This is a genomic window from Shewanella sp. AC34-MNA-CIBAN-0136 (genome assembly GCF_040309945.1).
In the GTDB taxonomy this organism is placed as follows: domain Bacteria; phylum Pseudomonadota; class Gammaproteobacteria; order Enterobacterales; family Shewanellaceae; genus Shewanella.
Genome location: NZ_JBEOPJ010000001.1, coordinates 230,686 through 288,356 on the forward strand (window position 1 = coordinate 230,686; position 57,671 = coordinate 288,356).

54 protein-coding genes and 1 pseudogene (2 of these 55 only partly in view) are annotated in these 57,671 nt (G+C 40.9%); 5 read left to right on the forward strand and 50 right to left on the reverse strand.

Annotated features, from left to right (window positions below):
• The 38 genes from flhA to AAEY94_RS01150 all read right to left on the reverse strand — a co-directional run.
• On the reverse strand, positions 1 to 1,497 hold the 5' portion of the coding sequence (gene flhA / locus AAEY94_RS00965) for a flagellar biosynthesis protein FlhA (protein ID WP_350976565.1). Its footprint begins 603 nt before the window's first position; only the first 1,497 of its 2,100 coding nucleotides appear in the window; its start codon is at positions 1,495 to 1,497; its stop codon lies off the left edge, out of view.
• 116 nt (positions 1,498 to 1,613) lie between these two features.
• Positions 1,614 to 2,747 carry a flagellar biosynthesis protein FlhB gene (gene flhB / locus AAEY94_RS00970; protein ID WP_350976568.1) on the reverse strand — a complete coding sequence of 378 codons (1,134 nt, stop codon included), beginning with the start codon at positions 2,745 to 2,747 and terminating at the stop codon, positions 1,614 to 1,616.
• A gap of 9 nt (positions 2,748 to 2,756) precedes the next feature.
• A complete protein-coding gene (fliR, locus tag AAEY94_RS00975) occupies positions 2,757 to 3,560 on the reverse strand; it encodes a flagellar biosynthetic protein FliR (RefSeq protein ID WP_350976570.1) in 804 nt (267 codons plus the stop codon).
• 3 nt (positions 3,561 to 3,563) lie between these two features.
• Entirely contained in the window at positions 3,564 to 3,833 is a 270-nt protein-coding gene (gene fliQ / locus AAEY94_RS00980; protein ID WP_335690284.1) for a flagellar biosynthesis protein FliQ, read from the reverse strand.
• 12 nt (positions 3,834 to 3,845) lie between these two features.
• Positions 3,846 to 4,607, reverse strand: a complete 762-nt coding sequence (fliP, locus tag AAEY94_RS00985; RefSeq protein ID WP_162022664.1) for a flagellar type III secretion system pore protein FliP — start codon at positions 4,605 to 4,607, stop codon at positions 3,846 to 3,848.
• The gene (gene fliO / locus AAEY94_RS00990) at positions 4,607 to 5,008 is read right to left on the reverse strand and encodes a flagellar biosynthetic protein FliO (RefSeq protein ID WP_242445114.1); all 402 of its coding nucleotides are present in this window, start codon (positions 5,006 to 5,008) and stop codon (positions 4,607 to 4,609) included. The genes fliP and fliO overlap by 1 nt, the downstream gene beginning before the upstream one ends.
• Positions 5,009 to 5,101: 93 nt before the next feature.
• The gene (gene fliN, locus AAEY94_RS00995) at positions 5,102 to 5,485 is read right to left on the reverse strand and encodes a flagellar motor switch protein FliN (protein ID WP_101085382.1); all 384 of its coding nucleotides are present in this window, start codon (positions 5,483 to 5,485) and stop codon (positions 5,102 to 5,104) included.
• 11 nt (positions 5,486 to 5,496) lie between these two features.
• Positions 5,497 to 6,525 carry a flagellar motor switch protein FliM gene (fliM, locus tag AAEY94_RS01000; protein WP_011636663.1) on the reverse strand — a complete coding sequence of 343 codons (1,029 nt, stop codon included), beginning with the start codon at positions 6,523 to 6,525 and terminating at the stop codon, positions 5,497 to 5,499.
• A gap of 29 nt (positions 6,526 to 6,554) precedes the next feature.
• The gene (gene fliL / locus AAEY94_RS01005; RefSeq protein WP_162022663.1) at positions 6,555 to 7,076 is read right to left on the reverse strand and encodes a flagellar basal body-associated protein FliL; all 522 of its coding nucleotides are present in this window, start codon (positions 7,074 to 7,076) and stop codon (positions 6,555 to 6,557) included.
• A 93-nt stretch (positions 7,077 to 7,169) separates the two neighbouring features.
• A complete protein-coding gene (locus AAEY94_RS01010; protein ID WP_350976577.1) occupies positions 7,170 to 8,663 on the reverse strand; it encodes a flagellar hook-length control protein FliK in 1,494 nt (497 codons plus the stop codon).
• A 307-nt stretch (positions 8,664 to 8,970) separates the two neighbouring features.
• A complete protein-coding gene (fliJ, locus tag AAEY94_RS01015; protein WP_011636660.1) occupies positions 8,971 to 9,417 on the reverse strand; it encodes a flagellar export protein FliJ in 447 nt (148 codons plus the stop codon).
• Positions 9,418 to 9,422: 5 nt separating this feature from the next.
• Positions 9,423 to 10,763, reverse strand: a complete 1,341-nt coding sequence (gene fliI, locus AAEY94_RS01020; protein ID WP_350976581.1) for a flagellar protein export ATPase FliI — start codon at positions 10,761 to 10,763, stop codon at positions 9,423 to 9,425.
• The gene (fliH, locus tag AAEY94_RS01025; RefSeq protein WP_350976583.1) at positions 10,744 to 11,973 is read right to left on the reverse strand and encodes a flagellar assembly protein FliH; all 1,230 of its coding nucleotides are present in this window, start codon (positions 11,971 to 11,973) and stop codon (positions 10,744 to 10,746) included. Before fliH ends, fliI begins: the two co-directional genes overlap by 20 nt.
• A gap of 162 nt (positions 11,974 to 12,135) precedes the next feature.
• Entirely contained in the window at positions 12,136 to 13,191 is a 1,056-nt protein-coding gene (gene fliG / locus AAEY94_RS01030; protein WP_101085394.1) for a flagellar motor switch protein FliG, read from the reverse strand.
• Entirely contained in the window at positions 13,184 to 14,863 is a 1,680-nt protein-coding gene (gene fliF, locus AAEY94_RS01035) for a flagellar basal-body MS-ring/collar protein FliF (RefSeq protein WP_162024302.1), read from the reverse strand. Before fliF ends, fliG begins: the two co-directional genes overlap by 8 nt.
• 71 nt (positions 14,864 to 14,934) lie before the next feature.
• Positions 14,935 to 15,276 (reverse strand): flagellar hook-basal body complex protein FliE, encoded by a 342-nt coding sequence (gene fliE, locus AAEY94_RS01040; RefSeq protein WP_101085397.1) that lies wholly within the window; start codon positions 15,274 to 15,276, stop codon positions 14,935 to 14,937.
• A gap of 254 nt (positions 15,277 to 15,530) precedes the next feature.
• Entirely contained in the window at positions 15,531 to 16,880 is a 1,350-nt protein-coding gene (locus AAEY94_RS01045; protein WP_350976587.1) for a sigma-54-dependent transcriptional regulator, read from the reverse strand.
• Positions 16,873 to 17,868 carry a sensor histidine kinase gene (locus tag AAEY94_RS01050; protein ID WP_502959374.1) on the reverse strand — a complete coding sequence of 332 codons (996 nt, stop codon included), beginning with the start codon at positions 17,866 to 17,868 and terminating at the stop codon, positions 16,873 to 16,875. Before AAEY94_RS01050 ends, AAEY94_RS01045 begins: the two co-directional genes overlap by 8 nt.
• A gap of 654 nt (positions 17,869 to 18,522) precedes the next feature.
• Positions 18,523 to 19,953, reverse strand: a complete 1,431-nt coding sequence (locus AAEY94_RS01055; RefSeq protein ID WP_350976592.1) for a sigma-54 dependent transcriptional regulator — start codon at positions 19,951 to 19,953, stop codon at positions 18,523 to 18,525.
• A 727-nt stretch (positions 19,954 to 20,680) separates the two neighbouring features.
• Positions 20,681 to 21,085, reverse strand: a complete 405-nt coding sequence (gene fliS, locus AAEY94_RS01060; RefSeq protein ID WP_162022656.1) for a flagellar export chaperone FliS — start codon at positions 21,083 to 21,085, stop codon at positions 20,681 to 20,683.
• 6 nt (positions 21,086 to 21,091) lie between these two features.
• Complete coding sequence (locus AAEY94_RS01065; protein WP_102037680.1) at positions 21,092 to 21,418, reverse strand: hypothetical protein; 327 nt, start codon at positions 21,416 to 21,418, stop codon at positions 21,092 to 21,094.
• A gap of 14 nt (positions 21,419 to 21,432) precedes the next feature.
• A complete protein-coding gene (gene fliD / locus AAEY94_RS01070; protein ID WP_350976596.1) occupies positions 21,433 to 22,797 on the reverse strand; it encodes a flagellar filament capping protein FliD in 1,365 nt (454 codons plus the stop codon).
• Between the two features lie 99 nt (positions 22,798 to 22,896).
• Positions 22,897 to 23,301, reverse strand: coding sequence for a flagellar protein FlaG (locus tag AAEY94_RS01075; protein ID WP_350976599.1), 405 nt, complete (start codon positions 23,299 to 23,301; stop codon positions 22,897 to 22,899).
• A 115-nt stretch (positions 23,302 to 23,416) separates the two neighbouring features.
• A complete protein-coding gene (locus tag AAEY94_RS01080; protein WP_350976602.1) occupies positions 23,417 to 24,259 on the reverse strand; it encodes a flagellin N-terminal helical domain-containing protein in 843 nt (280 codons plus the stop codon).
• Between the two features lie 219 nt (positions 24,260 to 24,478).
• Entirely contained in the window at positions 24,479 to 25,327 is an 849-nt protein-coding gene (locus AAEY94_RS01085; protein ID WP_350976604.1) for a flagellin N-terminal helical domain-containing protein, read from the reverse strand.
• An 83-nt stretch (positions 25,328 to 25,410) separates the two neighbouring features.
• On the reverse strand, positions 25,411 to 26,613 hold the full coding sequence (flgL, locus tag AAEY94_RS01090; protein WP_350976607.1) for a flagellar hook-associated protein FlgL: 1,203 nt from the start codon (positions 26,611 to 26,613) through the stop codon (positions 25,411 to 25,413).
• A 10-nt stretch (positions 26,614 to 26,623) separates the two neighbouring features.
• Complete coding sequence (gene flgK, locus AAEY94_RS01095) at positions 26,624 to 28,531, reverse strand: flagellar hook-associated protein FlgK (protein WP_350976610.1); 1,908 nt, start codon at positions 28,529 to 28,531, stop codon at positions 26,624 to 26,626.
• Positions 28,531 to 29,688 (reverse strand): flagellar assembly peptidoglycan hydrolase FlgJ, encoded by a 1,158-nt coding sequence (gene flgJ / locus AAEY94_RS01100; RefSeq protein ID WP_350976611.1) that lies wholly within the window; start codon positions 29,686 to 29,688, stop codon positions 28,531 to 28,533. The genes flgK and flgJ overlap by 1 nt, the downstream gene beginning before the upstream one ends.
• Positions 29,689 to 29,705: 17 nt before the next feature.
• Positions 29,706 to 30,812 (reverse strand): flagellar basal body P-ring protein FlgI, encoded by a 1,107-nt coding sequence (locus AAEY94_RS01105; RefSeq protein ID WP_101085423.1) that lies wholly within the window; start codon positions 30,810 to 30,812, stop codon positions 29,706 to 29,708.
• A gap of 10 nt (positions 30,813 to 30,822) precedes the next feature.
• Positions 30,823 to 31,497 carry a flagellar basal body L-ring protein FlgH gene (flgH, locus tag AAEY94_RS01110; RefSeq protein WP_350976614.1) on the reverse strand — a complete coding sequence of 225 codons (675 nt, stop codon included), beginning with the start codon at positions 31,495 to 31,497 and terminating at the stop codon, positions 30,823 to 30,825.
• A 9-nt stretch (positions 31,498 to 31,506) separates the two neighbouring features.
• A complete protein-coding gene (gene flgG / locus AAEY94_RS01115) occupies positions 31,507 to 32,295 on the reverse strand; it encodes a flagellar basal-body rod protein FlgG (RefSeq protein WP_123777077.1) in 789 nt (262 codons plus the stop codon).
• Between the two features lie 11 nt (positions 32,296 to 32,306).
• The gene (flgF, locus tag AAEY94_RS01120; protein ID WP_101085429.1) at positions 32,307 to 33,050 is read right to left on the reverse strand and encodes a flagellar basal-body rod protein FlgF; all 744 of its coding nucleotides are present in this window, start codon (positions 33,048 to 33,050) and stop codon (positions 32,307 to 32,309) included.
• A gap of 288 nt (positions 33,051 to 33,338) precedes the next feature.
• Positions 33,339 to 34,727: a flagellar hook protein FlgE gene (flgE, locus tag AAEY94_RS01125; protein ID WP_350976619.1), complete on the reverse strand. Its 1,389-nt coding sequence runs from the start codon at positions 34,725 to 34,727 to the stop codon at positions 33,339 to 33,341.
• A 60-nt stretch (positions 34,728 to 34,787) separates the two neighbouring features.
• The gene (gene flgD, locus AAEY94_RS01130) at positions 34,788 to 35,573 is read right to left on the reverse strand and encodes a flagellar hook assembly protein FlgD (protein ID WP_350976621.1); all 786 of its coding nucleotides are present in this window, start codon (positions 35,571 to 35,573) and stop codon (positions 34,788 to 34,790) included.
• Between the two features lie 23 nt (positions 35,574 to 35,596).
• Positions 35,597 to 36,013, reverse strand: coding sequence for a flagellar basal body rod protein FlgC (gene flgC, locus AAEY94_RS01135; RefSeq protein WP_101085435.1), 417 nt, complete (start codon positions 36,011 to 36,013; stop codon positions 35,597 to 35,599).
• Positions 36,014 to 36,015: 2 nt separating this feature from the next.
• Positions 36,016 to 36,414 (reverse strand): flagellar basal body rod protein FlgB, encoded by a 399-nt coding sequence (gene flgB / locus AAEY94_RS01140; RefSeq protein ID WP_182743881.1) that lies wholly within the window; start codon positions 36,412 to 36,414, stop codon positions 36,016 to 36,018.
• A gap of 136 nt (positions 36,415 to 36,550) precedes the next feature.
• The gene (locus AAEY94_RS01145; RefSeq protein WP_350976626.1) at positions 36,551 to 37,384 is read right to left on the reverse strand and encodes a CheR family methyltransferase; all 834 of its coding nucleotides are present in this window, start codon (positions 37,382 to 37,384) and stop codon (positions 36,551 to 36,553) included.
• A 72-nt stretch (positions 37,385 to 37,456) separates the two neighbouring features.
• Positions 37,457 to 38,377: a chemotaxis protein CheV gene (locus AAEY94_RS01150; RefSeq protein ID WP_011636633.1), complete on the reverse strand. Its 921-nt coding sequence runs from the start codon at positions 38,375 to 38,377 to the stop codon at positions 37,457 to 37,459.
• A 369-nt stretch (positions 38,378 to 38,746) separates the two neighbouring features.
• On the opposite strand from AAEY94_RS01150, the gene flgA reads away from it, so the two are divergent.
• From flgA to AAEY94_RS01165, 3 genes are all read left to right on the forward strand, one after another.
• Positions 38,747 to 39,454: a flagellar basal body P-ring formation chaperone FlgA gene (flgA, locus tag AAEY94_RS01155; RefSeq protein ID WP_350976629.1), complete on the forward strand. Its 708-nt coding sequence runs from the start codon at positions 38,747 to 38,749 to the stop codon at positions 39,452 to 39,454.
• A 74-nt stretch (positions 39,455 to 39,528) separates the two neighbouring features.
• Complete coding sequence (gene flgM, locus AAEY94_RS01160; protein WP_350976633.1) at positions 39,529 to 39,846, forward strand: flagellar biosynthesis anti-sigma factor FlgM; 318 nt, start codon at positions 39,529 to 39,531, stop codon at positions 39,844 to 39,846.
• Positions 39,847 to 39,947: 101 nt separating this feature from the next.
• Complete coding sequence (locus AAEY94_RS01165; RefSeq protein ID WP_182743882.1) at positions 39,948 to 40,421, forward strand: flagella synthesis protein FlgN; 474 nt, start codon at positions 39,948 to 39,950, stop codon at positions 40,419 to 40,421.
• A gap of 160 nt (positions 40,422 to 40,581) precedes the next feature.
• Here AAEY94_RS01165 and AAEY94_RS01170 read toward each other — a convergent pair whose 3' ends face one another.
• From AAEY94_RS01170 to AAEY94_RS01180, 3 genes are all read right to left on the reverse strand, one after another.
• On the reverse strand, positions 40,582 to 41,142 hold the full coding sequence (locus tag AAEY94_RS01170) for a chalcone isomerase family protein (protein ID WP_101085447.1): 561 nt from the start codon (positions 41,140 to 41,142) through the stop codon (positions 40,582 to 40,584).
• A gap of 80 nt (positions 41,143 to 41,222) precedes the next feature.
• Positions 41,223 to 41,702 carry a DUF2947 domain-containing protein gene (locus tag AAEY94_RS01175; RefSeq protein WP_350976636.1) on the reverse strand — a complete coding sequence of 160 codons (480 nt, stop codon included), beginning with the start codon at positions 41,700 to 41,702 and terminating at the stop codon, positions 41,223 to 41,225.
• 103 nt (positions 41,703 to 41,805) lie between these two features.
• Positions 41,806 to 44,298, reverse strand: a complete 2,493-nt coding sequence (locus AAEY94_RS01180) for a 6-hydroxymethylpterin diphosphokinase MptE-like protein (RefSeq protein WP_350976639.1) — start codon at positions 44,296 to 44,298, stop codon at positions 41,806 to 41,808.
• Positions 44,299 to 44,732: 434 nt separating this feature from the next.
• Between AAEY94_RS01180 and pseB the strand changes: the two genes are divergently transcribed.
• Both pseB and pseC read left to right on the forward strand, forming a co-directional pair.
• Complete coding sequence (gene pseB / locus AAEY94_RS01185) at positions 44,733 to 45,731, forward strand: UDP-N-acetylglucosamine 4,6-dehydratase (inverting) (RefSeq protein WP_350976642.1); 999 nt, start codon at positions 44,733 to 44,735, stop codon at positions 45,729 to 45,731.
• Positions 45,731 to 46,876: a UDP-4-amino-4,6-dideoxy-N-acetyl-beta-L-altrosamine transaminase gene (gene pseC / locus AAEY94_RS01190; RefSeq protein WP_350976803.1), complete on the forward strand. Its 1,146-nt coding sequence runs from the start codon at positions 45,731 to 45,733 to the stop codon at positions 46,874 to 46,876. Before pseB ends, pseC begins: the two co-directional genes overlap by 1 nt.
• A 129-nt stretch (positions 46,877 to 47,005) precedes the next feature.
• Here the strand turns inward: pseC and AAEY94_RS01195 are convergent, their stop codons facing one another.
• The 9 genes and pseudogenes from AAEY94_RS01195 to AAEY94_RS01235 all read right to left on the reverse strand — a co-directional run.
• Positions 47,006 to 48,736 carry a cytidylyltransferase domain-containing protein gene (locus AAEY94_RS01195; RefSeq protein ID WP_350976645.1) on the reverse strand — a complete coding sequence of 577 codons (1,731 nt, stop codon included), beginning with the start codon at positions 48,734 to 48,736 and terminating at the stop codon, positions 47,006 to 47,008.
• Positions 48,733 to 50,667: a polysaccharide deacetylase family protein gene (locus tag AAEY94_RS01200; RefSeq protein ID WP_350976648.1), complete on the reverse strand. Its 1,935-nt coding sequence runs from the start codon at positions 50,665 to 50,667 to the stop codon at positions 48,733 to 48,735. Before AAEY94_RS01200 ends, AAEY94_RS01195 begins: the two co-directional genes overlap by 4 nt.
• Before the next feature lie 9 nt (positions 50,668 to 50,676).
• The gene (locus tag AAEY94_RS01205; protein WP_350976651.1) at positions 50,677 to 51,921 is read right to left on the reverse strand and encodes an ATP-grasp domain-containing protein; all 1,245 of its coding nucleotides are present in this window, start codon (positions 51,919 to 51,921) and stop codon (positions 50,677 to 50,679) included.
• A complete protein-coding gene (locus tag AAEY94_RS01210; RefSeq protein ID WP_350976654.1) occupies positions 51,902 to 52,813 on the reverse strand; it encodes a class I SAM-dependent methyltransferase in 912 nt (303 codons plus the stop codon). Before AAEY94_RS01210 ends, AAEY94_RS01205 begins: the two co-directional genes overlap by 20 nt.
• Positions 52,814 to 53,282: 469 nt before the next feature.
• Positions 53,283 to 54,691 (reverse strand): annotated as a pseudogene (gene tnpC / locus AAEY94_RS01215) (IS66 family transposase).
• Positions 54,692 to 54,781: 90 nt separating this feature from the next.
• Positions 54,782 to 55,060, reverse strand: coding sequence for an IS66 family insertion sequence element accessory protein TnpB (gene tnpB / locus AAEY94_RS01220; protein ID WP_350976806.1), 279 nt, complete (start codon positions 55,058 to 55,060; stop codon positions 54,782 to 54,784).
• 61 nt (positions 55,061 to 55,121) lie between these two features.
• Positions 55,122 to 55,412 (reverse strand): IS66 family insertion sequence element accessory protein TnpA, encoded by a 291-nt coding sequence (gene tnpA, locus AAEY94_RS01225; protein ID WP_350976657.1) that lies wholly within the window; start codon positions 55,410 to 55,412, stop codon positions 55,122 to 55,124.
• A gap of 800 nt (positions 55,413 to 56,212) precedes the next feature.
• Complete coding sequence (locus AAEY94_RS01230) at positions 56,213 to 57,370, reverse strand: polysaccharide pyruvyl transferase family protein (protein ID WP_350976659.1); 1,158 nt, start codon at positions 57,368 to 57,370, stop codon at positions 56,213 to 56,215.
• Positions 57,367 to 57,671, reverse strand: the final stretch of a protein-coding gene (locus AAEY94_RS01235) for a class I SAM-dependent methyltransferase (protein WP_350976662.1). The gene runs 892 nt beyond the window's last position; 305 of the gene's 1,197 nt are visible here — the last part of the coding sequence; the start codon falls outside the window, past its right edge; it ends in the stop codon at positions 57,367 to 57,369. The genes AAEY94_RS01230 and AAEY94_RS01235 overlap by 4 nt, the downstream gene beginning before the upstream one ends.

The following is a 57,671-nucleotide window of genomic DNA, read 5'->3' on the forward strand; positions in this document are numbered from 1 at the left end:
TAACTGGCTTATGTGAGTCGCTACAACCGTTGCAGTATCAACGACGGTATAACCTAAAGTTTGTGCATGTTCACGTTGCTCTGGCGCTATCCAAACTGCCTCTAAACCAAAAGCTGGGTCGCGAGTTTCAATACCGTCTAGTTTACCGTAAACTTGGCCAGGATTAATGGCTAATTCACAATCATGCCTAACTTCAGCCTCACCCACTACGACACCCATTAACGAAATTCGATACGCATTGGGTGATAAGTCTAGATTGTCACGAATATGCACCGCTGGCACTAAAAAACCTAATTCTTGTGACAGTTTTTTACGTACGCCTTTGATCCTGCCTAATAATTCACCACTTTGAGACTTATCAACCAGCGGAATTAAGCGATATCCGACTTCAAGACCAATAGTATCAACATGGCGCACATCGTCCCAGCTTAAATCTTTAGGTTCTTTATCCTTGCTCTCAACCGGCCCTTTAGTTGCTAACGTTAGTGCAGCTTGCTTTTTGTCAACGTTACGCTTGTAAATAAAGTACGCAGCACCAGCGGTAATAAATGCAAATGTCAAAAACGCAACATGAGGCATACCAGGCACAATACCCATAATAAAGAGTAACCCAGCAGCAATGGCTAATGATTTATGACTGTCAAACATCTGACTGAACATCATTTGGCCCATATCGCCTGACTCGTTTTGACGCGTCACCATTAAGGCCGCGGCAATAGATAGCAATAAACCGGGAATTTGTGCAACTAAACCATCACCGATGGTCAGTAAGGTATAAATTTCAACCGCGCTAGAAAAGTCTAATCCATGCTGGATCATACCAATCACAAATCCACCAATCATATTGATGACTAGGATCATGATCCCTGCAATGGCATCACCTTTAACAAACTTTGAAGCACCGTCCATCGCACCGTAGAAATCGGCTTCACGAGTTACTTCAGCACGGCGGATCCGCGCCTGGTCTTGGGTTAATGTGCCAGCATTTAAATCAGCATCAATGGCCATTTGCTTACCCGGCATTGCATCTAAGGTAAAACGAGCACTCACCTCAGCAATACGCCCCGCACCTTTAGTTACTACTGCAAAGTTAATGATAATAAGGATAATAAACACCACTAAACCAACGGCATAATTGCCGCCAATAACCACAGAACCAAAAGCCTCAATGACTTTACCCGCAGCGGCACCACCATTATGACCTTCAAGCAATACAATACGGGTAGAGGCGACGTTTAGAGCGAGTCTTAGTAACGTTGCAATTAATAATACGGTAGGGAAAGCAGCAAAATCGAGTGGTCTGTCAGCATAAATAGCAACTAAGAGTACAACTAAAGCCAACGCAATATTGAATGAAAACAAAATATCTAGCAAAAAAGCAGGAATAGGTAAAACCACCATTCCTAACGCAGCAAGTACTAATAAAGGTGTTCCGATCCCTTTAAAAGTAGATACTTTCATTTGTTTCATTTGGCCAAAAGCTGCTTTTGCATCCATATTAAGATGAACCCTTTATGTCAGATCACGGCGTCAATGGACTGTTATTTGACGCGAATAAACATACAAGGCAAAAATTAAGCCATAAATGTTATCTATCTAAAATAGATTAGTTATTAGTGCTTTAAATCATCTGGTATGGGTTGTTTAAGCGGGATAGGTTTTGGCCTACGACCTTTACCTTTTTGATATTGCCTAAGCTGGAATACATAAGCCAAGACCTGCGCAACAGCAGTAAATAAGCCTTCTGGCACTTGTTGATCCACTTTAGTCGTGTGGTAAATAGCACGAGCCAACGGCGGGGCCGATACAATAGCAACGTTATGCTCTCGAGCTATTTCACGTATTCTAAAGGCTACGTCATCGACACCTTTAGCGATTAGAAAAGGGGCTGATGATCGGCTTACATCGTATTTAACTGCCACTGCATAATGTTCGGGGTTAACCACAATAACATCCGCATTAGGCACCTCGGTCATCATGCGTCGTTGCGCCATCTCCTGCTGCATTTGTCTTATGCGGCCTTTAACCTCAGGTTTACCTTCAGTGTCTTTATATTCGTCTTTGACTTCCTGCTTGGTCATTTTTAACTGTTTTTTGTGGTTCCAAATTTGAAATGGCACATCAATAATTACAATCAATAACATCGAGCTGCAGAGTAAGATGAACATCCAGATAAGCAAATCTAGAGCATGATAAACATTGCCCGGCAGGTGATCGCTGGACAGAGTCAAAATATCGTAGAAATAAAATTTTAATAAAAAATAAGCCGATAATGCTACCACCGAAAACTTAGCAATACCCTTAGTAAGCTCAACCAATGCCTGGGTGCCAAACATACGCTTAAAACCGTTCATGGGATTTAACTTACTGCCTTTAGGCATAAACGCTTTGACTGAAAAAGACATGCCACCTAGCACAATATTGCCTAGGAAAGACACAAACGCCAACAAAGCAATAAAGCTAATTAATGGCCCTGCGAGCTCATTGCCGACGACCCCCCACACACGGAACATGGAGTTAGTATCAAAAATCTGATCGCGCTCCATAGAAAATATCTGCTCCATAATGGTATAGAGGCTTTTGGCAATAGCCGGACCTGTCATCGAAAACCCAACAGATGCAGCAAGCAGTACCGCTGCGGTACCTAACTCTTTAGAGCGAGCGACTTGACCTTTTTCTCGAGCTTGTTCAAGTCGCCTTCCTGTGGGTTCTTCTGTGCGTTCTTGACCGCTGTCACTTTCTGCCATATGTGCCCCTTAAAATACCACTGAGCCATTAAGTTGACATTGAAGTTGCAAAACGTCACACATAAGTAACTGCGCAGCCATCCACACTTCATCAAAATGCGCCATGATAGGTGCTAACGTTAACCACAAAATCAACAAACCACTAACCATAGTGACCGGGAAGCCAATAGAGAAAATATTCAACTGAGGCGAGGCGCGAGTCATTACACCAAAAGATAAATTGATTAATAACAACGCCACAATAGCCGAAATCGACATAGTTAATGCAGAACCAAACATAAAGCTACCCCAATCAGCAAGCGCACGATAATTGGCGAGTGATATACCTTGATTTGAAATAGGAATAGTTTCAAAACTGGCCACCAACATCCGTATCATTAACAAATGGCCATCAACAGCTAAAAAGATAAGTGTAGCTAATAATAGGAAAAAGTTACTCACAACAGGCGTTTGCTCACCAGAACCGGGATCGACCATGGAGGCAAAACCTAAACTGGTTTGCATACCAATTATTTGCCCTGTTAATACAAATGTTTGCATCACCATTAAGGTCACAAATCCCATGGTGACGCCAATTAAAATTTGCTGAGCAATGACAAAAACAGAGCTCAAAGCCAGTAACTCGATATTTTCAATCGGGGGTAAAATAGGCGCAACAGCCATCGTTATCGCCACGGATAACATTAATCGAACTCGAGCAGGAGTCGTATTGGCGCCAAACACTACCATAACCATGAGCATGGATGAAATACGGAAAAACGGCAAAAGATATGCGGCAATTGTTTGACTGATTTCACCAAACAAAATATCCATGGCTTAACCTATTACTAATGGAATGAGATTCATCATCTCGATAAAAAAATCCATCATGGTTTGCACTAACCAATGACCTAAAAACATCAACGCGAATAGAGTCACCAATAAACGCGGTAAAAAGCTTAAGGTTTGTTCGTTAATAGATGTCGCGGCCTGAAATACCGCCACAATTAAACCGATGAATAAGCCAGGTAAAATAATCGCTGATACCATCAGCACAATAACTGACAGTGCTTCTCGAAAGATATCAATGAGCGATTCTGGAGACATAAATACGCGGCCTTATATTCCGAAACTATTCGCTAATGTGCCCATCACTAAGCCCCAACCATCGACGAGTACAAACAACATAATTTTAAATGGCAGTGACACAATCATCGGTGACAACATCATCATACCCATGGCCATTAGAATACTGGCAACGACCAAATCGAGTACTAAAAAAGGCACAAACAGCATAAAGCCAATTTGGAACGCCGTTTTAAGTTCACTGGTAATAAACGCTGGGATCACCACGCTCATTGGTGCTTGCTCAGGAGATTGAATGTCTTTGTAACCAGAAATTTCAATAAATGTTTGTAAGTCTGTGGTACGCACTTGCGATAGCATAAATGTTTTAATGGGTTCTTTACCAACATCATAAGCTTGCGTTAAGGTCATGGTTTCATTGATATAAGGCTCTACAGCTTCAGCATAAATCTTATCAAAAACCGGTGCCATAATAAAAAACGTCATGAACAAACTGATGCCGATCAATACCTGATTCGAGGGTGTTTGTTGTAAACCCAAAGCTTGTCTTAATATCGATAGCACCACAATGATGCGGGTAAATGAAGTGAGCATTATGACCATTGCAGGAATAAAACTCATTGCTGTCATCAGCAATAAAATCTGCATTGTTACCGAATATTCAGTTGTTCCGTCTGCAGCTGTTGTAACCGTTAACGCAGGTAACACCCCATCTTGAGCCAGTGCTGAAGGCGATAAAACCATTGCCACTAGCGCCATCATCGCCAATACCAATGCTGTTGTGTACTTATTCATTATTGCTGTTCCTTGGCTTGTTTTAGACGGCTAGCAAACGAAGAAATGGGAACGTCGACGGGGGTGGCTAACTTATCAATCAGATTAATCTGTTGCGAGGTTACACCAAGTAGATATTGCTGGCCATTGACCTCCACCAATACCACTTTTTCACGTTGACCGATGGGAGTTACTGCAATCGTTTTAATCACACCGCCATTAGATGGCACTAACTTAAGACGTTTTACAATATAAGCTAACAAAAAAATAAGCGCTAATACGACAATTAATCCACCAACCATGTTGGCTAATGTTGCCACATTAGACACTTCAGCGGGATGAGCAGAGGCATTTTTAGCCAGAGTACTAGACACTTCAGGGACGCTTAACGCCTCACTCATAATGCTCAGCATTAGTATCATATTCGCCACTGCTATTCCTTGTTTGTGCAACCAACTTAGCAAAGCTCAACACACGCCAATCTTTGCTATATTATTGTTTATTATATTTTTTAGTTATTTAAGTTTTTTGATACGTTCTGTTTGGCTAATAACATCCGTTAAGCGGATACCAAATTTGTCATTCACTACCACAACTTCACCATGAGCAATCAGGGTTCCATTAACCATAACGTCTAAAGGCTCACCGGCTACACGATCAAGTTCGACCACCGAACCTTGGTTGAGCTGGAGTAAATTACGGATACTAATAAAACTGCGACCCACTTCCATGGAAATCGTTACCGGAATATCTAGAATACCGTCTAACTTGGCAGCTTCTTCTTTCGTGATAGGTCTGGAATCATCGACTAATTCATCAAGCTCTACTTGTTCTGCTTCTTCTAAAGCCTGCTCCGCCATTGCTGCAGCCCAGTCATCGCCTGTATCTTCTGTGCTCATTCTACTTCACCTTATAAATCTGAAATATCACGCGACTTGCCTTTGCGAGTCACTAATTGCATCTCTGTTTTAACCGTTTCTGGCCGCGGAATTTTCTCACTGATTTTTAATGCTAAATTATCGCGCGATTTACCCATTTTACAACGATAAGTCGGTAAACCTTCAATTCGCATCATAATGTGTTCAGGTAAATCTATCGGGATAATATCCCCAGCTTTAAACCCCATCACATCACGTAATGTCACTTCATGTTCAACAACATTGACATCAAAACCGACCTGCACGTCCATGATTTCATCACGTAATGCTTGCGACCAGCGCATATCAGTATCTTGTTTATCACTTTGAACACCGGCATCGAGTAATTCACGAATGGGCTCAATCATCGAATACGGCATGGTAATGTGGAAATCACCACCGCCGCCATCAACTTCGATATGGAACGAATTAATCACGACCACTTCTGTCGGGCTGACAATATTCGCCATTGCAGGATTCACTTCAGAGTCGAGGTACTCAAACTCCACATCCATTACTGGTGCCCATGCTTCTTTATAATCTTCAAAAATAATTTTAAGCAACAACTGTACAATACGGCGTTCTGTTGGTGTAAATTCACGGCCTTCAATTTTGGCATGAAAACGACCATCACCACCAAAGAAATTGTCTACCAGAATAAAGACTAAACGTGCTTCCATGGTGATTAATGCAGTGCCTTTAAGTGGACTGAAACGCACCATATTTAAACTGGTTGGCACAAATAAAGTATGTACATACTCGCCAAACTTCAGCATTTGTACGCCATTGATCGACACTTCGGCTGCGCGACGCATCATGTTAAACATACTGATGCGTAAATGCCGTGCAAATCGCTCATTTACGATTTCAAGCGTGGGCATACGGCCACGCACAATTCGATCTTGAGAAGAGAAATCATAAGAACGCGCATCAGCGCTGTCCTCTTCTATCTCATCATCATCAACATCATCAACACCATGCAAAAGCGCATCAATTTCATCTTGGCTTAATAAATCACTCACATCATCGCCTTAGCAGTTAATGCTTTTGGTTATTGCATTACAAAACCAGTAAACAGGACTTTTTCAACAACTTTCTTACCTGTTATTGGTTGCAGCGTATTTTGAACATTGAGTAACGCTAACTGACGTAGCTCATCTTTACCGGCTTGGGTACTGAGTTTTTGTACGTCAGCTGCACTAAAAGTAGTTAGTAATGCATCTTCAATCAATGGAATATGTTTTTGTGTAAGCACACTATCATCACCACGCACCATTAATTGAACTTTAATTTCAACCAGTCTAGCTCGATCGACACCCGGCAAATTAAATAGGAAAGGTCTCGGCATACCGACATAATTAGCTTCTTCCATCGACATAGGTTTGGCATCTGTAGATGTCTCTGTTTCTGTCTGAGAGTCAGTATTTTCAGGTTCATCAGAGCCCATAAAAAACCACACGCCGCCCCCAATAAGCAAAGCCAACACTAAACCAATGCCACCAAAGATGACTAATTTTTTGCTTTTTTTTCCGCCTTCAGCGGCTTCATTCAATTCTAATTCTTGTTCAGGCATTCTGGTTCCTAATCAACATTGTGATTAATATTGAAACTTAGCTAAGTAGTCAGCTTTTATTGAAAAGTCATATTATTGCTATAGGTTACCTGCTTAAGCATAATAATCTATAGCTGAATGTAAACTCCTTGATGGATTTGTCATCAAGCTGACCTCTTGTGCTGAAATTTCATCCAACTGACTGTCTCCCCCACCTTGATTAGATGATTGTTCATGCGGTTGTTCACTACCACCATCACCTTGGGACACTTGGCTGTCTGTCAGTTGCAATCCTTCTTGAGCCAGCATATCGCGTAATCGAGGCATAGCTTGTTCAACTATATCGCGGGTTTGCGACTGCGCTACATGAAACTGTACTTGAGTTTGATCGCCCTGGATTTGAATTTTAACCGTTAAATGTCCAAGTTCTGGTGGATCAAGACGAATTTCAGCTTGTTGAATACCATTACTGACCATGGTTATTAACTGCTGTTTCATTACAGGAGAAAAACGCTGGATCATCTCTTGCATCTGAGCACCAGGCTCTCCCTGTGGTCTTAACGATAGCTGAAATTGTGGAACATCACTTTTATGGACCGAGGTAAAACTACTCTGATTTTGTAACGCCTTACTGTCAGTGTCACCAATGTCAGCCAGAGTATCGAATCCAAAACTAGTTTGATTTACAGCGGTTGAAGGATCACCGGAGGCGCGTTTTGCCGCTAAGGAATCTAGGACCACCGAAAAATCAGCTTTTGCTAGTACTTTGGCATTATCAGTGTCTAATTGGATGTTGCCATCAATACGAGTTTTGTCACCTAAAATGGTCTCAGGGTCAATTGTCATCGCTGATGTAGCTGCAGTTAACGCTGCAGAACTGCTAACGCCAGAAGCAACAGTTTTATCGACTTTAGCGGTTGCTAAACTCTGGTTTGTCGCACTAACTTGGCCTTGAACAGCTACACTTGTGGCAACTGATTTATCAATTTGGCTCTGTTCTTCACTATTAAGCACACTATCAGGCGATTCATCACTGCTAGTCATAACCTGTGCTTGTAAATTGAAGTCACTAAGTAATTTGCTTAAATCTTGATTATCTAGAGCTTGTAAATCTTGTGCTGATAAATCAGCAAATGCCATTAAGTTGTCGAGTTCTTCTGGGCTAAGCTGAGAAAGAACATCTTTAATAGAAGAAACATCAGCTTCAAGCTCAAGAAGATCTACATCTACGGTATTGCTTTTAGGTTCTGTGGAAACTGCTGCGTCAAAATAAACGTCGGATTTATCGACATGCGGCAATTCATTTCCGCCAGAGGAATGACGTTTATTAAATGAATCTGCCATATTAAGTTGAGCAAAAATCAATTCCGCATCAGCATTTTCTTCGGTAGACAACTCGTTTGCTAAGGCAACACTGGTTTTGTCTACTTCAGCATCCATTGACACCTGCGCTGTATTACCACTGCGCCGTATAACAAGATCGGATTCACTCGCCTGATTGAAAGCAGATAAGAATGATGTATTTTCAACATCTTGTACATTCCCCTTCTTACTCACATCGGCAGATTTACTGCTACTGCCAAGTAAGATATTGCTCATCTGCTGCATAATCTACTCCACTCAATCAAACAAGGTTAAGTTATTTGTCATCTAAAAAATTGCTCAGTATTCAAACCTTATGCGTCATATAACGGTTTATTTCGCTATATCAATAAGGTCATCATGAAAACCTTATAAATAGGAATTCACTGTCGCTTCGCTGACGATTTTCATTTCAATTATTGATATTAAGCAATTTAAATGCCAATACTCATTAACTGGTTAATTTTTCGGTGGATTAAATAAACAAAAAGAGTAATGAAAAAAGTTAACCGTAAAACGATATTAGGACTAGAGAGTCATTTGGCAGGTAGTGTTATTTAAGATTTCGGCGAAAATATTGCTGCATAGCAAATTCATCCGACATTTTTTGTTCGCGCTTAGCTTCTATCACCATCGCTTTAGTTGCTTTTTGGCTTAATAGCATCTCTACCGCTTTGCGTTTTTGTTGTTTTTCTTGCCAATGAATTTGACGATAACCGACTTGTTTTTCAGCATCTTTAACCGCGGCAACTTGCTGGGTAATCGCGCTATCGACTTGGCGAATAAATTGATGAAATTGATGGTATTGGTTAGCACGTAATGTAGTCCCTGTGTGCCCTTCCATCTGCTTCATATAATCTAAACGATAGTTGTTTAGCGCGTCCAACTGCCCCTGGCGTTTTTGTTTTTCAAATTGCGCAGACTTAAGCTGTAATGCCGCTTGGTCTTCTGCTGCGGTAGCTAACTTCAATACCGTCAGTAGTGGGTCAGTTCGAGTCATTGATATTATCCCTGACACTGTGCGGCAATTTGAGTCAACATGACTCGGCTTTCTTCAAACGTCACCGGGTCTTTAAACCCCTGCCGCAAAAAGGCATTCATTGCAGGTTGTAAGCGTATGGCATTATCAATCCTAGGATCGCTGCCTTGTGAGTACGCCCCAATTGAAATCAGATCGCGATTTTGCTGATACAGCGAATACATCTGTTTAACTTTACGCATCGCTTCTAAATGTTCTTCACTTATCACCATTGGCGCGACACGGCTAATCGATGCTTCTACATCAATAGCGGGATAATGGCCCGAATCAGCAAGCTGACGAGATAATACAATATGGCCATCTAAAATTGCTCGAGAAGCATCGGCAATAGGATCTTGTTGGTCGTCACCTTCGGTTAATACCGTATAAAAAGCGGTAATTGAACCTTGTCCGGCACCGCCATTACCCGCTCGCTCGACCAGACGCGGTAACTTAGCGAATACTGAAGGTGGATAGCCTTTGGTGGCAGGTGGCTCGCCGACAGCAAGAGCGACTTCTCGTTGTGCTTGTGCGTAACGCGTTAAACTGTCCATCAGCAATAATACATCGTAACCTAAATCTCTAAAATACTCGGCGATACGCGTGGAAGTTTCACAGGCTCGTAAACGCATTAACGGGGACGTATCCGCTGGTGCAGCCACAACGACTGAGCGCGCACGGCCTTCATTACCTAAAATTTCTTCGATAAACTCTTTAACTTCACGACCACGCTCGCCCACTAACCCCACCACAATAATGTCGGCTTTCGATCCTCGTGTCATCATGCCAAGCAGCACACTTTTACCCACACCAGAACCGGCAAACAAGCCCATTCGCTGCCCTTTACCAACTGTTAACATCGAGTTGATGGCACGAACGCCGACATCTAACGGCTCAGTAATCGCTCGTCGAGATAATGGATTAATATAAGGACCATGACGCGATGCATGTTGATCTGTATTAAGCGGGCCTAAACCATCTAACGGCACGCCGCTACCGTCTAATACTCTGCCTAATAATGACAAGCCTACATTTAATCCTGATTGTTCACCTAAAGGCTTTACACGGGCACCAGGTAAAACGCCTCTGAGCTCTTCAATAGGCATTAAATACAGTAATTTGTCATCAAAGCCGACAACCTCAGCAACCAACTCGCCAACCATGGTTTCGATAGAGCATAAACTACCAACAGGCGCGCGGCATCCAGTTGCTTCAAGCGTTAAACCAACAACCCTAACTAACTGTCCGCTTGCAACAGGTCGCAGCGGTAACACGTGCTTATGATGTACCGCAAATTTGTTCAGTAGTTTATGTTGACGAGTGCTCATCGGTATTTCCTTGAGATAGGTCTTTCGTCTGTTGCTGAGCGTCTGCGACTTTACCAGCTGTTGAGGTATCGGCTTGTGCATTTGAATTAAGAGGCGCATTTGAATTAAGAGGCGCACTTGTATTGAACGTCGTGCTTGTATCGAGAGTTACACCGGCATCAGAATCAACAACATCAGAGTCTTCAGCATCGATTGACACTGCCGAAGAAGTATCCATTTGTTGAACTAACGGTTCAGTAACCGCATCAGCACCCAGCTCTGACTGATGATCTGTAAAATGATCTTGGCCAATATCTGCTTTATCAGCTCGACCAGTATTATCGGTTGTGCCAGCAAGTTCAGCTGCTTGCTGATGTTCACTAAAATTATCGACAGATGTGGTTTGATATTGTGGATGAGTTGATTTTTGTTGCTGCACATTTTTAGCTAACTGATTCGACTGGGCGTCTAACTCACTAAACACTTGGCTAATACGCTGCTCTACCCGTAAATCGACAGCAGAACGAACGCTTTCAATCATACAGTCACCATTAGATAACGTCGGATCGATATCGATTTGCCACTGGTTTTTTTGCAGTTGCTCGGCACTGTAACATTGGTTTACGAGTTCAGCATCAGCCTGATTAAAGCGTAATTTAACCAACTGTTCTTTTAATGGAAGTGCGTCAACGCCTTGGCGTAGCGCCGATAATATATGTTCTGGGTGAGTCTTAAGCTCATGGCCGATAACCGATTTGGCTAAACTGATTGTCATGGCCAACAATTCCGCTTCAATTTCATTATCTAAAATGGATAATGGCAACTCGAATTGGGAAATAATGTGGTTAAGTTGTGCTATAAGCTCATTGGCTTTAATTTGCCCAGCTTCTAATCCTTGTAGCTCGCCTTGAGTAAAACCTTGTTGATGACCTTGCTCCAGTCCTTCTAAACGCCCTTGCTCTAATCCTTGTTGATGACCGTCTTGCTTACCCTGTTCAAACCCTTCTTGCTCAGCTGCAGCACGAATCTCTTCAATTTGCGCCATCGTCGGTGGCGCCATAGACTTCTCAGCCCCAGTAACAGGACTAGGTGTGTGAGCTTCAGCGAAATGTCCAAAAAAATTTGAAGGTTCTAGACTGCTATCTTTGGTAATATCAGGTAGCTGCCAATGACTAAATTCAGCCTCGCTATCGGTAGTGAGCGCATCTTTAGGCGGTTTTGATTCAGGCATAATTCATCACTTGTGTTGTTAAAAACATTGGCTCAAAACAAAAATATTAACAGTAGTACACAATATTAAGTGTACTACTAACAACCTAATAATACAGATAGCTGACAGATATCCAAATAGAAATACCCGCCAGTACTGTCACACTAATGAATATGCGCATGGTTACAAGAACTCGTCACCACCGCCGCCGCCTAGCATAATCTCACCACTGTCACTGAGTCGACGAGCAATAGACAGAATTTCTTTTTGTGCCACTTCAACTTCACTAATACGGATAGGTCCCATGGCTTCTAAGTCGTCACGGAGCAATTCAGCTGCACGTTTAGACATATTACCCAGAATTTTCTCTTTCAACGCTTCGTCCGCACCTTTGAGTGCTTTCATCAGCACATCTTGCTGTACTTCTCGTAACAATGCCTGAATACCGCGGTCGTCAACGTCAATGAGGTTTTCAAACACAAACATCATGTCTTGTATTTGCTGCGCCATTTCTTCATCTGACTCACGCATGGTTTCCATGATTTGACTCTCAACACCGGTATCGAGGTAGTTCATGATATTAGCAGCCGCTTTTAGGCCACCCATTTTAGCCGCTTGCGCACCGCCTTGACCCGCAAATTGTTTTTCCATAATGTCGTTTAATTCTTGCAATGCCGCAGGCTGAACTTCTTCAAGATTGGCAATACGCATCATCAAATCTAAACGGGTATTTTCAGGGAACTGACTAAAAATCTCAGCAGCTTGATCGGGTTCTAAATACGATAATACAATTGTTTGAATCTGCGGATGTTCATTTTGAATAATGGTGGCCACTTGACGTGCATCCATCCATTTTAATGAATCCAGACCTTTAGCTCCGCTGCCCATGATAATTTGTTCAATTAAATTACCGGCTTTATCTTCACCCAATGCTGCAGTTAACGCTTTACGGACGAATTCTTCACTGTTAAAACCAATAGAAGAAAACTTTTGAATATCGTCTAAAAATAATTGGTGAACGCCAATGACCTTTTCTTGACCAAAGTCATCCATTGCTGCCATCGCCATACCCACTTTTTGCACTTGCTTAGGCTCTAAGTGTTTTAAAATTGACGCCGCATCCGCTTCACTCAAGCTGAGCAGTAAAATAGCCGTTTTTTCAACACCAGTAATTAACTCGGGGTCAAATGCTGTTGATTTCTCTGCTTTAGCTGCTTTATCTTTTTTTTCATTAGCCATTGTCTTGTAACCAGTTTTTAATCACTTGAGTGGAAAGTTCGGGCTCATTTGCCACTAACGCTCTAATTGCTTTAATCATATCATCATCTTTATGCAAATTAGGTATTTGAATTGACCCATCATCGGCATAACTGTATTCCGCCTCTTTGGTATTAAGCATACCTAAGGTATCTGCTGCATACTGATCTTCAATTTCAGCTAACTCATGTCCTGGACGAATATCGTCAGGCATGTTGATTCCATTAGGATTGGTTAGCTTCTTAAGCATAGGTCTCACTACGGCTAGAATGAGCACTAAAATAACAATTGCACCTAATGCCAATTTAATCGCGCGCCAGAACCAAGGCTGCTCCCACATATCTGGCTCAGGTAGCACTTCAATTAACTGGTCCATAAACGGCACCGTTACCACTTCTAACGCATCACCACGCTGGGTACTAAAACCTACCGCGCCTTCTAATAAGCGGCGAATATTAGTTAATTCTTGTTCTGTTCTCGGCACGCGAGTGACTTGGCCGTTCTCATCAACTTGACCAGGTTTAAAATTAATCGCAACAGACACACTAACACGACGAACCACCCCAATTTGTTGACGGGTATGGCTAATGGTAGTGTCTAATTCATAATTACGCGTAGCTTCTTTTGATGAGTCACCAGACATGGTTGAGGTTGTTGCTTCACCTGCCACTTGCGGAATATCAGATTCCATCGGTGGTTGATTACTTAGCGCACCAGGAATACCGCCAGAGTTTTGACCTGACGAATTTCTCTCAATGATCATTTCACTGCGAATCGCCGGTAAATCAGGAGAGAAACGCTTGGCGGTTTGCTCTACTGCGGTAAAGTTCATATTCACATCGACTTGAGAAGTAAAATTCTCAGGTCCTAAAATTGGCATTAAGATTGATTCGATTTTTTTACGGTATTCAGCCTCTTGCTGCTGTACTAGCTCTTGCTCGCGACGTGCTCTAGAAGACGCGCCATCTTGACTACCGGAATTGAGTAAGCGCCCATTTGAATCGGTTACCGTCACACGAGTAGGTTCAAGCCCTTGAACAGCAGAGCCTACGATATCAACAATGGCATCAATCTCTTCCTGGCCCAAACCACCACGACGTACATTAACGACCACTGTGGCACTGGGTTTAGATGCATTACGGGCAAAAACATTTTCTTTTGGTAACGCTAATATCACTTTCGCACGACTAATGCTTTTTAACTCTTCAATGGCTCTGGCTAAGTTTTGTTCTTGGCTTTGTTTTAAGCGGGCTTGTTCCATACGCTGACTGACACCAAAACCACTATCTTGGTTTAAGTAATCATTTGCTTGAGTACTACTTTGAATACCGGCACGGCTGAGCAGTAATTTAACTTCTTGATACTTATCTTCAGGCACTTTAACCACATCGACGTTAATTTGATAATCGATTTGGTTTTTATCAAGCACGTCTAAGACGAGAATCATCTCAGCCGTTTCCATTTTACCAAGTGGGCGATAATCAGGCTCTTGAGCCCACATCATCACAAAAACAGCCATAGCAAGGCATATTGCTAATGCCAGAATCATGATGACTTGACGCATCATATCTGCACCACCAACGCCACCAAGAAGTCCAGATTTGTTCTCTTGTTGGACACCGCCATCGGCTGTTGAACCCGAACCTACCATAATGTCTGTGCTCACAATACGTACCTGCTATATCTAATGTTGTTATGTTATTTAGTGCTCAAAACCGTCTGCGACTAAACAGGCATACTCATAATTTCTTTATAAGCATCGACGAGCTTATTACGTACTTGCACCGTTGCTTCAAAGGCAACGCCGGCTTTCTCACGCGCAATAACGGTATCAGACAACGTCACCGTGGTGTCGCCCATGTCTAAACGAGTCGCTAAGCTTGATGATGCTTGTTGCAGCTCATTAACGCTACCCACCGCTTGAGACAATAACTGACTGAAATCAGCACCCGTGGTGTTATTCACTTGCTGGGTAAGGTTGGGACGAATAGATGAACCAATAGAAGGGGCTATTTCGCCGCGAAGCGATTGCATTTCTTGCATTAATGGATTTGCGCTAATCTGCATGGTGTAACTCCCTTTCGTCGACTTTTTGACGACAACAATAACTGATAAGGAGTTAAAGCAATTTAGATGCCAGTATTACAATCAGTAAAAGATTCGTCGATAAAAGAGGGAGAGAACACAAGCAGAAGCACAAGCAAAAGCAACCTCTCCATTAAATGCAACAGGTTACTCTTGCGTAGGTTAACGATAAAAAATAGACTTAATTAGACTATTAAATCATAACGTTAACGAAAAAATTACTGACAAAATTTGCGTTAAGCAGGTAATTGAATACCCATATCACGCATTTTGGCCATTTTATAACGTAGCGTACGGGCGCTTATACCAAGCTTTTCAGCGACCATTTTTCGACTGCCCTGACATTGATTTAGAGTTTCTAAAATAATGACATGTTCCTGGGCTTTTAGTTCGTCACCTAAACCGTCAACTTCGGCTGGCTTATCCGCATCAACACATTCAGTTGCAACTAACTTCACATCGGCACAATCTAAAATAATGTCATTGACACCAATATCATCATTAACCCGTAATATTAGCGCTCGTTGAATAACATTATCTAACTCACGCACGTTACCGGGCCAACGATGAGTTAATAAACGTCGAGTGGCAGCATCATCAAGCTTAGGTACCGAAGCCATATTAAATGCTTTAGCATGTTTAATCAGTAAATGCCGTGCCAGCGGTAATATATCTGCAGGACGCTGATGCAGTGCAGGCCACGTTAACGGAAACACATTAATTCGATAGTATAAATCTTCCCTAAACTCACCTGATGTTGCCATCGCTTTTAAATCTCTGTTTGAGGTTGCCAACACTCGAACATCAAGTTTAATGGTTTTACGGCCACCTAAACGCTCTACTTCGCGCTCTTGTAATACCCTGAGCAATTTAGCTTGTAAGCCAAGTTCCATCTCAGATATTTCATCAAGTAATATCGTGCCGCCTTGAGCCTGTTCAAACTTGCCTGGGCAGGCTTGATAAGCGCCCGTAAATGCACCCTTTTCGTAACCAAATAAAGTGGCTTCTAACATATTTTCAGGTATTGCTGCGCAGTTAATCGCAATAAACGGCTGATCATGGCGTTGGCTATGTTGGTGAATATAGCGCGCTAACACTTCTTTACCTGAGCCACTAGGACCCATAATCATTACCGACGCATCAGACACAGCTACCCGTTGAGCCAACGACAACAGCGCTAAACTTTTCTCATCTGCTACCACGGGTTTATCATGATTTTGTTTTAAAGGTAAATAGCGTGACACCTGATTCAACAACACTTCAGGCGCAAACGGTTTAGCCAAATAATCCACCGCGCCTAATTTCATCGCACTCACGGCACTGTTAATAGTGGCATAAGCGGTCATTAACAATACTGGCAATTTAGGTTGGTTTTGTTGTAAATAGCTTAACAAGCCCATGCCACCAATACCGTCCATTTGTACATCGCTAATCACCAAATCAAATTGGTTGGCTTTTAGGGCCAAAATGGCCTCTTCAGCGCTACCTACATCTACACATTCGTAATGGGCAAGCATTAGGGTATCAAGCAATGCCTCACGTAAATCAGCATCATCTTCGACTAATAGAATATTTGCTTCAGCCACGCTTCACCTCCTGATCACTTGCTTTGTTAATGTGCGGAAAGCTCAACCTAATATGGCAACCCATACCAGGCTTACACGACAATTGAATTTGTCCACCATGGTTACGCACTACCGACTGTACAACCGCTAACCCTAACCCTGTACCCTGGCTTTTAGTAGTAAAAAAGGGTTCAAGGATTTGTTGTTGCATTGACGGTTCGAGCCCTTTGCCATTGTCGATGACATCTAACAATAGCCCATCTGGTGTTTCGCTGGCACTGACTTTTATTTTTGTTGCGCCTGCTTCAAGGCTATTCATCACTAGATTATTCACCGCAGAACTGAGAGCATTCGCATTGGCAAGCATCAATGAATGTGAAGTATCTTCAACAACAAGCTGGCAGTGTTTTTTATCGGCTATCGGTTCGCAGCTAGCCATTACTTGGCTAATGATTTCATCCATTGAGACTGATTCAGCCATCCCATCTTGACGTCCCCTTGCCATTAGCAACATGTCATTAACTTGACGTTCTAGCTCATTAAGCCGGTCGACCAATTTAGATTGAAACTTAGACCTGGCAGAATCAGATAATTTAGGGCTAGCAAGATTAGAGGCATACAGCAAAGCTGCAGACAATGGGGTGCGCACCTGATGTGCTAATGTCGCCACCATTTTGCCTAATGCCGATAAACGTTGTAAATGAGACAAGTTTTTCTGCAATAAACGGGTTTCAGTGAGATCGGTTAACACAATCAACTGCCCAGGTTCAGGCGATAATGGCGTAATAGCCAATTTTACCCGTCGACCATTTTTAAGCGACACTTCATGGCCGTCATCATCTTGTGGGGCAAAAGCGCGATGAATAATATCAAACCAACGAGCCCCCTGCAGAGGTCGTCCTAATAGTTCGGTTGCAACTGGATTGGCTAACGTAACCACACCGTCACCATCAAGGATCACCACACCAGATGGCATGGCTTGAAGAATATGCGCCATTTGATTTGACATATTGGCGGCCTTACTAGAATAAGCACTGATAACCGGATTGGCAGAATTAGTAGCTAAGTTAGTGGCAGAATTAGTGACTGAGTTAGTGACTAAGCTGGTAGCAAAGCTGGCAGCAAAGTTCACATTACGCTGCTGAACTGAATTAATCCCAATAGCTGGCGATTCCGCCTCTGTATCAGTTGTGGTGATAGACGAAGCTGACGCAGGTAACTCATAGTCTGAATGATCTGTATGTGTTAACGCTCGTGCTAAATACATGGTCGCTCCGTCAAAAAAATAACATTTGATTAGCTGGATGCATTTACTGTGCCAAGCAATTTATTATAGTAATAGAAGCGTCGGCAGACCGTTTTTAAGCCAATGATAAAGCAACATACTTATGAGTTCAGTTTATTGGCCTTACCACATTTTACAAAACCAATATTTCGGCCAGCTAGCAATAAAACTATTTAATAACACTCCTTAATCACACTACTTAATCACAATATTATCTAGTGGTAACAATATATTACTTCTCAAGTTAAAAACATTTGCTGTGCCAAGCTATTATCTCAAGCACTAGAAACATGAGATCATTAATTTTTCAGTTACTGATAAAACGAAAAAACACACCTGAGGGTGTGTTTTTATAAAATCCAAAATTCAGATAATGGTCTAGTCTTTACTCAAACCATATTTACGCATTTTTTCGACTAATGTTGTACGACGAATACCCAACATTTCGGCGGCTCTTGCTACCACACTGTCTTGCTGCTCAAGTGCTTGACGGATCATGTCGATTTCTAATTCCGCTAGTAAGTCTTTTAAATTAACCCCTTCTGGCGGCAATTCACTAGGGAAACGCGTTTCTGGTATTTCAACAGGTTCTTCATCACTGAATATTGAAGCTAAAGCATCGCGCTCCAATTGTTCTTCACTGATTTCAACACAATATTCTGGTACCTCGATGTAACGGTACTTATGCGGTAAATCATTAACGTCGACTAATCCACCAGGGAATAAGATGGTTAAACGCTCGACCAAGTTTGATAATTCACGCACATTACCAGACCAAGGGTGTTCTTTTAACGATTCTATCGCACGTTGAGTAAAACGAACCTTACCGCGGCCTTCATTAAACACTCGGCTAACTAATTCGTGCAATAAAAGCGGCACATCGTCACGACGCTCACTTAAACTTGGCATCTCAATTGGGAACACATTGAGTCGATAATATAAATCTTCTCGGAATGAGTTATCTACAATCATGGTTTCAAGGTCACGATGTGTTGCGGCAACGATACGCACATCGGTAGCAATCGTTTTACTGCCACCAACACGTTCAAATACCTTTTCTTGCAACACACGTAACAACTTAACTTGCATTTGCAGCGGCATATCGCCAATTTCATCTAAAAACAGCGTGCCACCTTCAGCCAATTCAAAACGGCCTTTACGAGATGATATCGCACCAGTGAAAGAGCCTTTTTCATGACCAAATAATTCACTTTCAAGTAATTCAGCAGGTATAGCGCCACAATTGACCGGAATAAACGGCCCATCTCGTCGTTCAGATAAATAATGAATATTACGCGCTACAACCTCTTTACCGGTCCCCGATTGACCCAGTACTAATACTGTCGCATCCGAGCTTGATACTTGGTTTATCAAATGGCGGACTTTAGCAATACCTTCACTGCGCCCGACTAAGCTTCGGAATAGCTTGGTTTGATTACCATTAGTTAAGGTATGTTCTCGCTTGGCCTGGCCAAAAACTTGGCAAAAATGCAGCAGTTCGGTCAATTGCGGATAATTTATCGGCTCTTCAATTGTGCCGAGCATATTGGATAAATTGATATCGGTATCGCCTAACAACAACATCGGTTGCCAGGGCACTATAGCGGCTATGTTTTTGATACTCTCGACGCAGATATTTTCATCAACAATGACAACAGCGCGATACCGAGATTGCTCAATCAGGGCTAAAAAAGATTCATTAGAGACAATTTCGCACTGCTCGCCTAGGAATTCGAAAATGCAGCACAAACGAGTCACGCGCTCTGATGGGGTACCGACAATTAAAATTCTTTGTTCTATTTGCATCATTCAGAAGGCCAAAAGCTCTTGTTATAGGTATTGATTCGGGATGATTATGCCGCATATCGCCACATAAACCAAAGTACATTGCCGTCATTAAAACTGACAACACTGACATTATTCTAGCATTATTCCGAAAACAGGATCGTTAATCCGCTAAATACAGTGAAGAAAAACGAACTCAATGGTAAATAACCTCAGCTAGGGATAATAAATGGTTATCAAACAGCTCTTTGTCTCGCTAACTGTGTTGCATTGACTTGCAATAGGCTAGCTATTGATGCAGCTAGTAATAAGAGACTGCGCCTTGTTAGCAAAACAAATGACAAGTTTGATATGAAATATGCCGCATGCTGTCATTTTGCCTTACATAACCCACATCTTAACCCGAGTTGAGGTTAAATATTGTATTATCAGCCCACTATAAGCAAGCATCAGTTACATTTTATCTACAACAGATAGCATTTTATGTTGAAAATGGTGATTTTTCATTCGAAAATTCTAATGGAGCAAATTTTGTTTCGGTGGTGAGGTTAAATATAGACTTGACCAGGTCAACTCTCAAGAAACTCTCTCACGGAAAATAGATGATGCTAATAAATTAGCTTAAATTAGGTATTTAACATTGATACATGAATTGCAGGTAATAAAATTATTTACAGGCTCAAAAACTAAGCCAGACAGCAAAAAAGACGCTAAGCGTCTTTTTTAGTTTAAATACAGTATGCTGTAACGATTAATTTACTTCAGATGTTAAATGATGTTTATCTTGCGGAATAGCATCCCATCCTTCTTTGAGTGTTCTTAAAACAGCAACGGCATCATCGATAGCTTGAGTATCATTTTTCAAATTTGCTTCGGTTACTTTCATAATAATAAAGTCATACAATTGACTAAGGTTACCAGCGATTTCACCGCCTTCATCCATATTTAAACTATTATTCAGGCCGTTGACAATACCTATCGCTTTACCAATAAACAGACCTTTATTATTCATATCTCGGTTTTCAATGGCATAGCGACTTTGAGCAAGCCTCTCGAGACCACCAGCAAACATCATTTGAATAATACGGTGCGGCGAAGCGACTGATATTTCGCTGTCAAGCGAAACCTTACGATATGACTGTAAAGAACTTCTCATAATAACCTACCTGTTAGCATCAATGTTTTGATAAACCTTAATTTGTCGTTGATGAGCGCGCTTTACATTTAATAAATTTTGTCGATGAAACATTACTTTTGAAGCCCTATCTTTAAAACTATTCGTCAATATTAACTGTTCGGATAGTAAAGTAGCGAATGTGTCATCGACAGCACTATTAATCAGTGAAACGATATATAATTGACGCGCGCCTATAGAATCAAGCAATAATGAGACCAACTTGTCTGATTGTTCATTTTCTGCAGGAATTTTCTCAATTTGATTTAACGTATCTTCAATAGTTTCGTTAATCAGTTTAAGTTCAGCATTCAATCAAAGTTTTCCTTTTACTCTCTAACCACGCCAGGTAAGGAAGCCAGACTATTTGTCAGACTAGAGCTTTGTGTATTTAGCTGGGCGACAATTAAATCCATCGCATTAAATTGCTTCAATAAACGAGCCTCCAACTTCTCCATTTTCAAAGTAAATGCTTCTCTTTGATCAGTTATTCGACTAGTTGCTGAAGTATAGGAATTCTTACGACTATCAATCACACCACCAGACTTAGTATAACTCTTAACTAAATCATCAAATTGGTAAGCTAACCCTGTGTCGCTTGTTGAAAATATACCTTCAACGAGAGACATATTATTAGTAACAGCTTCACTTAGCTTAGTATCGTCTATTGAAAGTTTTCCTGAACTATCAGTCGAGATGCCAAGCTCATATAAAGCGGACTCAATACCATCAACGCTAACCCTTTCGCTGACCGTTTTTCGAAGTTGCGACTCTAAGGAACGGATAATCGAATCGCCTTGTAAAGCCGATGCAGTCTTTTTATCAACATCAAAAGAGGATAACTTGTCCATTGAAGTTAATAAGGCATTATAAGCACTGACAAAATTCTCAATATTACTCTTTACTGTGTCAGTGTCCTGAGCAATTGTGAGTGTAGACGTGGAGCCAATATCTGCTTTTGTTAGAGATAATGTAACCCCGGTAATCGCGTCATCAATATTATTACTTTGTGATGTTAGTTTTTGCCCATCGACATAAATAATAGAATTTGCAGCACTTTGAAGGGTTTCGATATTCCCTCCGTTAAACATGTCAGATAAACCAGTACCACTAGAGTCTGTTGCCGTCATAGTAATTTGGTTATCTGTTCCAGGACTTTTTGCGGTAAAAACGAGTCTGCTCCCAGCATCACTTTTAATGATAGTTGCTGTAACGCCAGAGTTGTCTGATGAACTATTAATTTTAGTTGCTATAGCTGAAAGACTATCAGTAGATTCGATGGCAACAGAAAAACTATCACCATTAATAGAGAAATCTAAACTTCCTTGCCCAACGCCTTGCGAAGGGTCAACCACATTTGCCCCAGCTAACTTTTGTGATTTAGCAAGCTGCTCGACCTTGATAACATAACTACCAGGCTGAGCATACTGATCTGCTTTAGCATTAAAAAAAGCACTATCTCCAGTAGTAACCGTCCGTAAATTTAATAGCTCACCACTTTGGAGTTTTTTGGAAGCATCTTGAAATGTTGATAAACTACTTTTTAATGTTCCGATAGCAGAGACTTTGGCATTTATTTTGGTTTCTTGTTGAGTAAACAGAGTCTCTTTAGGGTTTTTTTCTGCGGCTACAAGCACACTGACGATATTTGAAATATCTAGCCCAGAACCAATACCTGTCGCGGTTAGTGCCATAAAAGCCCCCGTTGAGTCAATTAATCATCCAAAAAATCATATAAATAGTCTACGAGAAAACTGAGTCGCTAAAAGATATCACCAAAAAAATTTAATTAATTATACCTCAATGGGCATCAAAACTCCTGATACGTCACTAATTTTTTTTGCTAATTCTAATGCTTCTTCGCTTGGGATTTGCCTAATAATATCGCCTGACTCAATATCTTGAACTTTAATAACTTGTTTTCCTGAATCATCGTCTACAGAAAATTTCAGTCCTTTCTGCATCATGGCGACCATATCTGTCAAATCTTTAGCAACTTGTTGTAATTGTGCCTCATCAGGCACTTTATTCTCAGCGCTATCTGCAGAATCACTATCATTTACGATGCTAACTAATGATGATTCATCGAGCTTAGCGGGTTCAATATTCGTCTTATTAAAAATTGGTTGTAAGACAGAATCTACTTTACTAAGGCCTGGGTGATTAGCAAGTTGAACAGTATTACTATTAATTTCCATTATATACCCCAGTAAGTCTATCTTAGATAATAGAATATAACTTTACTATCTTAAACTACGAAGGGAGATCCTTAACGGCTCTCCCTAAAGCATCCCTAATAACTAATTGCCTTAATTATAGTAGCGATAGTGCGACCTGAGGTAACTGGTTAGCCTGAGCTAACATCGCTGAACCTGTTTGCTGTAAAACTTGATTCTTCGTCATAGTTGATGTTTCTTTAGCAAAGTCTACATCTACAATACGGCTCTTGGCATCTGCAACGTTTGCTTGAGTATTAGCGCTATTACTGATGTTATATGACAAACGGTTTTGAATCGCACCTAAATCCGCACGTTGACCGTCAATTGTTGATATTGCTTTATCAATCGCTACAAGTGCAGTTGAACGAGCGATCGCTGCAGCCGCTGGAGTAGCAGCTGTCCCCCCAACACTTAACGTTGCTACGTTAAGTGAAGTTGCATTGCTAGTTTTAATCTGAACATCAATATCTTCTTCTCTTTGATGGCCTACTTGGAAGCTTTTTGCGGTCGAAAAACCACCAGCTAATAACTTAGTGTCACCAAATGCAGTTCTATCTCCAATTGCAGTAATTTCTGTCGCTAACGCCGAAATTTCTTTTTGAATAGCACCTAAATCAGCGGTACTGTTTGCACCGTTTTCGGATTGAATGGTCAAATCTCGCATGCGTTGTAACATATTAGTCTGTTCTTGCATTGCACCTTCAGCAATTTGAGCAATTGAAATTGCATCATTTGCGTTACGCATACCCACCTCTAACCCATTAACTTGAGAGTTCAAACGGTTAGAAATGGCAAGACCTGCAGCATCATCTTTAGCGCTGTTAATACGTAGACCGCTTGATAGACGTTCCATTGAAGTAGCAAGAGCACCACTTGATGAATTTAAGTTTTTCTGTGCTTTTAATGATGTTACATTCGTGTTTACTGTAATAGCCATGGTTACTTCCTCATATTGTTTCTAACTTGAGATATGCCTGTTTGCTTTATCTCAAGTCAGACAGGTCTTGCTCGTTACAATATATTTAACGGCTGCAACTATTTTATCTTTAGTTATTTTAATTATTTTTATTAAAATAATTAAAATAACTATTTTATCATGGGCTTGAAAAATGAAAACGGCTTCTTTATAGAAGCCGTTTCAGAAATCAAACCTGAATTAACCTAATAAAGAAAGTGCAACCTGTGGTAATTGATTAGCCTGCGCTAACATTGCTGAACCAGTTTGCTGTAAAACTTGATTCTTCGTCATTGTTGACGTCTCTTTCGCAAAATCCACATCGACAATACGACTTTTTGCATCTGCAACGTTTGCTTGAGTATTGGCACTATTACTGATGTTATATGCCAAACGGTTTTGAATCGCACCTAAATCCGCACGTTGACCGTCAATTGTTGATATTGCTTTATCAATCGCTACAAGTGCAGCTGAACGAGCGGTCGCGGCAGCCACTGGAGTAGTGCCAGCAGTCCCACCAACACTTAACGTTGCTACGTTAAGTGAAGTTGCATTGCTAGTTTTAATCTGAACATCAATATCTTCTTCTCTTTGATGGCCCACTTGGAAGCTTTTCGCGGTTGAAAAACCACCATCTAATAGTTTAGTATTACCAAACGCAGTACTATTTCCAATTGCGGTAATTTCTGTCGCTAACGCTGAAATTTCTTTTTGAATGGCACCTAAATCAGCAGTACTGTTTGCACCATTTTCGGATTGAATGGTCAAATCACGCATACGCTGTAGCATGTTGGTTTGCTCTTGCATTGCACCTTCAGCGATTTGAGCAATTGAAATAGCATCATTGGCGTTACGCATACCCACTTCTAAACCTCCAACCTGTGAGTTCAAACGGTTAGAAATCGCTAAACCTGCGGCATCGTCTTTAGCACTGTTAATACGTAGACCACTCGATAAGCGCTCCATCGACGTCGATAATGCTTGGCTCGATGTGTTTAAGTTCTTTTGCGCTTTCATTGACGTAACGTTGGTATTTACTGTAATAGCCATAAATAATTCCTCATTCCTAGTTTTGTTGCCAAGACTGTGGAGCTTGGCTAAATTTTACAATTTAACGAGATTGCTTTTTTTTGTTAGATGTAATCAAACAATGAAAGCGAACCCACTTTACTAAACACACTCGATACCGCATTAAGTGCAAGTTGTTGCTTTTCAAATTCTGTAATAGCTTCGGCATAATCTAAATCTTCGAGAATAGATAGAGTACTGCTATTGATAATTTTTTCTTCCAAATGGTTTGTCGAAATGCTCTCTAAACCTTTCAAATTGTTACCCGCGATCCCTCTTGCTGTACTGACTTGATTTTGACCACTATCTATATCATCCAATAACTGTGCCAACTGTGACTTGCCTTGAGGGGTATTTGTACCGTCCGGCGTTTCCAATAAGGCAAGTGCTTTTCTAAATGAATCAAAAATACTAATCGTTTCAATAGGCTCGAGAGTAAATGAGTCACCTGCTGTCGGAGTTCCGCTTAATTTAACGTCTATGCCATTAAAAGAAACCGCATTAGTAGGATCAAAGTTAACAACTGTTTTGACTGCTGTGTTAACCGAACTTAATACTTCAAGATCAACACCAGTACCATTTGCAACAAAATTAAATCTATATGTATCAGGTATATGAGGTGTAGAACCTGTTATTTTGGCACTAGCAACAACAAAGTCACCTTTTTGAGGAGACAAATAATTGACGCCATAATCACCTAAAGGATTAGCGGCATTCATAAAGGCTGAATCACCAGGAATATTTGTCGCCATTGCAATACCTGAAGCTACAACACTTTTTCTAACGCCAGAATCACCGCTATAAACAATTTCACCATTAGTATCAAAAGCAAAAGGTTGAGAATTCGTTTTATTACCCGCAAACATATAATTGCCAGATTCATCCTTGCTATTGGCAATAGACTGTAGCTCTTCTAAACTCGATCTCATTTCATCGGCAATCATTTGCCGCTCAACTGAACTAAGACTGCCGTTAGCGCCTCTTAATAATTGCTCACGCATTGATGAGATCAACGTTTCAGCACTACCAATTTTACTTTCGCTAATGGCTAAATGATTTGTGGCGTAATCGATATTTTTTTCATATTGTTCAACTAACGTATTTTTTTGCTTTAAGTTATCAATACCAATAGCAGCTACTGGGTCGTCACCAGCGGTATTGACTTTTTTGCCGCTAGAAATTTGCGCCATGATGGTGTTGGTGGCAGATTGCTTTTCTAATATGCTATTAGTGTTTTGCTGAAACATTTGTCCGGTAGAAATTCTCATGATGTATCTCCTAGCGAACCGAGCTTAATAAAGTATCGAAAATGGTTTGCGCTGTGGTCATAATTCTGGCGGCTGCTTGATAAGATTGTTGAAAGCGCAATAGATTTGCAGCTTCTTCATCAAGGTTTACACCCGATTCACTTTGCACTCGGGTACTAGCTTGTTGATATATTGCCGTCGCCGAGCCCACGCGCACTTCAGCAGACTTTGTCTGACTACCGATATCCAATTTAGTATTTTCAAATACGCTGGTTAACGTACCGGTACCGTTATTCATCAATTTAACGTCTGATAACTTAGCCATTTCAACTGCGTTGTTGTTATTGCCTTCGGCAAATGCTAAATCAAACGTAAAGCTATTAGAGGTACCAGAACCAGTAATATCAAAGTCCATACCAAAAGCATTAATATTGTTACCTGTGTATGTGGTGCTTGGGCCTAATGAAACACCTGCACTAGTAAATGCTTCATAACTATTTAATGTAGTGTCGAGCTTGAAAGTAATCGTTGAACCAACCTGGAAACCCGCTACAGTTGAATCCATGCTGTTTAAGCTAACTGAAGTGTTGCCTAAATTAGTTGAGGCCGATGTTAAAGTCGGCCCAGCTGCGGCAATGCCTTTAGGGTCGGTCATCACTACTTTTAAACCTGCAGCAGCACCCGCCGTTGGACGAATTTCAAACTTATCACCATCCGCTATTGGGCCGCCGGCAACATTAATGCTAAAACCTGCACTACTTGTTAGTTGAGTACCCGATAATGTTAAGTTTGATACTTTTCCGGTTTGGTTATCTGTTAATTGGTAAGCATTCGCTGTGGTAAAACTTAGTTGGTAGGTGCTTCCTGACAATGCGCCCACATCGTCAATATTGACCGACATGGCTGCAGTACCGCTATTAGTAGAATTACTTCCGACACGGCCAGATGCCATTAATGGGTCGTTAATATCACGAAAAATATCACTACCAACGTCACCGTTTAAATCAAAACCTTTGGATTGCATTTCGTTAAAGGTGTCTGCTATGCCTAATGCTAATTGGCCGAGTTCAGTACTGGCCGGTAATAAGGTGTCGTCCCTAAATGAAAATAATGCGCCAAGTTGACCACCCAGCTTAGACGGATCAACATTAAGGGTTTTGTCACCAATAGAAGCATTAATGCGCGGTTCATTTGGATAAGGATCGCCGGTACTGATGCCCATCGACATCGACACTTCACCTGACACCAACATTACTGAGCCGCCCAGCATAATTGACTTTGCGCCGGTATCTAAAGGGATGACATTAACCTGAGCATACTGGCTGAGCTCTAAAATGAGTGCGTCTTGTTTGTCTAGTACTTGACTGTCTTGGTCTTGAGATTTCATCAACTCTAAATTAATGTTGCCTAGTTCTTTACTGATTTCATTAATACGGGTGGTAATGGATTCTATTTGGCTATTGGTTTGTTTCACCTGGCCATCTAGTTGTGATTGCATTTGATTCAGACCAGCGGCTAACTGTTGCGCAGAACTTAAGCTGTTAGTGCGAATACCAAGATCTGTTGGTAAATCGGCCACACTATTGATGCTTGCAAAAAAGTTGTTTAGATTTTCTGGCACCATTTTACCAATTTGAGAATAAATCTGGTCTAGCTCACTTAACTTACTGTAAGACGTTTCAGCCGCACTCATGCTTGTTTGACCGATGCGTAGTTCACGTGCAGCAAACTCGTTGTAAACACGTTTAACATCGGACACATACGTGCCGGTGCCATAAAAATTATTGCCCAAGCGTTGTGATTCTAATGATGACTGGGTAGCAACTTGTCTGTTGTAACCTTCAGTATTGGCATTGGCAATGTTATTACTGGTCACCCCTAACTGAGCTTGAGATGCTTGAACGCCTGTGCGAGCGATATTGAGTAAGTCAATCGACATTATTTAGTCTCCACAGGTAATATAGATTTAAGGCCTTCTTTTACCGACTTCATCACATTGATGACTTTATTGGCATATTGAGGGTCGGTGGCGTAGCCGGCTTTTTGCAATGCTTTAATAAATTGAGTTGGCTCGCTGGCAACTTTACGTGCATCCTGATAACGATCGCCCTGGCTAATAAATGACACAAAGTCATTAAAGCTCTGTTCAAGGTTGTCATACATTCTGAAATCCGCTTTTTGTTGCACCGCAATGCCCTTTTCAAATTCCAATGTATTGACTGAGGTTTTGTCACCTTGCCAACGCTTGTCTGCTTTAATATTAAACAGGTTATGACTCATGGTGCCGTCGTTACGGCGTACCACTTTTTGGCCCCAACCAGTTTCTAACGCGGACTGGGCAATTAATACCTCTGCTGAGGTGCCTAACGATTTAGCCGCTTTTTCAGCGTGGGGATACAAGACTGAAATAAAATGTTCTGGGCTAGTAAATTGACTCACGGCAATGCCTTTAGCTTTAGGTACTGCAACATCTGTTTGCGGCAATACCTTGCCTACTTGTACTGCTTGACTGGCTAATTGCTCACCGCGTAATACGCTGTTTAACTGTTCACCGTCTAGCACATTAGTCAGCTGGGCTGACATTGGTCGCATCGATTCGGCGCTATCTATAACAGAATGGGCTGTATCAGAATTAGCGATTACTGAATACGATGCGGCTATTTGATCTTTTGGCGCAATAATATCGAGAGTGTCTTTATCTAACTCTGTTGCTGGAGCAACAAACATACTTGGGTTAACTTTATAATCACTATTGCCACGCAATACTGAAGCTGGCGTAATGGGGCTATCATCTGGGTCTAATTGCTGCACCATCATCTCAGCCAAGCCCAACATGCCTTTATTAGATAAATCGACTGACATTTGCTGATCGCGCATTTGTTCAAAAAACGCAGTGGTTTCACTGTTCATTGGATTGTCTGACTTAAACGCGGCATTAGCATCTCGCATGCTTTTCATCAGCATTTGAATAAAAATACCTTCAAATTGCTTTGCTGCTTCTTTAAGTGCCCCCTTCTCGTCTTTCTGGGCTTGGACACGAAGTGAATCTAGTCCTCCTAGATCCAGAAAGTTCGATGAAGCTGACAACTTTTCCATAGTCATTCCGACAATTATTAGATGATGATAAGTTCACCATGCAAAGCGCCTGCCATTTTTAACGCTTCGAGTATGGCAAGTACGTCTGATGGTGCTGCACCCACTAAATTCACGGCTCTTACGAGTTCGTCAAGTGTGGTACCTGGATTAAACATAAACATACGACGATCTTTTTCTGACACATCAATCGTACTATTTGTGGTAACAACCGTATCACCACCGGCTAATGCGTTGGGTTGTGATACTTGGGTGGCTTCAGCAATGGTGACAGTTAATCCACCGTGAGTGACAGCAGCGGGTAATAACTTGACGTTTTGGCCAACCACAATGGTGCCGGTACGTGAGTTAACAATCACTTTGGCTGATTCTTCCGCCGGTATAACTTCAATGTTTTCTAATACCGATAAAAACGACACCCGCTGTGATGCATCGCGTGGCGCGCTCACTTGAATAGAAGTGGCGTCAATGGCCTTTGCCATATCCGGACCCAGTAAATCGTTAATCGCATCTGCGGTGCGTTTGGCGGTTGAAAAATCTGAGCGACGTAAATTAAACGTTAGGTAATCACCACTAGCAAATGGGCTAATAACGCTGCGCTCAACAATGGCACCACCTGGAATGCGGCCAACGGTTGGGGTATTTTGGATCACCAATGAGCCATCAAGTCCTTCGGCACTAAAACCACTCACAATTAAACTGCCTTGAGCAATGGCATACACATTGCCATCGACCCCTTTTAGGAAGGTTTGTAATAAAGTACCGCCACGTAAACTTTTTGCTTCGCCTAAACTGGACACGGTAATGTCAAGATTTTGACCCGGCTTAATAAAGGCAGGCATTTCGGCATGCACCGCAACGACAGCGACGTTCTTTGAATTTGGACGAACAGAGTCTGGTAAATTAATGCCGAAATTTTTGAGCATGGTTCTGAAAGTTTGTTCGGTATAACGGGTTTTTTCCCCGGTACCTGGCAAACCGACCACCAAGCCATAACCGATTAATTGGTTACTTCGCACCCCTTGAATACTGGCGATGTCTTTAATCCGTTCTGCATGTGCAGGTGCGGTTAGCATTAGTATTGATGCGACTATCGATACAGCCGACGTAATCAGTTTAATTTTCATGCATTACTCCTTAAAAAGGCCACCAGTCACTCATAAAGAATGAACTCAGCCAACCGACTTTTTGGGAGTCAGCAAACGTACCGGTACCGCTGTACTGAATACGAGCGTTAGCCACTCGTGTCGAATCGATTGTATTGTCTGGATTAATGTCTTCGCTGCGGATCATTCCGGTGACACGAATAAACTCATCACCGTTGTTAATAGAAATCCATTTTTCACCGCGGATCACCAAGTTACCGTTACTGAGTACCTGGATGATATTGGCCGAAATACTGCCATCTAAACTGTTAGATTGATCGGCGTCAGATTCGCGCTTGGTATTCATGCTGTCGGAGTAACCCAAATCAATTGGGACGCCACTGATGGAAATATTTTTACCGCCGGCATAAACGGGCTCTACACTTAAATCTGAGCCTTTTTTGATTTCGTTATTGGCGCTTTTCGACGCTTGAGTGGACTCTTTTAAGGTCACGGTAATAATGTCGCCGACGCGATGCGCACGAATATCGGAATACAAGCTTGATGCTTGACTATCAAGATAAATAGATCCCGTTGGCGCCACCTGCGTCGGAACGGTATCTGGGTATACCGGCGCATAAAATGGGTCATCAGCAATCGGTTTCTTGGCAGTAGAACTACAGCCAGCCAATAACACTACTGAGGCTAACGCAATGTATTTAATCATGTTAGCTCCTTAGAGATTCTGATTAATATAAGACAACATCTGATCAACTGCCGAGATAACTTTAGAGTTCATCTCGTAAATACGTTGACCTTGAATAAGGTTGACCAACTCTTCTGTTACATTCACGTTAGACGTTTCTAGTGCTCCTTGGCGAATAGAACCTAAGCCGTCTTGTGACGCTGTACCTTGAATAGGTGTGCCACTTGCACCCGTTTCGGTATACAAGTTTTGTCCTAACGGGTCTAAACCTGCCGGATTAATAAAATCGGTCATGGTTAACTGGCCAATAACTTGACTGGCTGCGGTACCAGGGGTTTGCACTGACACTTCGCCCGATGCAGACACCGTAATACTGGTGGAATCATCCGGGATGGTAATTGGCGGTTGCACCACATAACCTGAACCCGGGGTTACAATCTGACCAGTATCATCTAAGCTGAACTGGCCATTACGCGTGTAGGCTGCTGTGCCATCTGGCATTTGCACTTCAAAAAAGCCCGAACCTTCAATCATTAAATCTAATGAGTTATCGGTAGTCAGCATGTTGCCTTGGGTAAACATTTTTTGGGTAGCAACAACTTTAGTACCCGCACCAATGTTTAAACCATTGGGTAACTTGCTGTTGTCTGAACTAATACCACCGGCTTGATTAACCGTTTGATAAAGTAAGTCTTCAAATACCGCACGACTTTTCTTAAATCCGACAGTACTGGCGTTGGCCACGTTATTTGAAATAACGGCAATGTTAGTTTGCTGGGCATCGACACCGGTTTTACTTATCCATAACGCTGGATGCATAATAATTACTCCTAACTAATTCTCATCAAGGAAGTGGACGCCCGATCAATTTCTTCAGCGTTCTTCATCATTTTGACTTGCATTTCGTATTGACGTTGAATATCAATCATGGCGACCATTTCATGCACTGAGTTCACATTACTGCCTTCAACCGCGCCGCTTTCAACTTGAACGCCGGGGTCATTTGGTGCATTACCACCCGCAGTTAAGCGAAACAAACCATCTTCACCGCGCATTAGGTTTTCGTTACCAGGATTAACTAATTTAATCCTCGCGACCTCTTCTATCACTTCAGCGGTTGCTCCTTGCGGACGTACTGAAATGATACCGTTGGCGGAAATTTCTATTTTCTCAACCGGAATGGGTAACACAATAGGACCCGAAGCTCCCATTACCGGACGGTTACTGCTATTTAACAACAAACCTGTACTGTCAATTTTTAAACTGCCCGCACGGGTGTACCCTTCAGAACCATCTGCCGCTTGCACTGCAAGCCAGCCATCACCCTTAACCGCAATATCAAGGTCACGACCAGTGGTTTTAATCGGACCACCGTTAAAATTACTGCCTGGGCTTTCCATCATCGAAAATACCCGAGTAGGCAAGCCTTCACCAAATGCCTGCATTGAACGGGCTTGGACCATGTCAGCTTTAAATCCATCAGTATTGGCGTTAGCAAGATTGTTCGCACTCACTGCTAGGGCATTCATCCCCTGCTTTGCGCCACTCATGGCAATATAAAGAAATTTGTCCATTTTTTGCTCCGTCAAACTTTCTGCAAAAACACTATATACACAGAATAAGCAAGCATCATGCCAATGAGATTTAAGTTGTGTTGTAAGGAGGTAACTACATGAATCGGTTAATCAATAAAATTAATGAATAACGCGTGAGTGTCAAAAAAGCATCTATCAACACTAGTGAGGTGATAACAAGGAGTAGCGAGGAGTAACAATAACAAGGATAAAGGCAAGGTGTTGCCGTAAACGGCAACACCTATTATCACGTAAACATAAATTGATAAGGTAAAAGTAAACGTAAACTTAGCGGATTTGTAATATGGTTTGATTTAAGGTGTTATTGACTTCAAGCGTACGCGAGTTAGCCTGGAAGTTACGCTGAGCCGAGATTAAATCAACCAGCTCTGTGGTTAAATCAACGTTTGATTGCTCAAGCGCAGATGAACGAATACTACCAAATGTACCGCTATTGGCCTCTCCCGCTAATGCAGCACCTGAATCGATACTGGCTTTCCAAGATGTATTACCCACCTGTGTAAGGCCTTGTTCATTAGCAAAGCGTACTAATGCCACGCGCGCTAACGGAACCGTTGAGCCATTACTGTAACTAGCGGTAATTAAACCATCGGAACCAATACCAACATTGGTTAATCGACCTACGGTAATACCATCTTGAGTCAATTCAGTCACTTCAAACGGAGAAGCATATTGAGTCGGATTATTAAATTTTATCGTAAGCGCTTGAGTACCATCGGCCCCAGGACCTAAAGCACCTGCACCAGCAGCACCTAAAGCCTCAGTGGTAATAGTGGTAGGGTCACTGATAGTATAAGCACCAACAGAGTTAAACTTAAGCACCGCACCTGACCATGTTCCACCAGCCGTGCCCGGATTAACAGCAGACGCGAGCCCTGTTGGATCCACGATACCGTCACCATCAGTGTCAGTATCTGTATCCGTAGTATATTCCCCAGCAGTTGTTACATCGACAGGATCACCATCAACAGCATAAAAAGCTACCCAATTACTTTCGCCAGTATGCGAACCACCAGTGGGTTTAACAAAGTAAGTGGTCATAATATGTGATTCACCTAATGAATCATAAATCGTCACTGAGGTGGAATTATTGAATGTATCAGAATCTGCAGGATTAAAATTAGCTGGATTTAATGCTATTTCACTCACATTAAGATTCATCTGCAAACCAACATTTTTAGTTTGCACTGGGCTACCCGCCGTGTCAGGTATCTTAATCGGTTGGGTTGTGGTTAAACTCACTGAAGTTGAGTTACCATCTTCATCCACTGGGAAACCTTGTAAAAAATTACCTGCTGAGTCGACCATATAATTACTTGAGTCAACTTTAAACGCACCCGCACGGGTGTATGACTGATCTTGCGAACCTAATTCTGAAGAGGTAACAAAGAAGCCACCACCACTGATCGCCATATCCAACGAGTTACTGGTAAATTGCAAGCTACCTTGATGAAACTGCTGCGCAACTTGTGTGGTAGTTGCACCGCCACCCACAGCTGTTTTACTGTTAGAAAAAATTGAATTGGCGTAAACGTCAGCAAATTCAGCTCGCGACTCTTTAAAACCAATAGTATTGACGTTGGCGATGTTATTCGCGGTTGTATTTAAGTCTTTTTGCGCGGCAGCGATACCACTCAATGCGATGTTAAATGACATATTACACCTCTCACAATTAATTCATTTATGATGACAGCTAACGGTTTGTTGTTAGCCGTACTATGTTTCAGATACTGCGAGTACGTCAGATAACTTAATTCCACCTACTCCACGCAAATTCAAAATTGCTCCTGTTGCTACAGTGCCTAATGACACACTGGTAACATGAGCGTAAGTCGATACGGCTAAATCTTGTGACGTTCCATCGACTTTACCACTGGCCTTAATGGCATAATTACCCGCTTTAGCTGGGTTGCCATTTTTATCTAGACCATCCCAAGTCACATCAACATTGCCGCCTTTACTGCCGTCAACATTAAAGCTCTTAATAAGCTGACCCGACTCGTCTTCAACCCTTACCGTAATCGTTTCAATTGCTGAAGGTGTACTAATCACCCCTTTTATCTCAGAGCTTTCAGTAGAGATAGCGCCGGTATCAGAAGGAATGAGCACTTTACGGCCAACCAAGCCTGAAGCTTGTAACGCCTGGCTAGAACTCATCACAGTATTAAGGTTAAGGATTTCATCATTAAGATTTGAAATACCATCGACTGTAGAAAACGACGCCATTTGGGCAATCATTTGATCGTTATCAACCGGTTTAAACGGATCTTGCATCGACAATTGCTGACTGAGTAAAGCAAAAAAATCTTCTTGCTTTAACATCTGATCTTTTGATTCAGGGATAGCGCTTTCTTCAGGCAAACGAATTCCGTCAAGGAAAGGATTACCCGTAGTTGTGCTGGTCGTATTTGTCTGTACAGAACTTTTCGTTGTAGCGCTAGTATTAGATGCACTACTGGATTGTTGCGGTAAAGACTGACTGTAAGAATTAACGAGGCTCATTGTTACCTCCTTGAATAATCATACTATTTACCCATCCTTAATGTCTGTTGCAACATAGACTTTGTTGCATCAGCCACCTGAACGTTCATTTGATAAGAACGCGATGCAGAAATCATATCCGCCATTTCTTCCATCACATTGACATTAGGTTTATAGATAAAACCATCACCATCCGCCATGGGATGGTCTGGCGAGTATTCTTTTAATAATGGCTTATTACTTTCGACAATGCCTTTAACGGTTACGCCAGGCGAACTGTTTTGCTGGCTATTGGCTTTTAGCATTTCGGCTTCAAAAACAGGATGACGCGCGCGATAGGTTTTATCGACACTGCTAGACACAGAATCAGCATTGGCAATATTACTGGCGGTGGTATTCAAACGCACTGACTGCGCAGACATACCTGAACCAGAAACATTAAAAATATTAAATAAACTCATAATTAATCACCTCGCAATGCTTTACGCATGCCACTAAATTTTCCCTCAAGAAAGCCTAATGACATTTGATATTCGAGCGCATTTTGCATAAATGCTGCTTGCTCTTTCTGCGTATCGACAGTATTACCATCGCCAGTATCAGCTTGATTTGGCATACGATATTGAACATGCTGTTGACTTAACGCCGTTAAATCAAAATGTTTCTCTGTGGTTTGGCTCATACTCAAGCCTTTCTGATGCGAGCTTGCCGCTTGCATAGCAGAAGCAAAATTGACATCTTGAGCTTTATAATGAGGAGTATTGGCATTGGCGATATTACTTGAAATCACTTCTGCTCTTTGAGCTCGAATGCCCAAAGAGTATTGGTGAACACCTAATGCATTATCGAAATTAATCGCCATAAAATTGCCTCCATCAGCTAACTGGTAGAAATAAAGCAAAGATTATGCCAACAATTTAATTTATGAGGGAATAAAAGATAAAAACAAACATGCCGACGAATGCCGGCATGATAAATAGATTAAGCTATTATATTATCTAGGTTTTCTTTTGATAATAAATTCCAGGATTACAGCGAACCATATTAAATTCTTCGGTTAATCCCGCAAGAGATTCTGACGCACCCAAAAATAAAATACCTTTAGGATTAAGTGCGGCAGCAAATTGCCGCAAAATTTTAGCCTTTGCCTCAGGAGCAAAGTAAATCAACACATTGCGGCAAAAAATAATATCGTATTTACCTAATAGGCTATAACTTTCAAGTAGATTATGGGCTCTAAAGTTAACTAATCGCTTCACATTATCTTTAACTTTCATGTTACCCGAAGGTAAAGCATCAAAAAACTGACGTTTACGTTCTTCAGACAAACCACGAGCAAGTGCTAAACCATCATATTCAGCATTTTTACAACGATCTAGCATAGAAGGTGATAAATCTGTTGCCTGAATTGCCGCGCCTCCTGGTAAAGCACCAGGTTTACGTTGTTGATATTCCAACACCGTCATGGCCAACGAATAAGGTTCTTGACCTGAAGAGCACGCAGCCGACCAAATTTTTAATGGTCTGCCAAGCTTACTGTATTCAGGCAGTAGAGTATTGTGCAGTAATTCAAATGGATAACGGTCTCGAAACCATAACGTTTCATTGGTGGTCATCGCATCTATCACTTCAGCGCGCAGTTGCCGTTCTATCGGTTTCATCGACTTTTTAACTACCTCAGACAAAGAAGGCAAATTATGCTTCCCCATCAAAGGCGCTAAACGACTGCGTACTAAATATTGTTTGTTCTCACCTAACACAATACCGCTATGCTGTTCTAAAAACAGCCTAAATTGATTGTACTCTGCTTCAGCAAGTGATTTATCTGTCACATTATCTTCCTAATAGGTAAGCCTATGAACTCAACCTCCAATATTTTGCAATCTTTTGCAATAATAAAAGGTTTATAAACTTAAATGTTTGTTAACCGCTGCGGCTAACTCATCGGGGTTAAACTTAGCAATAAAGTCGTTAGCCCCTACTTTTTGTACCATCGCTTGGTTAAATACACCACTTAATGATGTGTGCAATACGACTTTGATATTCTTTAATTTTGGATCATTACGAATTTCAGCCGTTAAGGTATAACCATCCATTTCAGGCATTTCAATATCAGAAATGATTAACGGAATTTCAACTGAAACATCATCCATTTCTGCGGCAATACTTTTCAGTTTTTCCAGCGCCTCTCTACCATCTTTAGCGGTATCGATTTGCAGATTTAATGACTCTAACGAACGAATAATTTGTTTACGTGCTACAGCAGAATCATCAATAACCATAATATGATAATGCTGTTCTCTATCAATAGTTAATGCTTCATTGAGCTCTTTACTGATAGAAGTCTTAACCGGTGAAATTTCATCAAGAATTTTTTCAACGTCTAGAATCTCAACCAACTCACCTTCAATCTCTGTCACCGCAGTTAAATAAGAAGAGCGGCCAGAACCTTGCGGTGGAGGCATAATCGCTTCCCAATTCATGTTGATAATACGTTCAACTGAACTGACTAAAAAGCCTTGAATACTACGGTTATATTCAGAAATGATAATAAAGCAATTTTCTGTTGATGTCAGTGGGCGTCCACCCGTTGCGGCACTTAAATCGATAACGGAAATGGTTGCGCCACGAATATGAGCAACACCTTTAACAAAACGATTTAATTTAGGCAACGTAGTCAGTGGTGGGCATTGCAAAACCTCTTTCACTTTAAACACGTTAATGCCAAACCGTTGACGGCCGCTAAGCCTAAACAATAGTAGCTCGAGTCTGTTTTGCCCGACAAGTTGGGTACGTTTATTTACTGAATCTAAAATGCTCGACATAACAAGGCCTTGTAGTTAACTGTCACCCAAAAGGATAAAAATTGTTCTTTGAAATTATAGTAAACCTTGGTTTAGCATAATACGGTTAGTACATATCTTACTGATGGTCACTCAATTTGAGTGTAAACCATCACCAATGTAACAAATACATCTCAATTTAATGAATCAAAAAGTGGGCATGCAACTTGCTTTAATTTTGTATAAATTAGCTAGCACTGTGAACTGACACTTTTTTGACGAAGGGATAATGTTATTCTTATGTCCCCTAGCCCATTTATTTTAGCTTATTGTGTATGCAGAGATTACTCGCATATTTTTCGTTTTTCAAAGTATAGGTGCATTCTGGCAAAACAAGCTAGTATCTTCATTATGAAAGTATTTTTTTTATGTTTTTTGTGTTCAATAACATTTTCTTTGCCTGCAATTGCTAGCGAAGAAATTATCACACCTTCACTATCGACCATTTATGCGTTAGCTAAAGAGGCGGTAGCCAAAAAAATTGATGCTGACTCAAAAGCTAAAGTGCAAATAACCCCACAAAACCTTGAGGGCAGAATCAGTCCACCAGCCTGTTACCCACCGATTAATGTCGAACTTGCCAGTGAACGGGCTATTAGTCGAAATAACATGGTAAAACTCAGTTGTAATAGCCCTGACTATGACTATCCATGGCAAATGTATCTCTCTGTTCGAGTCGAAATCCAATACCCTGTTGTGGTGGCCAACCAACTATTGTCCCCTGACCAAATTATTGGCGAACATCATTTACAAGTCATGTATGTTGACCAATATAGCTTAAAAGGTCAGTTTTTTTCCGACACTACGACATTAATCGGCTCGCGGGTGAAACGTCGGGTAGCGAAAGACTCTCCAGTATTAAGTAATAACCTGTGCTTTGTTTGCAAAGGTGACACTGTTTCTATTTATGCTAAAACCACTAATGTAGAAATAAAAACCCTTGGAGAAGCATTGCGTGATGGCAATGTCGATGAGGTTATCAGAGTAAAAAACAGTAACACTAGCAAACAATTCGATGCGGTTGTAATTGGCGTTGGCGAAGTTGAAGTAAGAATGTAAAATAGCGTTAAAGTTTTTTCCTGGGGTGCCGATAGCCTGATTGGAAAACCTGATTCATTACGCTGGAGCCTCCCATGGCAATTGATATTAAGCATAACACTGCTACCAATACACAAATGCGCACTGCACGTGACACGCAATCTACAACTACTGCAGCCCCAAAATCAGCTGCACCGGTTAAAACAGATTCCGTTAGCATTACCTCTCAAGCTCAACAGCTTCAGAGCGCGCAAACAAAAATGGCATCGTTACCAGAAGTAGACCAAAAAAAGGTCGCTGAAATTAAGCAAGCAATCTCTGAGGGACGATATAAAGTCGATGCAGAAAAGCTTGCAGCGAATATTGCCAGCTTTGAAGCAGAGCTAGGCGGTTTATCGTTTGACAGAGAGTAACCGTTAAACGTTACTCTTTAACTTGTTTTAACGACACACAGATAATAGGTGCAAACTTGCACCATAGAGAAGTGTTAGTTAAGAAAACCTAAGAGTAATTTATGACAGAGTTAAACCAGCCATTACACAAGCAAGCAAGCGAAGATCAACGCAAAGAGCTACACCAACTGCTTGATAGTCAAAATCAGACATTAACGCAGCTGAAATCGCTTATTGTTGAAGAGAAAGCGGCATTATCCAAACAAGATGCCGACAAACTGCTGGCGCTTTCCAAAGATAAAACCCAGTGCTTATTCAATATGAAAGCCACTGACGAAAAACTGGCAAGCCACCCACAGCACAATCTGCTCACCACCGATACTGAACTGGCACAACAAGTCTCACGAGCTAAAGCTATTCTCGCCGAGTGCAAAGACATCAACAGTCAGAATGCCAGCTTGATTGAGCTCAATATCGCCAGCCTCAATCGATTTGCCCAGGCATTACAAGCCAGCCGCAATGCCTCAAGCTTGACCTACAATGACAAAGGTAAAACCTCTACCATTTCAACACTGGGCAATGACTTTTCAGCCTAATAAAACTTAGCAACAGCCTAGAGCGCTGCGCTGCTAGGACGCTTCGCGGCTAGAGGCTATAAAATCTTAGCAGCGAAGCTGTCCCTAGAAGCACAGCGACCCTAGCAGGACGTAGTCCGCCCTAGAACCTAGTAGTCTGCCCTAGAACCTAGCAGGTGATTTATTGAGCTAGCATAGCTTGGCGTAAACTTTGTTGTACCGGAGTTTCACCTAACCAAATCTTAAGTAAAGCCTGACGAAATGCCTCTCCAGCAATATCTCCCTGAGCATTACCATTTTTGATACTGCTCACGCCCTTGCCTTTTTGAGTCACAAAAGTAAATTGATCACCGTCGACAATTTCATCTGCAAACAATTGGGTAAAATGTTCAATATCTTTGGCAATTGAGTGTGTGTCATTGTCGGTAGCAGCTTCAAAACCGTCAGTAATGGCATCACGCATTTTGTTTGAAGTGATCATCCCAGAAGTAATCGTTAGCTGGATCACCGCTATCGGCTGAGTAAGCACATCTTCTAGAGTGTGCACTTTTGTCGGCAGATATAAACTACCCACATATAAATCCATAAAAAACTTACTGCGTACACCAGCGCCATTCAATATCAATGGCTGCTCTGCTACTGTAATTTGCTCTGCTACATCAACATCTGCAATCATGCTAGCTTGCGCCAACAACGGCATCATTAACGATAAGCTCAATCCAATTGAAGCTAATAATTTCATATAAACTCTCTAAAAAACTGCAATATCAACGACTACACCATCAGTCGTTTAACCAACAACCGCAACTCAAATCGGGTAATTTAACCGCGAACGCCTAATTTATATTGGCCATTCTGTAGAAACATCAATGCTTGCTTGTGCTTTGGCGAGATTAAAATTGGACCATCATCAAAAAATAAAAAGCACTTCCAATTACGCACAAACACATCCCAGCGAGTTTCAACAATTTGGTATTTTTCATAGCAAAAGTACACCACCGCATCATCAGGCCATTGAATATGCGCAATAATTGCTTCGGGCATCGCATTATCATTAGAATCCCATGCCGACTGCCAATGCTCCGTTGCCGCCCAAGCATCTTGCTTTATTGGCCAATCACCTTTTTCAAACAGCTCTGCACGACTGCTCTTATTGCTTATCCACTTATCCCACACTTCCATGGCACTTTTTTCGGTCAATGGCTTAATAAAGGCCTTATCATCATCTGATACAGGCAAATCTTTATGGTTAAAAATCCACTTACGCTTGAAATTCTCGAATGAAATGTATGTATGTTTCACGCTACCCCACTATTGAAATATATAATTTACTCGTTTACATTATACGGTTTGACTGACAACAAAAGAAATAATGACAGCCGATAAATTATCATATAGGTATTAATTAATTACACCACCCATCAATTTGTTGTAAATAACGAATTGCTGTTTGGTTGTTAATATCTAAATCCAATACATTTTTAAAACATGTTTTAGCAGCGTCGTGCTGACTTACTTCGGTTAAGAATACACCTAGTTTTAACAATACTGGAATGTCATCAGGGTATTTATTTAAATAATCGAGATAAATATTTAAAGCTTCTTGAGCTTTATCGTTCAATCTTAAAGCATGGGCATATTGAGGTAAGTATTCATCGCTGTAATGAATTATTTCTGCAAGGTGCTCGGTTGCTAACTCTAGCTTGTTTAATTTCAGAGAGAGCAGAATAATCTGTTTAAATTCAGCTTCATGGCAAAATATTATCGGTGTTTTTAATATTGTCGTAAGCGCTAATTCAGGCTTTCCCTCTAACATCTGCAGATAACTTAGCGCTAAATGATAAAGCCGAGAAACCTCAGAGTCTGTTGTTATAAAAGGGAAAGTATATTCGACAATCTTAGACATACCGAGTAGATGCCTCTTATGAAATAGTATTTGTAATTTATTAAAGGCATTACCTATTCTTGGTACGATAGATTTACCAGTATCATCAATAAACTTTTTAATAACAAATTGTTCATAGAACATTATTTGAGCAGTTTGAATTAAATTAAGTTCAATCGCGTTTAAACTCGCATATTGCATGGGATGATTGGCCTGCCAGAGAACCGCCCTTCCCCATTGTTTATCATCATTCCACTGCTTGCATAGAGCGTTAATGTCACTTATATGCTGATATTCATTCATCCGAGAGTTAATACGCTGTATGGAAGAGGTAACCAATTCAGATATTTCAGTAGATATGGCCTTAAATGTTTTGTAGTAAATGTGAGTTTGGTTAATCACATCTTGTTGTGACCACTCTTCCGTTTTTTTCGTTGACAAAAAATGAGAAAACTCATAGAAACCATAAAATTTGATTAGATGGGCAAGTGAAATAAATTCTTTATTTATTTTCTGTTCTATTTTGTCAATTTTATCTGCCAACGCTGGGATGTATTGGTTTGTTTTTTGTTTTTTTTCTATCTTGGTATTAAGTGCCAACGCTGATGACAGTAAGGCATTAAGCTGAAGCAGTTTATCTTGAGTGGTCGTGAGATTGTCCAAGGTATCATTGAGATACTTAAGCTTTTGTTGCATAGATACCTGATAAGTTTCAGGTTTTAACGTTTGGCGTTGTTTCTCCGTTATTGGCTCAAGACTAACATCCTGACACTCTTGATATTGTACACCTTTTACTTTTGCAGCATCTTTAGATAAATTGATGTAATTCGTGTTTATTTTAAGTGCCACTGAAGCTTGCAATGACTCTATTGCTTGCTTCAACTGCATTGGGGTCTCGGCCATCTCACCTGAATTAGTTTCCACCCACTCAAGCATCACACCGATATTAGGGCCTAGACTTGCACCATAGGTACCTTGTGCGTGTGTCATACCTGTTTGAGAATGGCAAAAATCGACACCGCAAAGTATTACTTGCTTAAAGCCCATTTCGGTTGCTATTTCGATGGCGCTGTTGATCACGGTTGGACCAATTGTCTTTATATTGTCCTCGTCGCTATCGGTGTTCCAGGGTAAGCGTGTACCTGTATATAGTGCTGCACCTCTCCATTGCCCCATAATTTGTGGTGCTACATGATAGGAATTGATCAGTAGCACATCATGTTCTAGTTGCATAAAATCTTTATTGACATCAAAACTGATAGATTGTGGGTCTACAGACACCACTATATCTACTTTAATATTGAGTTTATTTAACTTTCCCACTACCCTAGATGCAGCGATAATAACTAACCGTTCTGCGTTAGCTTTAATCCAATCAATAGAATTATCTAAAGATGGCCCGCCACCTAATATAATGCAGCTTTTACCGACAAATTTTTGCTTTAAGATTCTTGCTGGAATCAGGTTTTCTGCCAGGTTATGCAACTGAGCTTGAACAAATATTTTCTGTTCAAAACCAACAGCTTGTTCTAAACGCTCATATTCAAGCGTTGTTTCAACTTGAGTGTTAAGTCCACAATAGGATTCAAGGTAATTTCCTGAGACGGCTATTGCACGGTGAATTTTGAACTTCTGCTTAACAATATAAATATTGTTTTCACGCTCTTTAATGAGTGCAGAGAAACTCTCTGATGAAGTTATACTCAAGTCGCTCTGCAGAGCTTGAGGAATATCTATAGTCAGCAGAGCCAAAACTTCGGGTAGTTCAACAAAAATATATTTGCTCCCCTTAGCTAACGGGCGTTCCATAATGTAATTAGCTAATAAACCTGAGTCTAAACCTATGATTACATGTAACGTGTCTAAAGTGCTAAGAGCATCTTTGAACTTTTCTTCATACAAAGAGACTGAATCAATTTTTTCGAAAATATGTCGATTAACACTTGGTAAGTAAACTTCGTTAAATTGACTTATAGCAAATGTTTTGCCTATTTCTGATGGTGTATTAAGCATGGTGCCCTCCGCTATTAATTGTCCGCAGTTCCTGTCAATTAATTGTCATTATTAGCCGACTAATCAATCCAATTTAAACAGTTTATCTAAAATCCTCCTTTAAATGCTACATTTATGCCACGAGGGGAGTAAAAACCTAATCTATAGCCATTTTTTTAGAAATTTAAGCAAATAGCTAATTTTCATGCTACATATGAAAAAAAGGTTAGACAATTAGAATTAAGTTACTAAGATTACAATTGTTTATATAAGTCTACTGGTTTAATTTTCACTATCATATAAATAGATTAAAGAGTAAATGTTGTGATTAAATCAATTATGGTGCAAAAATTGCTGTAACTGCCTGTTCGGTTAACAAGAAAAGTTGTATTTTGCCTGCTTAATATCGAAATAAAGAGAAAGCTGGGCGACGAAGACAATAATTTGGAGAGTACATGTTTGATAATAAATCGATTCTGATAACAGGCGGCACAGGCTCATTCGGCCAAAAATATACTAAGACAATTTTAGCGCGTTATAAACCTAAGCGGTTGATAATTCTCTCTCGTGACGAGCTAAAACAATATGAAATGCAGCAGATATTTAATGCTCCCTGCATGCGTTATTTTATTGGAGATGTACGTGATGGAGACCGCTTAATGCAAGCATTTCAAGATGTCGATTATGTTATTCATGCAGCTGCTTTAAAGCAGGTTCCTGCTGCAGAGTATAATCCTATGGAATGTATCAAGACAAACATTTATGGTGCAGAGAATGTTATCAAGGCATCGATTGCCAACAAAGTAAAAAAGGTGATCGCCTTATCGACAGATAAAGCTGCGAGCCCTATTAATCTTTATGGTGCGACAAAATTGGCTTCTGATAAATTATTTGTTGCAGCCAATAACATCGTTGGTCCAGGAAAAACACGCTTTGCTGCCGTAAGGTATGGGAATGTGGTGGGTTCTCGTGGTTCCGTCGTTCCTTATTTCAAGCAGTTGATTGCTAATGGTGCTTTATCTCTTCCTATTACCCATCCCGATATGACACGCTTTTGGATTACACTCCAAGATGGTGTAGATTTTGTCCTTAAGAATTTCTCTAGAATGCAAGGAGGAGAGATTTTCGTACCTAAAATCCCTTCAATACGCATTTCTGAACTAGCGGATGCCTATGGTAATGGCTTATCACATGAGATTGTGGGTATTCGTCCTGGGGAAAAAATGCATGAAGTTATGTGTCCAGGTGATGATTCTCATCATACGATAGAATTCGATGATCATTTTGTTATCACGCCATCAATAAAGTTTTTTGGTCGTGAAAGTGATTTTACAGTTAATTCTTTAAATGAAGTTGGCACTTTAGTTAATTCAGGCTTCGAATATAACTCTGGTAGTAATGTTCGTTTTTTAACAGTTGATGAAATATTAAAACTAGATGAAGAGTCATGTTGATGATTCCATATGGAAGACATGATATTGCTACAGATGATATTGCAGCCGTTGTTGAAGTATTACAATCCGACTTTTTAACTCAAGGTCCTAAAGTTCCAGAGTTTGAAAAAGCCATTTGTGACTACACAGGAGCCGCATTCTCTGTTGTCGTTAATAGCGCAACTTCTGCCTTACATATCGCTTGCCTTGCTTTGGATGTTGGTCCTGGAGATTTAGTATGGACATCACCGATTACCTTTGTTGCATCGGCAAATTGCGCTTTGTATTGTGGTGCTGATATTGACTTTGTCGATGTCGACTCCGAAACAGGTAACATGTGTCCTGTAGCCCTTGCCAATAAATTACGTAATGCTGAGCGTTTACCTAAAGTTATTATTCCTGTTCATTTAGCAGGCCATAGCTGCGATATGCAAGCAATTGGCGATTTAGCTAAGCAGTATGCTGTGAGTGTTTTAGAGGATGCTTCTCATGCTATAGGAGGAAGCTATCAAGACCAGAAGATAGGCGCATGTCAGCATTCTGATATTTGTGTATTTAGTTTTCATCCGGTAAAAATAATCACGAGTGCAGAGGGAGGGGTTGTTACTACTCAACAATCCGACTTAGCTAAACGTATGGTTCAACTTCGTAGTCATGGGATCGTTAGAGATCATACTGTTATGCTTAGGGCGGATGAAGGTGACTGGTATTATGAACAGCACGAGTTGGGGTTTAACTATCGCATGACCGAGTTACAGGCAGCGCTCGGCGTGTCGCAAATGAAGCGACTCGATGCCTTTGTTTTGAAAAGAAATGAATTAGCATCACTGTATCGTAAACAACTCATAGGCCTAGCTTTTAGTTGGGTTGAGCCTTTACCTAATACTCAAAGTGCTAGACATCTACAAATTATCCGCCTACATGCTGCCTCTGCAAGAAAGCAGATATTCAACGATATGCGAGCCGCTGGTATACAAGTACATGTGCACTATTTTCCTGTACACCTTCAGCCATTTTATCTTAAAAAAGGTTTCCAACGAGGAGATTTTCCATCTGCGGAGCACTTTTATAAGCAGATTTTGAGCTTGCCATTATACCCAGGACTAGCACTTAATGAACTAAATGCAGTGATAACCCAACTCAAGCTACAGTTATCAAAGCAATGATAGTGTTTTATTTACGGTAAGCGTCAAGGCTAATACATCTTCAGCTTATTTCATTGAACCGCTAACTTAACGACTAAGATAATATCAGGCGTTAATATGACTAAACGTTCACATGAAGGCTAGGCTGCATCACGGCTTGACATAAGTATCCTCAATCAAGCAGCTAACCAATTGACACAGTTTGTTTCCCCCTTCTATTTCAAGGGAGTACTGCTCAGCATTACCTATGCATCGCTCTCGAAAGCTTTGGCTTTGCAATGTAAATAGCGCTTCAATATCCTGGGTTATGGTGTCTCGTGAGCGACTAATAAAACAACATTCGGACTTCTCTAGCGCATCAAGCTCTGGTGGTTCGCAGAGTGAGTCGGTTGGCAGTAGTAGTGTGATCGCCCCAGATACAATAGCCTCAAACAGAGAAATGCCATAGCAGCAAATAACCATTTCTGACTGTGCCATTAACTCGGGTAAGTTTTCAGGGTTAATGACATGAGTCCATCTTTCTGAGTTAGGTAATATTGGCTTGTCTGCATAGGGTCCCTGTACCCAAGTTATTTTATACGTGGGCGGAACCTGTGTTTCTATTATGGCGGGTAACCAAGAGCCATATTGCAATGCATCACTGCCGCCGGTGGTGATCAGTACTCGCTTTTGCTTGGGTACTATTTTCTGGGGGGTGAACAGGTAATGTGACCAGCCGTATGTTATTTTATCTGAGGCTGACTGACAAAAAAATGCAGGAACAAATATGGCATCCACTAAAAAATCGATATCTGCATCCGTTTTGTCGATAGCCAGTAATTTAGTGTTTGCTGATTTGGCCTTGGCAAGGGCTGAATTTAAAAGAACCTTGTCTATGTAATGTGGATGAATGTCTACTATCCATAGTCCGGTGTTATTTTCCAGCATTTGGGAAAGCGCAGATTGCTCGCTTTTGTACCATATTGCAGTACTTTGCAACCAAGGTAAGTCGGTACGCTTGTCACCAATAATATGTAGAGTGACACCTAACGATAAATGTTCTTGCAGTAAGTTAGTGATAAAAGCACTTCTTTTCAGATGCCCCATACCGATATCCTTCCTGACATGACAGAGTATCTGTGCTTTTTTATAGTGTGTATCAGGACGTTTTTGTTGTACGTGATTATTCAGAGCACGAAGTGCCGGATCATCAATAAGTTGCTGTTGAACCCATTTCAGACTGACGATTGATTCGGCCGAATGATTTCTATACCAACGGCAATACACTTCTTCCATAAAGCGATAGTCAGCATGAGTATCGACTGAAACTCTATGTTTTATCGCAGAAAAATCATCACTGTCGGTGATGTTGAGTTTGTCTAATACGGGTATCAGTTTATCAGCATAACCAACATGTTCACGAGACATGTCACTTTGACTGGCCGCTAACAGTTTATTCCAGCCCGTGAAGCTGTAAAATGCCATTCCTTCGTGGATACTTATTATCCCCTCTGCAAGCACAATACTGTCTTTGAGAGGATGGCGCTTTAATGCTTTGATCGCATGATCGATAAAGCCCGGATCGACCAGAGGGCAATCGCCGCAAATATAAACAATATAGTGAGGTTGAAATGTATTGATAACGGCATCTAGGCGACCCATTAGATCATTAACATCACCATCGAAAGTAAAACAACTTACACTGTTATCCTGCGACCAATTCACCAGTGGGCGGTTATAATCATCGGCCGTGGTGGCAAGTATAATGTCATCGATTTCCTTGCAATGGGTTAACCTATGCCATAGCTGCTCAATCATAGGCTTACCGGCTAGCTGCAACAGATGCTTGCCTGGCAAACGGTTAGAATTTAATCGAGCACCAACGATGGCAATGGTCTTCATTTGCGGGTCTCACAATCGAGTGAACATGGACTTATACTGTATTCAAAACTTGGTAGATAACCATCTTCCTTAAGCGTTTCATCGGCTTCTACCAGTGAAAACCACAGTCTATTAAGATAATTATCATTAATTTTTTGGCTAGAAATCATAGGTAATGCCGCACAGAGTGCGGGATCCCATTTAAGCTTTACGCCAGAAGGCCCTGAACCGAACCTCACTTCTCCAGCGGTTGCGCCAAGTGCACTGGTAGCTGAGACAATCGATGATACTGGATTACCATGATTAAAATCATTCTTGGCCTGAAAGGTTTCCAAGGTATCGCTACCTAAGTGAGTTTGGTACCAGCTTCTTTGCCTGCAATCGAGTAATGTGACATAACCAAGTCGCAGTGATGCTTCAGGCCGAATATGGTTATCAAAAGTGAAACCACAGGTTAGGTTTTCGCCATTTAATCTATACCACTTACTAAATCCACCAGACTGTAATGATTGATGACTGAGTATAAGTAAGCCATCGGTATTATTTAAAATTTGATATTCCACTTTATTGAGATCGGTAACTCTGTCTCTATGTCTGAATCTTTCCATCAATAAGTGGTTGCTAAAAAAATCAACCCCATAGCTTATATGGTCAAAGTAGCCATGTGAAAGTGTGCCTAAAATGGGTGTAAAACCCTGTGACATAAAACTCAATTTTTCGATGCACAATCCTCTGTTTGCGTTGAGTATTAGATGTATTTCTGGTGTTTTTATGCTGAGTTTTCGTCTTGCTTGGTCAAATTCTACTTGGACATTATCAGGGAAGATATTTGCCTGTTGTGTATTTTCACTGAATAAAGCCGATCGCTTAAGCGTCGGCTTTTGACGTGTCAATGCCTCAAATCTTTTTTGGGTTAAATGAGTCCGCAGATCGCTGGCCCAACGTCGGCATAATTGTCGCCATTGGTGATCAGTTGCAGTGTCTTTATTCAATTTTTGGAAGTCAGCAAAACATTGACTGTTAAGTTGTAAATCATTGCGCCCACTTAATGCCCAACGATTAATATTATATTTTGCCTGTTTCTTTACTGAAACGGGGTGTTCGGCATTAGTCAATGTTAACGCAGGAGATAGACGCCATAATGTTATGACCTCACGTGGGGGGCTCCATAAAAATCTAGCATCGCTATTTAATGTGTTAAACAGTAGGTCAATGCGCAGCCACTCTTTTTCTGCTTGAACCGTTTCGGTGTTGTAACGTCCTGGGCGGTAATCGAACACTTCCGCATCACTGCCATAGAGAGGAAAAGCAAGGCAACCAGGTTGTATCACTTTATTAAGGTATTGCAGATAATCTTCGAGTAATAATTCCCCATGCACATAGCGTTGAAACTTTTGGAAGGCGATTGCATGGTTCCAGATAACTTTAATTTCGTTACCTGATGCGGTAACCAAGGACTGGGGACGATGCAATAAATCAGTATGCCAATCAGGATTATGCGAATATGGGTTATCCCATTCAACAACAACTGCATCAAAGCCAACTTCAAGGTAAATATCCAGTAGCCCTGCTGAAACAGCTTGTTCATTAAGGTAAGCGATTGTTGGTTTGTAACCTAGAATGTTGTTATAGGTAGCTTGCCCAAGTCGAAGATTATGACGATTAACATCGGCAGGAACTAATGGGCCGATTATCTGGCTATCGCCACTCGCAATAAGTTCACAACGGTTTTCATTCAGTAACGTTTTAAAACACTTAATCCAATCAGGATCAACAGATTGAATGGCTTCAAGCGTGTAGGCCGTCATCTCTAATCCGAGCGGGATCCCACTTTCTATCAGGTGCAGCAATGGCCAATAACATCGCTGTACTACCTCAATATGAGATTCTTGATCTATCGATGAGAATGCCAGATTCATATGAAAAATAGCGTAAACTTTTACTGGCGTCATACCGTTATCCTATTCATACGTCACTTTAATAAGTGATAGTGCAGTTTGAGCCAGCTCAATTGCCTCTTGCTTGTTGGTTGCTGTGGTAATGACAAAACCGCTTCGTTGGGTATGATTTGACAGCGGAGCTATGATTGAACCCGGAGTAATGAATATGTTGAGTAACTGAACCCCAGGAGCAGTAGAGGCAACATCATGATTAATAACCGATTTGACTTTACCTTCAGGAAGATCCAAATAACGTATAGCCACGGCTTGTTGTTGCGTGGGGGTGACCTCTTCAACCGATAGACTTTGTCCAAGAGCCAGTTTGATGGCTTTCTCGACAAAGTTTACCCCGCACGCAAGCGGAATTTGAGTGGTCGAAAAATAGCCACCAGAGAGGCGGCCAGCGATCTCAATCACCTTAGGCCCTGTATCGGTATATACCATGTCGCCTTTTGCGACTCCGGAGCTGATCCCCAAAGCTAACGCTGCTTGCTCGACACATACAATAACGGCAGAGCGAACATCCACACTTGATGCTGTTGGAGCATCGCCCCCATTTTCGATGATGAATGGCTTAGTACGTTCAAGCCATTCATAGTTACGGTCAGCAAAACCTAAGGTATAACATTGGCTATTGTCTATTAGGGTTTCGGTACTAAATTGCGGACCGTCGAGATATTCTTCAAGCATCACACGGCCAGTTGGTGATTCATGATGAGCTAGTGTCCATGCCATATCAAGCTGTGACGACTGCTCAATGAGTTGAACACCTCGAGCGCCTCGACTGTCTACAGGTTTTATCACCACAGGGAAGCCTATCATATTAGCGCATGCATGAAGTGAAGCTTTATTTGTCACTGCGCAAAAACGAGGGATTGGGATTCCCATTTTTTGGAGTTGGTATTTCATCGCAAGTTTGTCAGCCACCCAATGGGCAGATTGTAGCGAAAGCCCAGGTAAATCAAGTGCTCTTGCGACTATGGCGACACTCATCGGCACATCTGCGCACATCGCAATGACACCATGTATCTTAATGCCATTTTCTACTAATGTTAAGGCATACTTTGCTATCGCTTCACCATCATAAGTGCTTACTTGGATAATGTGATCGGCTTTGGCAAAACCGGGCGCTCTAGAGTTGCCATCAACAATGATAAGCCCTAAGCCCATATCGCTAGCAAGGTTGATTCCTTCGCAAGCTTCGATGCCAGCACCTATGATAAGTAGGTTTTGGTCATGGTTAGATTTAGCCGATATTTCTTGCATAAATGCAGATTTCCCTACCAATATTTAATGAAGCCAATGCGCGATATATTGCTCTTTTTGTTTCATTTAAACCTGCTTTATCAAGGTTTAAGTCAAAGCGCATTCTTTTCTGATGACACGCGCGTCCCAATTGGTCATTGCCTACATAGTCATCGCCCATTAATAAGAACATGTCCATTGGGAAAGTCGTTTCATTTAAGAAAACCTCCATACCAATGTTGTTTAGTAAATTAGCTAAGCTTTTAGGAGTGAAATAATTGAGGTGATGTTTAGGGACTACCCACCAAGGTAAATGCTCTCCTGATTTAACCAATGCTTGTTGGAAGGGGTTGTAGTCATTCGGGGCCGTGATACACATGATTCCATTAGGTTTCAAACATGTCCGAGCCAATGTTAATAGCTCAATAGGATTGGGGATATGTTCGAGCACTAAGCTTGCATGGATTACATCGAACTGTCCTAGTGTGGATGCAGTTATTGGATTAAAAAAATCATTAATTACATCAACACCTAATGAACGCGCATGTTGGCACGCTTGAATAGAAGGTTCTATTCCAAGCACATTCCAGCCTCGTTCTTTACCGTGCTTGAGAAAGAAGCCAGGACCTGAACCTAAATCGAGTAAAGAGCGATGTTCGGCAACCAGTTGGTTTTCAAACGTATCATAGCGGTCGGAGTATTGCAGATTTAGCCATACTTCATCTTCATGTTGCCGTTTAATGGAGAATGGTTTTTCAACTGAATAATACTCTTCTTTGTAAAGTCGTTCCAACACTTCATGTTCTGGCAGTGGATTGACATGTTTAAAACCACATTGAGTGCATTCAATGATGTCGAAACCGTCTTTGTTATCTATGATTGCACCTGTATGTATTTCAGCAGTCTTCTTCATCAAGAAAGATCCTTTAGCGATTAATTGGCTTGTGTAGACGAAAAGTAACCACACCTTTGCCTCTTAGCCATTGTAAAGATTGGTATATGACTTCCTGCGAGGCAAATGAGGAATAATTACTTTATCATCTGGTTATCAGTGGATTACCATCTGTGAAAATTAATCCGAGCCCCAAGCTTTTTGTTATTTTTATTCCTTCATATACATCATTTTCAGCCCCGATAATAAGAATAGTTTTAATTTCATTTAAATTATAACCTTCGGATAAATGAAAATTTCGCATCCAATATTTAGATTAACAATTAGTTGATATAACTCTCTTTTTTATTTATGCCAGCCCTGTCAAGTATCATATCAAATTACACTCTTTTTAATGACATTTCCGACCTACATTATCTTCACTGACATAATTGTTACTCATCAATAAAAACATATCAATAGAGGTAAGCGCTCAATTTACCGGTGAAGCTTATTCTGCTTCACCTAAATCAACATTCCACGGCAGCAAATCAGTCATATCATCTGATGGTGCACGCTTGGGTAATTCTGTAAAGAGATGACGGAAATAGTAGTAGGGATTCAAATCATTGGCACGGCAGGTCATCACCAGGCTATATAAGTTCGCACTGGCTTTAGCGCCACCCACCGACGTCAGAACATCCAATTCTTTCGTCCTGTGGTAAATGGCCGGATATCTCGCTCAGTGACATTATTATCAATACTGATATCCCCATCTTCAAGATAGGTCAGTAATTTGGGCCATTGATTTAAGGTGTAACTAATGGCTTTACCTAATGCCCCTTTAGGTAAAACATGTTGGCTGTTTAGCCAGTCGTAAAACTCATTGAGGATAGGTTCGGCTTGTTGCTTTCTCAGCTGTTGACGCGCTTGGGAGGTTAAGTTTTTTGCCTGTTTTTCTATACCGTAAACCTGCTCAAGCGTATTGTAAGCACTGTAGCCATCGGTCAGGAGGTAGCCTGAGTATCCCGTTAGGAAATCCTTTACACAGGCGGCAGCACGACTCGGTTGATAGTCGTAAATAACCGCAGGGTTTTCTGCAAATTCACCACTGCGGTAAACCCACATGTACGACTTAGTTTCGGCTTTTCTGTCTTCTTCTCGAAGGACTTGTACCGTTGTTTCATCGGCACAAATCAGCTTTTCGCTCAGGAGCTTATCCTTCATTGCATCGATAATGACTTGGACTTTATCACCTAGCTGTACACACCAATTTGCGAGTGTGCCTCTGCTTATATCAATTCCTGAGCGATTTAAAATATCAACCTGGCGATACAGTGGTAGTGCATCCACGTATTTAGCGGTGACAATAGCGGCAAACGTATCGGCACTGCCCATGCTTTTAGGCAACATACTCGCAGGCTTAGGGGCGGTAATGACTTTATTGCTGACGTGTGTTTTTTCACATTGACGACACGTGTATTTGGTACGCTCATGACGGATAACGCTGACTTTCTGTGGAATGATTTTGAGCTCTTCACTGACTTCTTTTCCGCATTCATGAAGGGGTGCTTGGCAACATTCACAACAAGGGGCACAAAGTTCGTGCAGATAAACTTCACGCTCAAGCGCTTCTGGTAACGGTTTTCTGCCTGTTTTAGCCTTGCTCTTATTTACGTTGGGCAACGCATGTTGCTGCTCAGCTTCGTTAAACGTGCCTTTGGCTACCTTTTCACTTTGTGATGAAAAACGTTTTGATTTGCTGAGGTTGAGCTGTTCAATAAGCAACTCAATTTGAGTTTGAAGCTCACTCACTTGCTCCTGCTTAGCTTGAAGTAATACTTTTTGAGCATCATTCTCTAGCTGTAGTTGCAGCAACATGGCTTTGAGTTGTGCTATATCATCAGGTAGGTCAGTCAAGGTGGCTCAGGGCTTAAAAGGTTATCAATATCCTTAGTCTGACAGCGAAAAATGATCGTTCAAGTAAAAATTTGCGATCAACATTCGCCGTCACACTTCAAGTCCAAATATGGGTCGATGCGCCTTAGGATTATCTAAGGTTAATCCCGATAATAGCCAATGTAATTGCTGCTTGCTGATATGAACTGCGCCATCACATTTAGGCACAGGCCACTTAAAGTGGCCTTTTTCGAGGCGGCGATAATAAAGCCAAAATCCATTAGTATCCCAAAATAAGATTTTAAGCTTATCGCGGTGTCGATTACAAAAGATAAACCAAGCCTGGCTAAAGGGATCCATTTCAAGTGTGTCTGCGACGATTAAGATAATCCATCAATCGACTTTCTCATGTCGGTGACACCCGACACTAAATACACGTTACCAGTGGGAGTCATTGTAGTGCTGCAACCCAATGTTTGATTTGTGTTTGACTGAGCATCGAAGGGAGTTCAGCGCTAATACCGTTAGGTAATAATAGCACCACGACATCAGCGCTTTCCTGGTCAAAGACAATGGGCTGAACGTGTTGCTTGGCCTGTTTACTATTGAGTTTTTTGACCCAATAGTAAAGTGTTTGGTAGTGGATGGACCGCTCATTACAAAATTGTTTAATCGGTAACTGGCTTTGTTTGAACTCAGTCAGTATTTGTGTCCAGTGGTCATGTTTTTGAGATTGATTCATAGCACCTCCTTTGTAAAGAAGCACTATGCCAAAAGCTGATTTTTATTGGTATGTGGGGTTAATTGACCGCTTACTAACGATGCGAGGTGTACTTCGCTAGACGCTCACAACTTAACTAGGGTGACCGAATTCAATTGACCAGATCAAGTACTCGATCTTGATGTTCAGTGGCAACGACATGAATGCCGCATGATTTTGTTTTGGCACAAGAAAGAAAAGCGTTACCTATCGGTGGCTGAAAAATTTGTCGCGTGAACAGTTTAACTGTGAAGACGTGATGAAACTGTATCGCATCCACTGGCAGATTGAGCTGCTATCTTAAAGAGTGGAAGAGTCACAACAACCTGAAGAAATTTGTAACGCGTCAGCCACATCTGGTCAAGGGGTTTATCTGGACTAGTCTGCTGAGCTTACTCCTCAAGCGTTATATCGGCCGTATAACCCAAAGGCGGCAGAAATTACGTTTATCTATGCTTAAAATAGCCAAATCTACTCAAGGTTGATTCGAGCCCGTAATGAAATCGTTGGCAAGTAAATAGTTGGCAAGTAAATCGATAACTCAATTAAAGGCTGATCTGGGTTGGGCAATAATATTTATCACAAAAAACTGTTGTCGCGCCCAACAATCAAAATCGAGACAAGACAACAGCTTGGAGTCGATATTTGAGCATTTAAATGCTTAAAGTCTATGATTCAACTCATATGTAAAAATCACAGATTTCACAACAGTTCACAAAAACACCATAAATTAAAGTGATTAACGCCCAATTATGTAAAATTTAATTTTTCACCATAAAATCTCATGATTTATTACAAATATTTTCTATTATAGATTTGTACTGATTACACTTAACTTTCATTACAGTCAACTCTCTCGCTAATTCTACTCTATCAATAGTAGGAATAATAAATTCAGACTTATCATCCAAATAAAATCTTGGATCACTTATTGAATCTTTAACAAACTTAGTGTTATCTTCATTACAAATTAATGAGGCCGTTGTTTGCTGTGTCAAGGCTAATATAAAACCATGTCTTCTATATGTAAAAGTATGCGTTGCATTTTTGTATATTGTCAATGTTTCCTTTAAAGATAATTCATCCTCAACCAATAAACATTGACTTTGATATTTACTAGGCATTTCTATATAAACCTTTCTATTTGTTTCTCTATCATCAGTTAAATCATTATCTACATTATAGTTACACTGACTAATAAATATTACTTTTGTCTGATACCTTTCAATCAAACTTATAACTTTATTAGCATTATCTTTAATTTTTTTTATTGATAATTCAGATGTGAAGTCCAAGCCCCGAAAGTTAACTACGATAAACTCATCTGGTAGCAAAAAATCAATACTCTCTTGACTACCTATTACCGGTAAAGAAAAAGCAATATCAGGTAATATGCTAATTTTACGAGAATCTGACATATATTTTGACGCTGTTTCTGCAGATGATATCTCTCGAACGATTACAGCATTGGAGTTATCCAAAATCATTTTTAAGTGTTTTTTACCATTCTCGGTTTTCGGATGAACTAAAGAAACTGAATAGAGTATTATAGGTTTGTTCATAAACTTAGCCAGTATCACTATGATAGAAAAATAACTTAGTGGCCCCGTCATAAAGTCTAATGATATATCAACAAAAAGCCTTCCATTGCCAAATAAAACTGCATCACTTCTTATCATTTCATTATAAATATTTATCAGATGCTGATTATCATCACCAGAATTGAAACCATTAAACATTCTTCCTATAGACTTATTTTTTGTTTCATGGTCCAAATTTTTTATACAAGAAACATTGAACTCTTGTGAAAATGAATCATCAACATGTCGACTTAAAACTGTAAAGTTATAACTGTCACCAAGAATATTTTGTAATCCTAAAAAAGATGCGTAATCACCTAGGTTTTTTGTATCATAACCACCAATAACTAAAATATTCATTTAACATCACCATATTGATAAAGCGTTATAATATTAAGATCACTTCTTGTTTCTTTTATGCTTTTTAATATATCCAGTTCAAATGCACGTGATGAAATAATAATGTTTGAATTTGTTTTTATCAAAAGAATTATACTAGGGGGCTTTATTTCTATACCAAACACCATTTTACCTTGCTTGGTTTCACTTTCATCTATTACATTGGAGATGTTAATATTTTTTATTACATTAGTCATTGATAGTAACTGACTCGTATGCACACCACCTCCATATATATAAGTAGGCATTGAACTTTTTATTT

Excerpts from the sequence above, each read along its gene's own strand:
- AAEY94_RS01085 (WP_350976604.1), bottom strand. The coding sequence starts at position 25,327 with ATGGCTATTACAGTAAATACCAACGTTACGTCAATGAAAGCGCAAAAG.
- AAEY94_RS01080 (WP_350976602.1), bottom strand. The coding sequence starts at position 24,259 with ATGGCTATTACAGTAAACACGAATGTAACATCATTAAAAGCACAGAAA.
- AAEY94_RS01055 (WP_350976592.1), bottom strand. The coding sequence starts at position 19,953 with ATGATGCAAATAGAACAAAGAATTTTAATTGTCGGTACCCCATCAGAG.
- flgC (WP_101085435.1), bottom strand. The coding sequence starts at position 36,013 with ATGAGTTTATTTAATATTTTTAATGTTTCTGGTTCAGGTATGTCTGCG.
- flgL (WP_350976607.1), bottom strand. The coding sequence starts at position 26,613 with ATGAGAATTTCTACCGGACAAATGTTTCAGCAAAACACTAATAGCATA.
- pseC (WP_350976803.1), top strand. The coding sequence starts at position 45,731 with ATGATTCCATATGGAAGACATGATATTGCTACAGATGATATTGCAGCC.
- AAEY94_RS01205 (WP_350976651.1), bottom strand. The coding sequence starts at position 51,921 with ATGCAAGAAATATCGGCTAAATCTAACCATGACCAAAACCTACTTATC.
- fliR (WP_350976570.1), bottom strand. The coding sequence starts at position 3,560 with ATGGATATTTTGTTTGGTGAAATCAGTCAAACAATTGCCGCATATCTT.
- fliE (WP_101085397.1), bottom strand. The coding sequence starts at position 15,276 with ATGCAGATTAGCGCAAATCCATTAATGCAAGAAATGCAATCGCTTCGC.
- fliD (WP_350976596.1), bottom strand. The coding sequence starts at position 22,797 with ATGGCACTAACCGCGACAGGTATTGGTTCTGGGCTAGATATTTCAAAT.
- fliG (WP_101085394.1), bottom strand. The coding sequence starts at position 13,191 with ATGGCTAATGAAAAAAAAGATAAAGCAGCTAAAGCAGAGAAATCAACA.
- fliI (WP_350976581.1), bottom strand. The coding sequence starts at position 10,763 with ATGAGCACTCGTCAACATAAACTACTGAACAAATTTGCGGTACATCAT.
- flgD (WP_350976621.1), bottom strand. The coding sequence starts at position 35,573 with ATGAGCCTCGTTAATTCTTACAGTCAGTCTTTACCGCAACAATCCAGT.
- flgE (WP_350976619.1), bottom strand. The coding sequence starts at position 34,727 with ATGTCATTTAACATCGCATTGAGTGGTATCGCTGCCGCGCAAAAAGAC.
- flgF (WP_101085429.1), bottom strand. The coding sequence starts at position 33,050 with ATGGACAAATTTCTTTATATTGCCATGAGTGGCGCAAAGCAGGGGATG.
- flhB (WP_350976568.1), bottom strand. The coding sequence starts at position 2,747 with ATGGCAGAAAGTGACAGCGGTCAAGAACGCACAGAAGAACCCACAGGA.
- AAEY94_RS01010 (WP_350976577.1), bottom strand. The coding sequence starts at position 8,663 with ATGCAGCAGATGAGCAATATCTTACTTGGCAGTAGCAGTAAATCTGCC.
- AAEY94_RS01180 (WP_350976639.1), bottom strand. The coding sequence starts at position 44,298 with ATGCTTAATACACCATCAGAAATAGGCAAAACATTTGCTATAAGTCAA.
- AAEY94_RS01050 (WP_502959374.1), bottom strand. The coding sequence starts at position 17,868 with ATGTCAAATCAAATGGCGCATATTCTTCAAGCCATGCCATCTGGTGTG.
- AAEY94_RS01150 (WP_011636633.1), bottom strand. The coding sequence starts at position 38,377 with ATGTCGAGCATTTTAGATTCAGTAAATAAACGTACCCAACTTGTCGGG.
- flgB (WP_182743881.1), bottom strand. The coding sequence starts at position 36,414 with ATGGCGATTAATTTCGATAATGCATTAGGTGTTCACCAATACTCTTTG.
- AAEY94_RS01200 (WP_350976648.1), bottom strand. The coding sequence starts at position 50,667 with ATGACGCCAGTAAAAGTTTACGCTATTTTTCATATGAATCTGGCATTC.
- flgM (WP_350976633.1), top strand. The coding sequence starts at position 39,529 with ATGGCAATTGATATTAAGCATAACACTGCTACCAATACACAAATGCGC.
- AAEY94_RS01075 (WP_350976599.1), bottom strand. The coding sequence starts at position 23,301 with ATGGAAATTAATAGTAATACTGTTCAACTTGCTAATCACCCAGGCCTT.
- flgG (WP_123777077.1), bottom strand. The coding sequence starts at position 32,295 with ATGCATCCAGCGTTATGGATAAGTAAAACCGGTGTCGATGCCCAGCAA.
- AAEY94_RS01195 (WP_350976645.1), bottom strand. The coding sequence starts at position 48,736 with ATGAAGACCATTGCCATCGTTGGTGCTCGATTAAATTCTAACCGTTTG.
- fliN (WP_101085382.1), bottom strand. The coding sequence starts at position 5,485 with ATGAGCACAGAAGATACAGGCGATGACTGGGCTGCAGCAATGGCGGAG.
- flgH (WP_350976614.1), bottom strand. The coding sequence starts at position 31,497 with ATGATTAAATACATTGCGTTAGCCTCAGTAGTGTTATTGGCTGGCTGT.
- flgK (WP_350976610.1), bottom strand. The coding sequence starts at position 28,531 with ATGTCGATTGACTTACTCAATATCGCTCGCACAGGCGTTCAAGCATCT.
- AAEY94_RS01165 (WP_182743882.1), top strand. The coding sequence starts at position 39,948 with ATGACAGAGTTAAACCAGCCATTACACAAGCAAGCAAGCGAAGATCAA.
- fliP (WP_162022664.1), bottom strand. The coding sequence starts at position 4,607 with ATGAATAAGTACACAACAGCATTGGTATTGGCGATGATGGCGCTAGTG.
- fliL (WP_162022663.1), bottom strand. The coding sequence starts at position 7,076 with ATGCCTGAACAAGAATTAGAATTGAATGAAGCCGCTGAAGGCGGAAAA.
- fliS (WP_162022656.1), bottom strand. The coding sequence starts at position 21,085 with ATGAGAAGTTCTTTACAGTCATATCGTAAGGTTTCGCTTGACAGCGAA.
- AAEY94_RS01230 (WP_350976659.1), bottom strand. The coding sequence starts at position 57,370 with ATGAATATTTTAGTTATTGGTGGTTATGATACAAAAAACCTAGGTGAT.
- fliH (WP_350976583.1), bottom strand. The coding sequence starts at position 11,973 with ATGCCTGAATCAAAACCGCCTAAAGATGCGCTCACTACCGATAGCGAG.
- AAEY94_RS01210 (WP_350976654.1), bottom strand. The coding sequence starts at position 52,813 with ATGAAGAAGACTGCTGAAATACATACAGGTGCAATCATAGATAACAAA.
- AAEY94_RS01170 (WP_101085447.1), bottom strand. The coding sequence starts at position 41,142 with ATGAAATTATTAGCTTCAATTGGATTGAGCTTATCGTTAATGATGCCG.
- tnpA (WP_350976657.1), bottom strand. The coding sequence starts at position 55,412 with ATGAATCAATCTCAAAAACATGACCACTGGACACAAATACTGACTGAG.
- fliQ (WP_335690284.1), bottom strand. The coding sequence starts at position 3,833 with ATGTCTCCAGAATCGCTCATTGATATCTTTCGAGAAGCACTGTCAGTT.
- flgJ (WP_350976611.1), bottom strand. The coding sequence starts at position 29,688 with ATGGAAAAGTTGTCAGCTTCATCGAACTTTCTGGATCTAGGAGGACTA.
- pseB (WP_350976642.1), top strand. The coding sequence starts at position 44,733 with ATGTTTGATAATAAATCGATTCTGATAACAGGCGGCACAGGCTCATTC.
- fliJ (WP_011636660.1), bottom strand. The coding sequence starts at position 9,417 with ATGACTCGAACTGACCCACTACTGACGGTATTGAAGTTAGCTACCGCA.
- fliO (WP_242445114.1), bottom strand. The coding sequence starts at position 5,008 with ATGATACTAATGCTGAGCATTATGAGTGAGGCGTTAAGCGTCCCTGAA.
- AAEY94_RS01105 (WP_101085423.1), bottom strand. The coding sequence starts at position 30,812 with ATGAAAATTAAACTGATTACGTCGGCTGTATCGATAGTCGCATCAATA.
- flgA (WP_350976629.1), top strand. The coding sequence starts at position 38,747 with ATGAAAGTATTTTTTTTATGTTTTTTGTGTTCAATAACATTTTCTTTG.